Here is a 56,136-nt window from a genome sequence, read left to right on the forward strand (position 1 = left end):
GTTCGGGCCGCGCATTCCCGCTTTGGCTTCGTCAACGATCATCAACAGTTTGCGCGACATTCGACCGTTGAACTTCCCGTCTAGAACAACGTCCAAAATCGCGTTGTTCAGCACGTAACCACGCACCACTCGCGAGAGAACCCCGCCAAGCCAGTTGCGACCGATGCCGGTCATATTGGCGACGAAGCACCACGCGGTTTCGACTTTCTCGCCGGGGTGCTGCAAAATGTGCGCTAGCCAACGCTCAAACAGATCGCGTTCGGTGTCGATCGGCACAAGATAGGCGAGGTGTTCGCGCCATCTAGTCAGCCATCGTTCGCGCAGTTGATTATCGTTGATGAAATGATCGTGCCACGTCGGTTTGATCAGTCCGCGCCACGTGTTGAAACCGCTTAAGCGAACCTTTTCTGGAACGTCGCAGATCGAGCCGCCTTCGGGTTTCCACGTAACACTATCAACGCGTTTGCGCTTTTCGTGCGGCAACCAATGCTCAAGCGCGGGAACGAATTTCGTCTTTGTTTCGCCTGTTCGCTTATCGGTGTATTCAACCGCGTGCTTTGATGGTGCGTATTCGTTGCGCGCAACCGCAACAGATAGAACATTCAACGTCTTCGCGTTCGCTACACCACCCGACGCGCCGACGCCGCTGACGAAATAGAAATCGTTGATCATTTCATCCAACGTTATCAGCTTTGTCGTGATATCGAATTCAAGCTGTTCGCCGATGCGCTCGTTCTCTTTGCGCTGTTTGTCGCGTCGCTCTTGATTGGTGCCGCGATATACGTCGCGACATGCCACATTGCTGCTGCTAGCTGTTCTGTTGCGATAGTATGCCCGATTGCGCCACTTATCGCGCTTGCCCAATGCCGACATGCTGAAAAGCCGGGTCATTCGCACATGATCTTTGCCGGTCCAGAACGCCAACTTGTTCATCAGCGCTAAATCGGCTGCGCTGTGGTCGAATTGCTGTCCTGTCGATGACGGGTAGAGATGACCTAGCACTGTGGCATCAGCATTCCATAGTGCGGCGAACGGAACGCGCTTGCTCAATTTGTCGAATTCGACTTTCGCGACAAAGTTGCCCGGATCACGCATAATCGTGTCGTTTAACTCGGCAATTCGCTCCGATGAAATCTTGTCATCAGATGCGAGCATGCGGGTGAATAGTTCCTGATCATCCTCCGGCCCCGACCATCGGGGATCGCGCATGGTCTCGATTTCTTGATTGTCGCGATCATGTTCGCGAACTTGCAGGAATGTTTGCAGCGATCCGGTCTGCTCTAGGTCGGCGTTACCAATCCATTGGTTGCCAGCAATCGCAATGAAGCGGTTGTTTTGATAAAACTCAAATCGGCCGCCCCATTTGTTGCGACGATTGCCGAATTGGGTTTTGTCGCCTCTCATGATCAGGTGCAAGCCGGTTCCCGATTGGCTAACCTCCGCTGCTGCGCCCGGAAACAGGCGTGTGCAAATGTGCGTCGCTTCATCGTTGTATTCGCCGGTGTCCGGATCGCGGCATCCATCTAGGTCAACGAAGATATAGGGATCGTTCAGGGTGAAGACGAAGCCGATGCGGAATTCCGGATTGATCGTTGCGATCATCGTCGCGGTTTCGAAACTCGCCCATGTGGTCGGATTGGTTGTGTCGGCGCGTTGAAGTGTCTTCGGATCGTAAGGAACTTTGCGCGGTTTCGGTTCGCCGTCGTATTGCTCAAGTCGCCACAGCACCCATTGCGGAAGGGTTTTCAGTCCCGCGAGAGGATCGGCGAGGTTTGCAGGCGGCTTTGCGCTATCGAATGCGCGCAGGGTTAGAGGCGCGCAGTTGAGATGCGCGGCGCGATCGTGTATAGTCATGATGCTTTCCTAAATGACGGTTATTAGAGGCCCTGCCGGGTTCCGACTGGCGGGGCCTTTCCTTTGGTGCTAAGCGGCGCTGGCTTGCTCGCGCACGGCGATGAAAGTCACGATGTCTGACTTGCGCCAGTAGCGCCGACCTCTGATCATGATGGGGGCAGGGAAGCCCGCGCGCGGCTGAACGATTTTGTCCCGGCAGTGCTCGTGTAGACCGTGCTGCCATCGGTGCAACGTGACGTGCGAAATGCCGAAAATTTCGCGGACGGTCTTTGCGTTGTAGAGGATGTCACTGGGCGCGAGCACGCGCGTATTCGCAGGTGTCATGGCGATGATCCGATGATCCGATGATGTTGAGGGGGTTCACCGGCATCCGCCGATCTCGCGCCACGTCTTCACCGTGACCTGGGATCATCCAATCCCTCGCGCCGCGACGCATCACGTCACAACTAGTTGCAGGGTGATTCAATCGATTACGTTCGTCAAGCGCCCCGGGGCCATAATCAACAGCGCACAGCAGGTGAAATTACCCCATGCCTTCCCCGGCAATTCGCCGCCGCGCCGAACGGCAACGATTTCAACGTGATGATTCCGCGCGCCGCCAAATTCTATAACCGATGCTCAAATATCCGTGGATTAGTCGGGTGAGGGCGCTTGCGCTCGCACCGTATGGGCGGCGTCGGTGCGCACGTTCGTGTTATCCTCTGAGAGCGCTTCGCCGCACCGCGCGAGAGGAATTTGCACCATGGACTTGGCTCAAATCGGCTTCGGTGTTGATACGTCCGATCTCGCTGCGGCGACTACGGAACTACAAAAGCTTGTCCCGGCTTCCAAGGCTGCCGAAAGCGCCGCTGAAAACGTTTCGGCCGCGCTCAACAAGGTCAACAAGGCCGCAACCGGCGCGACAACGGCAACCGGTGGAACGACCAAGGTAATGCAGGCCGCAGCCGGTGCGACGACCGCAACGACCAACGCGACGAAATCGGCAGCAGCCGCCAACGACAACCTTTCGAAAAGCCATGCTGGACTATCTACGCAAGCAATGGCGGCACAACACTCTATCCGATCTATGGTTGAACAGCTCGCAATGGGCGTACCTCCGTCGCAGGTTTTGACCACGCAACTGAACCATCTTGCGTTTGCCGCAACCGGCCCCGGTGGTCTCAAACAGGCGTTCTCCGAGGCATTCGCGTCACTGACCAAGCTTTTCAGCGGTGTCGCGTTGTTCGCTGCTGGTGGCGTTGCGATCGTCGCATCATTAGGAGCGATTGCCGCAGCAGCAATCAAATCCGCGCTAGCATTGGACGATGTTCGGACCGCGACCGATCTAACGCTAAAGCAGGCGTCCGGATTGCAATCTATGGCCGCAATCAAAGGCATCGGTAAGGAAGAATTCGCGGCCGGAATTCAGGCATTTGCCAAATTCGCTGACGAAGCACAGCACAACATGGGTTCGCTGAATGGTCTGATGATCGCCAGTGGCAAGAGCGCGAAAGACATGGTTGGCTATTACGCGAACGTTGCGGATATCGTTTCACAAACGAATAGCAACGTTCAAAAGCGCAACATCCTTGAAGCCGCTGGATTGCCGACGACCGCCCAATGGTTGAAATTGATGAACCAAGGCGGCGATGCGATCCGTAATGCCGCACAAGGAACCGACAATTTCAACGAACAGGCCAACGAAAAGCTGATCGCGAACGCGCGCAAGTTCGATGAAATGTGGAACAGCGCGATCACCAATTTTAAGAATAACTTTATCAACGCGACCGTTGGAATGACAGGAGCCATGGAAACCTTCTATGACAAGGTTGCGAAGAAAGCCGCAAGCTTTGGTAGTTCCAGCTTCTGGAAAAGATTCCTGCCGTCCAATCATGCTGAGATCGCCAAGGCGATGGGCATTGAGCAGATTAGCGACAGCTTCAAGGAGCGGTTCGGTTCCTTCCAGCAACCGGCGAACGCTGCGCAACTCGCTACCGGTCTGCAAAAGCGAAGCGGTGCAGCAAATGGTGATCAGCAGACGCAGGCGCAATTGCTCGCTGCCAATCAGTTATCGCAGCAGCGTATTTCGATCCTCGGCGACATGGCGACGGTTGAACAGCAAGCGAAGCAGAAGCAACTTGAATTGACCGCAGCGGGCTTGCAAGGCGTCGGTGTTAGCAGAGACATGGCCGCCGCGATCCTGAACAACACGCGCGCTATGGCCGAAATGAGCCGCGTACAGCAACAGGCAACCGCTGGCGTCTATGACGCGAACGCCGCGCGCAAAGCCGCTGCGGACACGTTGCAATCGTGGATCGACAAAGGGCTGATCGATAAGAACAACGTTGAGCAGATGGCAGCCGGTCAACAGGCGCTTGCGAACCAGTTAAGACAAACGTCCGACGCTGCGGCAATCGCGGGCGCTAAATTCCAATCGTTGAAACAGATCGAATTGGACGGCAGCAATTTCGCGAAGCTACTCGACACGTCAGTCAGTGGCGCATTGAACAGCCTTGTATCTCCAATTCAAGATGTCATGAACGGAGTAACGTCGCTTTCGGCAGGCTTCAAAAATGCCGGTGTGGTGATCCTCAAAGCCATTCAAGAGATGATCATCAAAATGCTTGTGCTCGCTCCGATCGCGAAGGGCTTGCAAAGTATATTCGGCGGCTTTGGTGGCATCGGAAGCTTGTTCGGACTGCCATCGGTCACAAAGAACGCGGCAGGCGGCGTCTATAACTCGCCTAGCCTAAGCGCCTATTCCGGCCAAATCATATCGCAACCGACGATGTTTAGGTTTGCGACGGGTGCAGGACTGATGGGTGAAGCCGGACCGGAAGGCATCTTGCCGTTGAAGCGCGGACCATCGGGCGCTCTTGGCGTCCAGATGTTCGGCCAACAGGCGAGCAACGACAACCGTAGCAGCGGAGATCAATACACGTTCGCACCGGTTTATCAGGTGAACGAAGGCGTGACGAAAGGTGATCTTGCGAAGGTTCAAAAGCGGGTGGACGAAGATCAGCGCAATTTCACTAGCCGCGTTGCGCAGGCGAACAGGCAGTTAAACAAGCGGAATTATCGCTGATGCGCCAATCGAGACGAGGGACTGGCTTAAAAAGTTTGCGATTATTCCCCGTAACGTTACCCATGGGTTCGGCGCGACAACCACCACATTGAAATCATTGCAGTTTGGCGCGGGGCTCCTCTAATCCTTCAACCGCTGCTCAAAGCGAGCCATCCAGCGGAGGGGGACCGTCAAGTTCCCTCGTCAGGGCTGCGATGAGCTAATAAATCAGCTTCTGGGTTTTGGGATTGAGCGCCTCGACGACCTCGCGGACGCTTGGGTTTGGCTAATTCTTGATGTTGCTCAGGAAGGTGTTGAGCAGCAGCGTGTTGTCTATGTCTAGCGCTCGTCTCGGCCGGCGTGCGCTGCGGGAACAGATTTCTCGCAATGATGTACAAAAGCCCAATGAACTGGATCGGGGTTTCGACGATGAGAGCGGTAATCGCGATGTCGCTTATGCCCCAGTGGTAGACGGCATTCAGGATGATAACTGCGTAAGACGCCGCCGTAAATACAACGGTGGCGACGAAGAAAGACACGCCGAACTGCTTCTTGAGTGTTCGGTCAAGCTCACTGGAGAGCATGAGATCAAACAGCGACGGATCGATTTTCGCCTCTGTAAGATCTTGCAGCAGCTTCAGCTGCTCGGCCCGGACATCGATCTTCTTTTCACGAAACAGGAGATCGCCGATATACGAGCCATGGACCATCTTAAGGCTCAGCTCGGCGATTGCTTTTATCAGCTCAATTTGAGCACTCATTGCTCCCTCCTAATATCCCCACCGCTCTAGGCCGGTCATCGAGACGCGACAAGCTTTGGACGTGGCCGATCTTTCACGATTTCTTCCAAGCGGTCCGCCCACAGTTTGAGCGCTTCGCGCTTTTCGTCGGCGTATTCATAGCGATTGTAGATCGCTGCTACGCCGCTGACTTTGCCTGACTTGTGGTTCAGAATTGCTTCGGTGACTTCCTGTGTCACGCGCAATTTCGCGAGTTCGGTTGAAACAGTCCGACGCAAGTCGTGCAAATGCCAATCTGGCAAACCCGGACAATGCCTTTCAAGGGCGATCTTTCCGTTTGAAAAGCCGCTGAAAGGTGTGGTGCCAATTGTCGTGAATACGTAGTCGGACATCTTGTCCAATGAGATTGCCACTCGCGGTAGCGTCTTGATAATCGCGGTTGCCAGTTGCGGAAGCGGCACAATATGGGCGCGACCGTTCTTAGTGCGCGATCCTTCAAACGTGATCGTATCGAAGGTTTCAGACAGTTCGGACCATTTCAGGTTCGCGATTTCGTCGCGTCGCTGACCGGTCAGCAAGAGCAGTTTGACCAATGCTCCGAATGGATAATCACAGGCTGTTGCGGCGTTCCACACAGCTTTGATTTCATCGTGCGAAAGTACACGGTCGCGGCTTTGCGGTTTAGGAGGCGAGTGTGCAAGTTCGATCACGTTGCGACCGATGATGCGAATGACGGCTTTCCAACGGAAGAATGTAGACAAGAGCGCAAACGCGTTCCGTCGCGCACCGGGATCAAGTTTGTTGATCAGCTTTTCAACGTCGCGATAGTCAAGTGCTCGGATGTCCGTGACGTGCTTCCAGTGCGGTTTGATGTCCGTCTTGATGATGCGGTCATATTCGTCGGCTGTGGATGCTTTGACAGGACGACCTTTGAACCCGGTTAAGCGGGCGGCTTTGGTGAATTCATCAAGCCAGTATTCGAGGCTGAAGCGTTCCATTTTGGATTGGCGTGGATCATGTCCGCGCTTGGCATCGGCTTTCACGCGTTCAGCCAACGCCCGCGCCTCGGTGATGTTTAGAACTTGCTTGCTGGACGGCCGGTCGATCCGCTCTAGGCCGGAACCTTCCTCGTCATAGCGCCCTAGGGTGACCTTTGCGGCCTTGCCGTCCAGCTTCGTCCGGACGGCCCAGGACAACGCGCCAGAGGGCTGCACAATGAGATAGAGGCCGCTCACAGCGTCGTCAGGGACTTCCTGCCGGGCATCGGTAGCCTTCAAATTCTTGATGAATGCGGCGGCGCGTTTGTGCTGTGCGGGGAGCATCGGTTTGTCCGGGGTAAGCGGCGGGGTAACCATCGCTGCGTAATCGAGCGCAATCGAGAGTTACACAAACCGATGCTCAATGGAACGATAAATAGCTGAATCAACGGCAATTTCATCCCTATTATCACCCGCTACAGAGCCGGGGTAATCGACTGAAATAGGGCTGATTTTGATTACAAAACCGCTGCTCTACCGCTGAGCTAAGCCGGCGACGCCTGGAGAAGCGCAGGGGCCGGCGTACGCCGGGGCCCTCCGCCCGTGCGCGCCGCAATACCAGACTTGACTGGAAAGTGCCAGAACCCGCGATCCCCGATGCAGACATGAATCAGGCGGCCCCGAGGGCCGCCTGATCTGTCGCGTTCGGTTCAAACCGCTTTACTGGCAGATGTGGCGGTTGCCGTCTTGGCCCTTGAACCAGGTGCCGGGCGTGCAGACGAAGCCGTTGCGCTGGGCGTAGGTGCGGGTGTCCCAACCGCGATTGTCCCAGCCGCGGTTATCCCAACTGTTGTCGTAGGCGAAGGCATCGTTCGTGGCACGGAACGGGGCAGTTGCAATCGCGCCCGCAGTCCCGATGGCTGCGCCGGCCACGCCAGCGGCTGTTCCGACCGCGCCGGCGGCGACGTCGGTCGGCCAGAAGCCGGTGCGGCTCCTGTTCCAGTCGTTATTCCAGTCGCCGTTGGTGGTCTGGCGATAGGACACGCGACGATGCCGATAGCCGCTGTCGGTGTACAGATTTCCCGGTCCGACGTTCTGGCAGTTGGCGTTGGGGAATTGCGCCGCGCAACGGCCGGGATTGGTGATCACGGCCTGCGCCATGGCAGAGCCTGCCACCAGGGTCGCCGCAATCGCCGTGGCTCCGAGAAGTTTGACGTTCATGATTGTTTGGCTCCCGTTTTGTTGACGGGGGCTAAACGCCGAAGACGCCGGACGTTCCGCTGAAGCCGCGGATTTTCGTCGGCGACAGTCAAACGGAAGTGAGCACGGTCCATGGTTCCGGACTGCAGGGTCCGGCGGCGTTAATGCTTCGCTAGTTCGCTTTGGCGCATTTGAGCGGCGCGGAATCCTTACACATTAGGCTTACCGGCAATTGGTGAGAGGGCCTTAACCCTCTCTGCGCCGCCATCGGGTAGGTTGTCGCCGAATAAATGGGGTCCTCTCATGCGCGCTGTGGCGCTCGCGGCCTTTCTGATCGGACTGCCCGCGACGGCGTTTGCCGGCGGCGGCTTCGATATCGTCGTTCCCGGTCGCCCCGGCGTGCCCATCATCATCAACAACATCGACGCGTCCTATGCCGTGATCGAGGGGACCTGGGGCCTGGGGAAGAACGTCCAGGTGCAGCCCACGATTTATGGCGGCCGCTATGTCGCCGAGCGCCAGCCCACCGACGTCGGCCATTACTATCCGACGCTGGGCCTGCGGCCCGGCTATGGCCGGCTCGAGGTCGAACCGCCCGCGACCCGCAAATTGCCCAAGCCGCCCGATAGCTATCACCAGAGCTGGGGCGCCCAATCGGCGCCGCTGCCGCCGCAGATGGACGTGCCCGTCAATCCGCCGCCGGTGATTCTCGCGCCCGAGATCAACGACCAGCCGCGGCGTCCTCGGCCGCGGCCGCGTGCAGAGATGCCCGGCAAGCCGCCGGGTTAAGAAACGACAAAATCCAAAAAACGGAAATCAACAGGAGAGAGTAATGCGTCAGATGATTTCGGGACTGGTCGCGGCGGCTGCCGTGATGTTCGCCGCCACCGCGCCCGCTGCGGCCTGCGGCTTCGATCCGTGCCAGCCGGTCGCGCCGGTCTATTCCGGCTGTAACACCGGCTGCGGCGGTTATGGGGCCGGCTACAGCTACGGCTATGGCGCCTATGAGCGTCTCGCCGAGCCCACCACGCAATATTATCACGTCAACCAGGGCCCGACCTACACCGGCCCGGGCGCCTTCGCGCCGTATCCGACCTACCGTGAGGACGCGGTGGTTGCGCCCGCCAATTACGGCTACGGCCGTGGCTACGGCTATGGGCACGGCTATGGCTATCGCGCTGCCGCGGTCGAAGCGCCGGCCGCCTATCCCTACCGCCGCCCGTATTACCGTCCGTATCGCTACGGCTACGGCCCGCGCGCCGGCTATCTGCCGCGCACGCATTACGGCTACGGTCCGCGCTACGGCTACGCCCCGCGCCATGCGCCGTACTATGGCGGCCACCGCGTGCTGCGCCGCTATTACTGATCGCTTGATCGGTTGAGCCGACGAGACGCCCGTCCGCGACGCGGACGGGCGTTTTGTTTTGTTACCGCTTCATCAGCCCGAGCCGGCTCGCGCCGACATAGAGCGAGAGCACGGCGGCATTCGAGACGTTGAGACTCTTGATCTCTCCCGGCATGTCGAGCCGCGCCACGACGCTGCAGGTCTCGCGTGTCAACTGCCGCAGGCCCTTGCCTTCCGCGCCCAGAACCAGCGCGAGCGGCTCGCGCAGGGTGAGCTCGGAGAGATCCGCGCTGCCTTCACTGTCCAGCCCGACAGTCTGGAAGCCGAGCTCGTTCATCGTGGTCAGTGCGCGGGCGAGGTTTTGCACCGTCACCATCGGGACCAGCTCCAGCGCGCCGGAGGCGGCCTTGGCCAGCACGCCGGTCGCTTCCGGACTGTGACGCGCGGTGGTGACGATCGCCTTCACCGCAAAGGCGGCCGCCGAGCGCAGGATGGCGCCGACATTGTGCGGATCGGTGATCTGGTCGAGCACCAGCACCATGCCGTCCTGCTCCAAATCCTCGATGTCGGGCGAGGGCAGGGGATCGGCCTCGGCGAGCAGGCCCTGGTGCACGGCGTCGGGCGACAGCAGCCGGTCGATCTCCTGGGGCCGGACGATCTCGGGCGCGACCGGGATCGCGATGTTCTCGTCCGCCAGACGCCTTGCGGCGTTCTCGGTCAGCGTCAGCTTGCGGATCTGCCGCTGGGGGTTGGCGAGCGCCATGGAGACGGTGTGCCAGCCATAGAGGATGACAGGCCCGTCGGTGTCCGAATCGCGATCGCGACGGGCCGGACGACCGGCCGATTTTCCGGGCCTGTTGAAGGGCTTAGACCCGCCGCGGGGGCCCCTCGGGTTGAATTTTCGATCCTTCATGGGCTCGCTTGTGTCACGGGTCCCGGAATATGGCAATTTGGGTGGTGTCGGGGGCGATTTTAGCTGTTCGCCTCGGTTGACTTTACCCCACCGCTTCGCCGATAACCGCGCCCGGTCGCGCCCCCATCCGGGCTGTCGCGGCCTTCACGTTCCATGGCCGTCTTCGGTCGCCGGCAAGGTCCGGCCCGATTGTGCTGCCGTCGAGCGGGGGAGTGTCCCGAGTGGCAAAGGGAGCTGACTGTAAATCAGCCGCCTTATGGCTTCGCAGGTTCGAGTCCTGCCTCCCCCACCATCCTGCTTCGCGCTGACGCGCTTCGCAGGATTTGCAGCCTTTTACTGCGCGAAGCAGGATGCCCTCCGAAGCCTAGGCGAAGGGGGGCGGCGTCATGCACTATGTCTATCTTCTGGAGAGCGAACTTTTCGTGGGCCAACGCTATATTGGGCTGACGAAGGATCTCAAGCAGCGGCTAGCCGATCACAACGGGGGTAAATCGCCGCACACGTCTAAGTACGGTCCGTGGCGACTGGTGACCTATGTGGCCTTTTCCGACATCGAGAAGGCTAGAGCCTTCGAGCGCTATTTGAAATCCGGTTCGGGCCACGCCTTCGCGAAGAAGAGACTCTGGTGAGCGAAGGCGAAGACGCACTGAAGCGGATCCGATCGCCTCACCCCACCATCTCCCGCACCATCGGCACCACCTTCCGCCCGTAGAGCTCGATGCTCTTCATCAGCTTGCCATGCGGCAGCGGGCCCGCCGAATACTTCAGCTGAAACCGCGAAATGCCGAGCGCCTTTGCCGTCTTGGCGATCTTGCGCGCGACCGTCTCCGGCGAGCCGACATAGAGCGAGCCGTGCTCGGCCTCGTTCACGAACTCGTCGCGGCCCATCGGTGGCCAGCCGCGTTCCTTGCCGATGCGGTCGCGCATCGCCTTGTAGTCGGGCCACAGCTCCTCGCGCGCCTGTTCGTCGGTCTCGGCGACATAGCCTGGCGAGTGCACGCCGATCGGCTGTGCCGGGCGGCCGAACTCCCTGAACGCGCGATGATAGAGCTCGACGAAGGGCGCGAAGCGCGCGGGATCGCCGCCGATGATCGCGAGCATCAAGGGCAAGTCGTAATGCGCCGCGCGCACCACCGATTGCGGACTGCCGCCGACGCCGATCCAGGTCTTGAGCGTGCCGTTCTCGACCGGGGGATAGACCAGCTGCCCGTTCAGCGGCGGACGCAGCTTACCTTCCCAGGTCACCGGCTTCTGCGACAGCAGTGCCGCGAACAGATCGAGCTTCTCCTCGAACAGCGCCTCGTAAGCCCGCAGGTCGAAACCGAACAGTGGAAAGGACTCGGTGAACGAGCCGCGGCCGAGGATCACCTCCGCACGTCCGTTCGAGAGCGCGTCCAGCGTGGCAAAGCGCTGGAAGACGCGGATTGGATCGTCCGAGCTCAGCACCGTCACGGCCGAGCCGAGATGGATCCGCCTGGTCCGCGACGTGATGGCGGCCAGCACGGTCTCAGGGGAGGAGATCGCGAAGTCGGCGCGGTGATGCTCGCCGAGGCCGATGAAGTCGAGGCCGAGCTCGTCGGCGAGCACCGCCTCGTCGACGACGTTGCGGATCACCTGTGCGTGCGGAAGCATCGCGCCGGAGGCGTCCCTGGTGACGTCGCCAAAAGTGTCCAGTCCGAATTCGAGCGGTGCGGTCATTGATGAGGTCTCTGCGGGCGCGGCTTGCGCGCCTGTCACTGGGGGAGGGGATTGCTTTGGTTGGAGCTAAGCAGCAGGGACTGGCGCGCAATGCTGCTTCGAGAAACCCATTGTTTCCCTTTTTCGTGGTGTCGGGGCGCCCGCCGCCCGCGCCTCAGTCCGACCTGGCGAACATCTCGACCAGCGTGTCGCGCAGCCAGCGCTGCGCCGGTACGGTGTCGTTGCGCTGGTGCCAGAACAGCCTGACGATGCGCGGCGGCGCCTTGAGCGGAAGCGGCATGGCGTGCAGGAACGGCGCGTGCCGGGATTGCGAGCGCAGATCGCTCGGCAGCACGGCGATCAGGTCGGACTGGCGCACGATTTCGTAGGCGGCGCTATAGTGATTGACGGTCGCGACCACGTTGCGCGACAGCCCGCGCGAGGCGAGGAAGAGGTCGTAGGACGGCAAGGTCTTGCCGGCGAGGCTCACATCGACATGCCCCGCGTTGAGGAAGCTGCGCGTGCTCAGCCGCTTCATCGCGGCGAGCGGATGGCTGCGCCGCATGAAGCAGGCGTAGTCGACGGTCCACAGCGAGCGCGAGCGGATGGCGGCCGGCTGCTGCGCCTCGTTGACATAGACGCTGAGGACGCAATCAACGCGATTGTCCTCGAGCTGGTCGGCGATCTCCAAAATGGTGTTGGGAACGGTGTGGATTCGCGCCTTGGGCGCGACCTTGCCGAAATGGTTCAGCAGGTTTGGCATCACCAGCGAGGCGACGTAATCCGACATCGACAGGCTGAACTCGGTCTGAGCACGGTGCGGATCGAACACCTGCTCGTCGAGCGCGCCGCGGACGGTTTCGAGCGCTTCGCCGATCGGCTCCCACAGCACCACGGCGCGCTGGGTCGGACGGATGCCGGTGCCGGACCTGACGAACAGGGCATCGCCGAGCGCGTCCCGCAGGCGTGCGAGCGCGTTGCTGACGGCCGGTTGCGTCATTAGAAGCGCGTTGGCGGCGCGCGTGACGCTGCCCTCGGTCATCAGGGCCTCGAACACTTTCAGCAGGTTGAGGTCGAGCGAGCGAAACGACAGAACATTCACCCCAGTGATGTACTAGATCATGATTATAAATTATGACGATAATATCTCCTTGTCTATGGTTCCCCCCGGGAATGAGCGGAGTGCCGGGCCGCCAGACAGAGGGGGACTTTCATGTCGATGATCTCGGCGCGGATCGAGCGCCTTCCATTCGCACGCTTCCACAAGCATCTGCTGCTGATGGGCGGGCTCGGCTACATGTTCGACGCGATGGACGCAGCCGTGCTGGCGTTCATCCTGCCGGTGCTGCGCACGACCTGGAATCTGTCGAGCGTCCAGATCGGCGTGCTCGGCAGCAGCACCTATATCGGCTTCCTGTTCGGCGCGCTGCTGGCGGGCACGCTGGGTGACCTGATCGGCCGTCGCGCGGTGATGATGTCGGCGCTGGCACTCTATTGCGTCGCATCCATCGTCAGCGCTGCGGTGAACGACTGGTCGTCCTTCTTCGCCGCGCGCGTCGTCGCGGGCATGGGCACCGGCGCGGAGAGCGCGATCATTGCGCCCTATCTGGCGGAATTCGTCGCACGGCGTTACCGCGGCAGCTTTACCGGCGCGCTGGCCGGATTCTTCTCCATCGGTTTCGTCGCGGCGGCCTTGCTCGGCTATTTCATCGTGCCCGCCTCTGAGAACGGCTGGCGCATCGTTCTGGTGATCACCGCGGTGCCGGTCGTCATGCTGCTGTGGTGGCGCAGGGCGCTGCCGGAATCGCCGCGCTGGCTGGAAAGCCGGGGCCGGGAGAAGGAAGCCGCAGCCGTGCTGGACAGGATCGAGGCCGGATTTGCGAGCCAAGGCCATGTCCTGCCGCAACCGGTCGTCGAAATCACGGCGCCTGCCGTGACTGGTGGGACGCTGCTTGCCAATTTCGCCGCGCTCCTCGCCGGCCGCCAGGCGCGCATCACCATCATGACCTGGATCATGTGGCTTACGATCACGTTCAGCTACTATTCCTTCTTCGTCTGGATCCCCGGCCTTCTGGTCCAGAACGGCATGAGCATCACCAAGAGCTTCGCCTATTCGATCGCGATCTATTGCGCGCAAATTCCCGGCTATTTCAGCGCTGCGTACTTCAACGAGCGCATCGGCCGGCAGGCGACGATTGCCTCCTACATGGTGCTCGGCGGCGCCAGCGCGCTTGGACTTGCATTCGCGCAGAGCGATCAGCACATCATGGTCGCCGGAATCTTGCTGTCCTTCTTCATGAACGGCACCTATGCGGGGGTCTATGCCTATACCGCCGAGGTATTTCCGACGGCCGTCAGAACCACCGGCGCCGGGCTCGCCTCCGCGATCGGCCGCATCGGTGCGATCGTTTCGCCGATCCTGGTCGGCTATCTCTATCCCAATTTCGGCTTCGCCGGCGTGTTCGGCCTCACCACGAGCGTGCTGCTGTTAGGCGCGCTCACCGTGGTGCTGATGGGCGTGCCGACACGCGGCCGTTCGCTGGAAGAGATCGCGGCAGGCGAAGTCGCATGAGGGAGACGAAACACCGATCCGATCCGCTGCTCTGCGCGGTGGCGGCCGCGCAGGGCAGGGCGGATCAGCCGGATGCCCTGTACTCGGCGCTGGACGGCGCCCTGAAGTCGGCGATCGGGCACAAGCTGTTCACGATCCTGACCTATGACGACGACACGAGGGAAGCCGCGCGGGTGTATTCCAATCTGCCCGGACCTTACCCCGCGGGCGGCCGCAAGCACCTGGCGCCGGGGCCGTGGACCGAGGCCGTGCTCGACCGCGGCGAGGCCTATATCGGCCGCACCCGGGACGATCTGCGCGAGGTGTTTTCCGATCACGAGCTGATCGCTTCGCTCGGCTGCGAGAGCGTGCTCAACATGCCCGTGCGCTGGCGCGGGCGCACGCTCGGCTCGCTCAATCTGCTCCATGAGGCAGGCTGGTACGGCGAGGACGATGTCGCTGCGTGTCTCCCATTCGCCCAGCTCGCCTTGCCCGCGCTGCTCATCCAGTCCTGATAAGACAGGAAGTCGTCATGTCCCGTGTGCTCTTCAAGAACGCCGCTCTGCTCGATCCGCTTCAGCCGGACCTCCTGGAGGGACATCACATACTGGTCGAGGACGGTCTGATCAAGGAGGTCTCCGATCGGCCGCTCCAGGTGGAAACCGACCGCACCGTCGATCTGAAGGGCAAGACGCTGATGCCCGGCCTGATCGACCTGCATGTGCATGCGATCGCCGTCGAGCTCAATCTGGCGCAGCAGGTGCACATGCCGAACGTGCTGGTGACGCTGCGCTCGACGCTGCTGCTGCGCGGCATGCTGCGGCGGGGCTTCACCACCGTGCGCGACGCCGGCGGCGCCGGCCATGCGCTGAAGCAGGCGATCGAGACCGGTCTCACCGACGGTCCGCGGCTGTTCGTCTCGGGTCGTGCGCTCAGCCAGACCGGCGGGCACGGCGACATGCGGGCCCGCTCGGATTACCTCGCCAGCGACGCACCGTGCCCCTGCTGCGTGCGTGTCGGCGCGCTGGCGCGCGTTGCCGATGGTGTCGACGGCGTGCGCAAGGCCGCGCGCGAGGAGCTCCAGATGGGCGCCGACCAGATCAAGATCATGGCTTCCGGCGGCGTCGCTTCACCGACCGATCCGGTTGGCGCCTTCGGCTACTCCGAGGACGAGATCCGCGCCATCGTCGAGGAGGCGCGCGGGCGTCAGACCTATGTGCTCGCCCACGCTTACACCGCTGCCGCGATCGAACGCGCGGTGCGCTGCGGGGTGCGCACCATCGAGCACGGCAATTTGGTCGATGCTCCGACCGCGCAGCTGATGGCCGAGAAGGGCGCCTATGTGGTGCCGACGCTCGCCACCTACGAGGCGCTGGCTAACGAGGGTGCCCAATATGGCCTGCCGCCCGAAAGCGTTGCCAAGATCGCCGATGTCCGCGACGCGGGCCTGCGTTCGCTCACGATCTACCGCGACGCCGGCGTAAAGATGGGGTTCGGCAGCGACCTGCTCGGACCGTCGCAGCGTCTGCAGAGCGACGAATTCCGCATCCGCGCCGAGATTCTCGGTCCGCGCGCCGTCATCGCCAGCGCGACATTGGTCGGCGCCGAGGTCCTCGGCATGGAGGGCAAGCTCGGCCGCATCATGCCCGAAGCCATTGCGGACCTGCTGGTGGTCGATGGCAATCCGCTCCGCGACGTGGCCTGCCTGCTCGGCCAGGGCGAGCACATCCCGATGGTGATGAAGGCAGGCAAGGTCCAGTTCGACCGGCTGGGGGCGCGTAGCTAATCCTATTTCGAGATGCGCACGACCATCTTGCCAAGCGCCCCGCGCGTCTGCATCGTCCTGAACGCTTCCCGGAAGTCATCCAGCGCGAAGATGCGACCGACCACAGGCTTCAGCTGGCCCTCGACCAACCAGGCCGTCAGCTCCGACATCAGGCGCTTCTGCACCTCGGGCTCGCGGATTGGAAGCTGCGCGAGGTCGACGCCGAGCAGGGCGCCGCCCTTCAGCAGTGGCAGGTTGAATGGCAATGCCGGGATCGCGCCGGCGGCAAAACCGACCACGAGATGACGGCCGCGCCAGGCGATGGAGCGAAAGGCCTGTACCGAGATGTCGCCGCCGACGGGGTCGAAGATCACGTCTGCGCCGCGTCCTGAGGTCAATTCCTTCAGCGTGTCGCGCCAGTTGGTCTGCGTGTAGTCCACCACAGCGTCGGCGCCGTGCTGTCGCGCGAACGCGCGCTTGTCTGGTGTCGATGCCGCTGCGATCACACGGGCGCCGAGCAGCCTGCCAATCTGGACGGCCGCGATTCCCGTGCCGCCCGCTGCGCCCAGCACCAGAAGCTGTTCGCCTGCGCCGAGCGACGCGCGCGCACTCAGCGCATAGAGGGCGGTCAGGTAATTGGCACGAAACGAAGCGGCGACCTCCGCCGCGACGCTGTCCGGCAGGGGATAGAGCGCTTCGGGGGGGACGACGATCTCTTCGGCAAGCGCGCCCGAGCGCGTCATCCCCATTACGCGCATCCCGGGTTGATAGCCGCCCGGTGCGCCGGGGGCTTCGTCCACGATGCCTGCGAATTCGGTTCCGGGAATGAAGGGCAGGGGATCCTTGGTCTGATAGCGCCCCTCCATCTTCAAACCGTCAACAAATCCGATTCCTGCAGCCTCTACCCGGACACGCAGCTGTCCGGGCCCGATGCGTGGAGACGGAACGTCCTTCAGGGCGATTTGATCGATCGGCGCGTATTGCTCGACGACGACGGCTTTCATGTCGGACCTCTGTTGTCCAGTTATGCTGACAGGTCTCGACACCAGCCTCTTGTGTCTTACCGCCACATTCCGCGCATCCGCGCCCTGATGTCGACCTTCGGCCCTTGCGCCGCCGTGCGGGCCGCGCTTGCCCCAGCCTTCGGCCAGGCGGTGCGCTCGAACAGATAGACCAGCGGCTCCGGGATGAAGCGGGTGCGCGAGGCGTAGACGTGGCGGTCGCCCTTGGCTTGCTGGCCGTGGGTGAAGAAGCGCTGCGGCACCACGAGGTGCAGGTCGTCCTTGGCGCGCGTCATCGCGACATAGAGCAGGCGGCGTTCCTCCTCGAGCTCGGCGCTGGTGCCGGCGCCGAGATCCGACGGCATGCAGCCGTCGACGACATTGAGCACGAATACCGATTTCCACTCCTGGCCCTTGGCGGAGTGGATGGTGGAGAGGATCAGATAGTCCTCGTCGCGCAAGGGCGGCCCGGATTTGTCGCTGGCAGCATCCGGCGGGTCGAGCGTGAGCTCGGTCAGGAATTTCTCGCGCGAGGCATAGCCACTCGCGATCTGCTCGAGCTGCATCAGGTCGGCGCGGCGCGTCTCCGAATCCTCGTGGAGGCGATCGAGATGCGGTTCGTACCAGAGCCGCACGCGTTCGAGATCGGCCGGCCATTCCGAATAGCGCAGATTTTCGATGGTGCGGACGAAGTCGGTCCAGTCCGCGCCGGTGCGCGGCGGCACCGGGAGCTGGCCGAGCGCGGCGAGCGGATCGGAGCTCTCCGCCATTTGATCGAGCACGCGCTGCGCCGTCGCGGGTCCGATGCCCGGCAACAGATGCAGGATGCGAAAGCCGGCGACGCGGTCGCGCGGATTTTCGGTGAAGCGCAGCAGCGCCAGCACGTCCTTGACATGCGCGGCATCGAGAAATTTCAGCCCGCCGAACTTGACGAACGGGATGTTGCGGCGGGTCAGCTCGATCTCCAGCGGGCCCGAATGCGAGGAGGTCCGGAACAGCACTGCCTGGTGCTTCAGGAGCGCGCCTTGCTCGCGGTTGGCCAGCACTTCCTCGACGATGTAACGGGCCTGGTCGGTCTCATCGTGCACGGTGACGAGCTGCGGCTTTTGCGCGGAGCTGCGGTCGGTCCAGAGGTTTTTTGTGAAGCGCTCGCGCGCCAGACCGATGACGCCGTTCGCCGCCGCCAGCACGGGTTGCGTCGAGCGGTAATTGCGGTCGAGCGTGATCATCTCGGCGCGGGGCGAGAAGCTCTGCGGAAAATCCAGAATGTTGCGGACCGTGGCGGCGCGGAACGAATAGATCGACTGCGCGTCGTCACCGACGACGGTGAGGCCGCGTCCGTCCGGCTTCAGCGCCAGCAGGACCGAGGATTGCAGGCGGTTGGTGTCCTGATATTCGTCGACCAAGACGTGATCGAAGCGGCCGCCGATTTCTTCCGCGATCAGCGCATCGCTCATCATCTGCGACCAGTAGAGCAGCAGGTCGTCGTAATCCAGCACGTGCTGGGCCTGCTTGGCCTCGACATAGGCCGCGAACAGGCCCTTCAGCTCGGCCGCCCAGCCTGCGCACCAGGGATAGTGCGCCCCCAACACCTTCTCAATCTCCATCTCGGCATTGACGCAGCGCGAGTAGATCGACAGGCAGGTGCCTTTGGCGGGAAAGCGGCTCTCCGTCTTCGACAATCCGCGCTCGTGCCGGACCAGATTCATCAGGTCGGCGGAATCCTCGCGGTCGTGGATGGTGAAGGCAGGATCGACGCCGATCCGCTCGGCATATTCGCGCAGCAACCGTGCGCCAATGCCGTGGAACGTGCCGGCCCAGCTGAGCGCGTCGCGCATGATCGCGGCATTGTTCTCGCCGAGCACTTTTCGGGCGATGCGCTCGACCCGGCCGGCCATCTCGGCCGCGGCGCGGCGGGAAAACGTCATGAGGAGGATGCGGCGCGGATCGCTGCCCGCGACGATCAGATGCGCCACGCGGTGGGCCAGCGTGTTGGTCTTGCCGGAGCCCGCACCGGCGATGACGAGCAGCGGCGCGCCCACGGTCGCACCATCGGCCACGCCATGCTCCACGGCGCGGCGTTGCTCCGCATTGAGCGTGTCCAGATATGTCGCCACGAATCGCCCCGGTGAAACAGCCAGAGTCGGCGATCCCGCTGCGAATCGCAATGCGTCTGGACGGGACCGATGTTAAGACCTAGGGACAAGACGGCCCAAGGTTCCATTCCGAAAAGCGCCACCCGGCATGACCGAGCTCAAATCCGACCAGTTCGAGATGCGACGGCTGGAATCGCTCAGCAACACCATCTTTGGCGTCGCCATGACGCTGCTCGCCTACGATCTGCCTAGGGCCGCGGTCTTCACCAGCGCGCCGGACTGGAACGATCTCGCCCGGGTCTATTCCGGCAAGCTCGCGGGTCTTGCGCTCAGCTTCATCATCGCCGGCGTGTTCTGGATCAGCCATCACCGGCGGCTGGCGCGCCAGCCCGTCGGCAGCCGCGGCGCGGTGATCCTCAATTTGTTCTTCCTGCTGTCGATCGTGCTGCTGCCGGTGACCAACGGCCTCTACACCAACTACGCCACGAGCAGTGCGGTCGCCGTGCTCTACGGCCTGCACCTGACTGCAATCGCCGGCCTCAATGCCTGGCTGTGGTGGAGGATCTTGGGCGGCTGGCGCCAGGAGATCATGGCCTCGTTGTTTCCGCTGCTGGTGTTCATCCCGGGCACGGTCGTTGCGGCGTTCGCGCCGCAAGTCGCGCCGTTCGTGTGGTTCATCGCCTTCGGCGGGCTGCTGATCCAGCGCTTCTATGTCGGGCCCACCGGGACGGACAATTAGGCCTGCCGTTCATTCGCCGGAGGGCGTCGCGCCGAACCCGTCGGCCGGCACGTAAAGCTTGACCGGGCGGATTTCGTAGACCGCTGAGGGATTGACCTGGCGCAGCGTTCGCGCCGCCGCGATCGCCGCCTCTTCCGTGTCGTACTCGGCGAGGTGGAAGCCCAGAAGCTGCTCCTTGGTCTCGGCAAATGGGCCGTCCAGCACGACCCCCGCGCCGGGGCCGCGCAAGGTGCGGGCCTTTCGGGTCTCATCCAGGCGGGCGGCCGGGCCAAAATGCCCGCTTGCCCGGAGGGGAGCCTGAACCTCGATGACCTTTGCCACGACCGCGGCGTCCTTCTCGGGCGTCCAGGACAAGATCTCGTCTTCCACATGATAGGCCAGGATGGCGTAAAGCATCGTCACCTCGTTGATTTTCGCTGCGCGCGTCCAAAGGACGTAGCACCACCGTCGCAGCCGACAATGGGGCTGCGGAAAATATTGCGTCGCGGGTGCGGCGACGAAACCTTCCCGAAACCCGATTGCGGCCGAAAGGTGTGAACGCCGCGCGAAATCGGCGCGACTGATTGCCACCAAGAGCACTTCGGAGGCGGCCATGTCGACCATCAAGATCATCTGCGACGCGCGTCGGACGGGAAAGTCGGAGCTTGCGGATCTGCACGACCAGAGCGGCCACCATCGCTATTACGACAGCTCGGCCGAGAGCGGCGGCGAGCGCATCGTTGAAAGCCGGCGCGGCAAGCGCCCGCGCGCAATGAACGTTTGCGGCTTCTAAGCCCAATGCTTGCGAAACAGCCTGCGACCATGAACGTCGTGCAGATATCGATCGCCGCGATGCCGTTCCTGCTCTCGCTCGCGAGCAGGTCCGGCAAGGCGATGGCGCCAAGCCTGCTGGCGGGCATCTTCACCGTGCTTCTCGGCAGCGAGCCGCCGCGGGCGGCCATGGCCTGGTGCGTCGGGCTGTTGATCGCGGCGGTTGCGGTGCGGCAGCGGACTCGCACGACCTGACCGCGTGTCACATCCCGCTCAGCACCTGCTTGATCAGGGTTTCCCGCAACCGGGCGATTTCGCCGCTCGCCTCCATCTGCTCGATCATCCTTCCGACCTTCGGCACGAGATCGCGATGCCGTTCATGCAGATGGTGGTAGATGCTGATGCGCTCGAGGGGTGGTGAGAGCGGATGGATCCTGGCCTGGAGATTGAGCTTCCTCACCGCAGCCAACCCGCTGAAGAGGTCGGTGACCATCACGTCGATGCGGTCGGCGTCGAGCATCTTGACCATGTTGTCGAGGCTTGTCGTCGCCGTGACCCGGGTCATGCCGCGCGTACCGGCTTCCGACGAGCCGACGCCGCGTACGATGCCGATGCTGTAGTCCCTAATTGAATTCCAGCCGGCGACGTCGAACTGCAGTTTCGTGGTGAAGACAGTAGGCTCGATGTAATTGATCGCAGGTGTCACCTGGATCAGCGTCGGATAGTCGCGAGAGAGCGTTCCGATCCGCTGGACCTCGCCGTCGACCTCGCCGGTGCTCGACAGCGCGAGCGCGCGCTTGCCGGGCACATCCTCGAATTCGAGCTTGATGTTCAGCCGGGCATAGACCGCGCGGAGCATCTCGCCGCCGACATATTGATCGGGGATATCGGCGATGCGCGCCAGCCTGATGACCTCTTGCGCCTGCGACGGGCCTGCCGCGAGCAGCAACAGGCAGACCACGACTATCCGCCTCATGACGCATCTCCCTGGCCATGCCTCTTGGGCGTGCCCTGCTACCATCGGATTCCGGTGCCGCGATCTACCGGAGATGGCGGCTGCGCCGGTCCGCAACGTTGAGAGCGCGTTCCCGCTGTATGGCGGCTCCGGACTTTCACCGATGTCATTCTAGCACGCGAGGTGGTAGTTTGCCTGGGAAGCCTGCTGCTGGGCGCAAGATATGACCCCGTCGAGCTCAAGCCGCCCAAGGGCCAACAGGATCATCGGCCGACAAGATCGCCACGTGTATCGCGTGCTGAGGCAGCGCCTCAACCGTTCACCTGCTCGCGGCTGCGATCGGTAAGCTGAGCAGGTGCCGCCATTTTCGAGGACATGGTGCATGGGCGACGCAGGTGACGATGATATCAAGCGTGGCCGCGCCATTGCGCCGGCGGCTTCGAAGCAGGATTTGACCGGCATCGGCGCCCCGTTCGCGCCTCCGATGTTCGCGGCGCTCCTGTCGCGGATCTTCAACTGGTCGCGCAGCGGCGTCGGGCCTCGGCTGCTTGCCGCCGTGCTGCTGTTCTCATCGGTCGTGACGCTGACCCTGACCGCGCTCCAGCTCTATCTGGATTACAATCGTGAGGTCGGACTGATTGAGACGCGGCTCGACGAGATCGGCCGCAGCACTACGGGCAGCCTCGGAGAGAGCCTGTGGAATCTCGACCAGAACCAGCTCAAGCTCCAGCTCGATGGCATTCTGCGGCTGCCCGACATCCGTGCGGCGGAGGTCCGCGAGATCGCCGATCGGCCCAATCCGATCCGCGTGGAAGTCGGCGAGCGAAACACTCGTTCGATCATGACCCGGGAGTTTCCGCTGAGCACGATGGTGCAGGGGACCTCGCGTGCCATCGGCACGCTCCGGGTCGAGGCGACGCTGACCGACGTCTATCAGCAATTGTTGAACAGGGCCCTCGTCATTCTGGCAAGCCAGGCGGCAAAGACGTTCCTCGTCTCGTTGTTCATCATCTACATGTTTCATCTGCTGGTGACCCGGCATCTCGTCGCGATCGCCGAGTACGTCGGCAAGTACAGCCTCGGCCGGCCGCCGCCGCCGCTGCGCCTGGAGCGCCGGCCGCCTGACGAGGCCGACGAGCTGGACAAGGTGGTCGTTGCTTTCAACGCCATGTGCGCCAACCTCGAACATGCCTATGGCGAGCTGCGCGCGGCCAATGGGAATCTCGAGCGCGACCTGAAGATCCGGCGGCATGCCGAGGAGAACGCCCGCGCGAGCGAACAGCGCTTCCGTGACTATGCCGAGACCGCATCCGACTGGTTCTGGGAGACCGGTCCGGATCACGTGTTCACCTATATTTCAGATCGGGCCGGTGCTTTCGGCATGGACCCCAAGGCGCTGATCGGCAGGCGCCGTTCAGACGCCGCCTTCGACCACGATGCCGAGCCGCAGAAATGGCGCAGTCACTGGGCCACGCTGGATCGCCACGAGCCGTTCCGGAAGTTCGAGTATCGCGGCCGCGATGCGGCTGGCCGCGCGCACCATTTCAGCGTTAACGGCCAGCCGGTGTTCAGCGCCGATGGACGCTTCATGGGGTATCGCGGTTCGGCTACTGATCTGACCGAGCAGCACGAGACGGAGGAGCGGCTTCGCCAGTCGCAGAAGATGGATGCGATCGGTCAGCTCACCGGTGGCGTCGCGCATGACTTCAACAACGTGCTCACTGTCATCACCGGCACCATCGAGATCATCCGGGAGGGGCTGGCGGACAAGCCCGACCTCGCCGCGATCGCCCAGCTCATTGACGATGCGGCGGCGCGAGGCGCGGAGATCACCTCGCAGCTCTTGACCTTTGCGCGTAGGCAGCCGCTGGAGCCGCGCGAGATCGACGTCAACGGCCTCGTGCTCGAGACGGCGAAGCTGTTGAAGCCGATCCTGGGCGGAAACATCGAGATCGTGACCCGCCTCGCGGACGACGCCTGGCCGGCGATGGCCGATCCGTCGCAGCTGTCGTCGGCGATCATCAATCTCGCCGTCAATGCGCGGGATGCGATGCCTGGCGGCGGCACGCTGACGCTCGAGACCGCGAACCGCGAATTCGATGGCGCGGATGGTGCTGGTGACGGCGATGCCACGCGCGGCGCCTTCATCATGGTTGCGGTGGCCGACACGGGCCATGGCATCCCCGCCGACATCCGCGACCGCGTGTTCGAGCCGTTCTTTACCACCAAAGGGGTCGGTCGCGGCACCGGGCTCGGCCTCAGCATGGTCTACGGCTTCGCCAAGCAGAGCGGCGGCAGCGTTGCGATCGAGAGTGAGGAAGGCCGCGGCACCGTGATTCGGCTGTTTCTGCCGCGATCTGCGGGCGGAGCGCAGGCCAGGACCGGCTCGCTCCAGGCGCCCGCGGCGGCACGCGGGCACGAGGCGATTCTCGTCGTCGAGGACGATCCGCTGGTGCAGGGCTATGTCATCGCCCAGCTCGGCAGCCTCGGCTATCGCATCCTCGCAGCCGGCGACGGCGCAACCGCGCTTGCGCTGGTGCAGCAGGGCGCCCAATTCGATCTGCTGTTCACCGACATCATCATGCCCGGCGGCATGAACGGGCAGGAATTGGCCGAGGCCGTGTGGCGCCTCCGCCCGGGGATGAGGGTGCTCTATACGTCCGGCTATACCGACAACGCCCTCGACCACGAGGGTCAGCTCGGTCCCGGCGTTGCGCTGCTGAGGAAGCCGTACCGGAAGGCGGACCTGTCGTTGAGGATCCGCGAGGTCCTCGCCGGCGAGCCGCCCGCCTGAGCAGCCGGCGCGCGATGCCAACGAAAAAGGCGCGGCGGGGAAGGCCCCCGTCGCGCCCGATTTCTTGCTCGCTGGTCCAGGGCTGAGAGCGCCCCGATGCCAAGCCTCTATTAAAGGCTTAGCGGGCGATCCCAGCGAGGTGACAGCGCTTGGTAAAAGACACTGGATCACCTCCTTTCGTTGGTTGCGGAAGATTTCAATATAGGCGGCAATTCCGGCGTTGTTAAGGGGAGGCGGGTCGGGAGGAACCAGCGGCTGTTCGTAGGGCCGGGCAGACGCTGGAAGCCGTCTCTTAGGCAGTTGATCTTGGGCAGTTGAGACCGCCGCCCGGCCGTGTTAGGGAGCCCCTGTCGCGGGTGTAGCTCAATGGTAGAGCAGCAGCCTTCCAAGCTGAATACGAGGGTTCGATTCCCTTCACCCGCTCCAATTATTTCAATAACTTAGCGCGTTAAGGCCTTTCCATTCTGACAAGCCGCGCATTCTCATTCTGACAAACGTTCCTTTCGCTTGTTTTGCACGGCGCTTGATGCGTTTCATTTGCGCATCTTGCTTTGCCTGATCGTCGTCGTGCAGATAGTGCGCCATAGCTGCCGTCGACGACCACTGACCCTTCTTCATTAGCTGCGTTTCCGTTAGCCCGGATGTGCTTGCTTCGGTCGTGCCGCCGTGGCGGCCGAAAGAGGTAAAAGTTAGCTCGGGCCGTAAACCTGCAGCCAAGATAATTTTCTTCGTGATGCGTTGGACTTGAGTCAGCGTCTCGCCCTTGCCAAACCAGGGTAGACTGCTCCCATCACGTCGCAACATCAGACCTCCTGTCGGACGCAGCTCCTTGATCGCACCGAGCTCTGCCATTAGCAGCGGGTAACATGCCTTCCCCTTGGCTTCTTTGAAGAGCTTTCGAAGAGCTGATCGACGAAAGCGGTGTCAATACTTGCGACCCGGCGCGTCCCCAGTCGTCGGCCATCTTGCAAGATGTACTCACCGATCATTTTGATGCCAGTCTCATGAACCCGGCACTGACCGGGGCTCAAAGGCTGAAGTCGCTTAGCTGTCTTCTGGGGACCACGTTTGACGGTAGAGATGAAACATCCAATCTACCGTGCCGATGACCACGCCAATGCCAATCGCATTTTGCGTCCTCGCCGCCCATGCGCCAGCTATCTGAAGCTCGACCTGAACAGCACATCCTGCAAGAACTCATCCTGCAGGATGCGGTGTACATACTGCCAGCAAGAGATGTTAGCGGCAGACGTAGCTGCCGTTAACCAGAACGCGGACACACGCGGTGCCCACCGTAGGTCATGGTATCCTCCCCCTAGGCGTCGATCTCCTGAGCGCAGATTGGCGCGAGAGGCGGCGGCTCAATGAGCGCCGCCCATCGCGCCATCATCAAGCTCTATTGGCACACATACATGATGCCATCACCGCCCTTCACCAACGAGCCTGGGACGCATCCGGTGCCGTTGCGCGCCGCATAGTCGGCCAGCCGCTATAGCCGTAGCTCCACGGCCCGCCGAAGTAATAAGCTCGTACCGCGTACCAGGGCAAACCGTCATTCGTGTAGTAGTGACCGCGATAATAAGGAGTGACGTACAATCGGGCGGCCGCTTGGGCGTTGTCGAGTCGCAGCGAGATCCCGCTTCGGTCGGTCAAGCCAATGAACAGCGTCGTGCCGCATACGAGCGCGGCGACGGCAATCTTCCTTGCGCTTATCTTCATGGACGTTCTCAAAAAATGAACTTCAACGCCACAACACCAACGCCACAACAGGGCGGCGATTTGCGTTAGATCAAGGGAATCAAACAAATCGAATCTGCTTCTCCTTCGAATTCGCAGGATCAGTTCGGATCAAATAATGCGAATCTGGAGGATAGCACTCCAGCCCGACAAGTGCGGCCCACCATCGGAAAGCTCGCTGTCACGGTGGCAGCGCCGGCTCTCTCTGCACTGGAGCCAAGTATGCAATTGTGCGAGTGCTTTTCGCCAGAATGCTTCAGGCAGTCGGGGACGAGCTCGGAGACGGCATCGCGGTTCGGGATCTGCTCTTCATCAGCTCTGCCGATCGGTTCGTAGGATCCTGTTGCGCAGCGACCAATTTGCTGAACGCAAAGAAGAATCTGGCGACGACACCCTCGTCCGATCCGCGCTCATCACGAAGCGCCTCTGCCGCCATAAGCGACCAGCTTCTTGCCTCAGCCATCCAGACGGTGCGGTTTGCCGCATCCTCGCTTGCGAGCTGCCGACAAAGTGCTGCGCGCGAACTCAGCTCGAATTGACTCATCATCGTCCCTCCCTGCCAGAAGCTCGATGTACGCGGTGAGAACTCTGCGTTGCGTGCCACGTCTCTGCAATTGACCTTCCGGTCATTGTACCAAGGGGCATGTCACAGCCACTGACCAAGCCGCGCGATACTACGCGAGGCGGTGTTGCGAAAATTCAGTTTGTTGATCTGGCTCAAGCGACGCCGCATTCGAACGCGGTGAACATTAGCCTGCTGCAGCGTGCGTGCGCTTACCAGTGAAGCGCCACCGATGCATCAGCAAGTGCTTCACCAGGGGCGCGCCGCGGCGGAAGCAACGGCGGCTCGATTTAGGCAGCCATGCCCATGCAGGTCGCATTTCTTCGCCAATCCTGCCGCCGTGGCCCGTTGCTTGCCAGACGAAGGTCTGCGGCGGCAATGGCGCCGACAATGCCCATCTCGCGATATCTGGTCTATGTCGGCGGTGCGTTGCTCGCGATGCTCTTCGTTGTGGACGCCCTGGTGCAGGATCGGCCTGCCATCCACGGTGGAGCTGCGCGCTCCGCGACCATCCGCATCCATTCCGATTGGAAATTGCCCGAGCGGGTCGTTCTCGACACTAGCCTGCCGACGATCGTCGCAACCGACATCGCCAAGGTCGAGCCTGGTGCCCTGCCGGGCGCCGACCTCTCACAGAGGCGCGCTCGCGAGGCCTTCGCTCAGCTAGGAGCAGCCGATGCCGAACGACCGCCGGCGCGTCCGTCGACAAAAGCTGATGTGAAGCCGCAGCGTCAAAACAAAAGTGCGCGGAGGCACATCGAAAAAAATATCCGCCTCGTCGCGCGGCCGCCGCAGTACGGCTGGTTTGGCAACCAGGTTTGGTGAGCGTCTCCGATCGTCGCATCTTCGGCGTGGGGCGCCTGCCATCGATACTATCAACGAGTGCACGTCGAGGGATTGCCCAATCAAATGTCCTTCAAGATCGGGAGTAACTGACATGAGTGAAACGTCAAGGTTTGAACGGTTAGATCGTCGCGGGGCTCTTTCATTGCCCGGATGGGCCGCTGTACTCGGATTGGCGGCACCCGGCACGGTGCTGTTAGGAACAGAAGCGCCGGCGCAGACGATCGGCATGGAGCGACGCCAGGAGAGGCGGGGAGCCCGCCACGAGCGACGTCAGGAACGGCGCACGGGCCGGACTGAACGCCGCCAGGAAAGGCGTTCAGGGGGCACGGAGCGCCGTGAAGAGCGGCGCAACTAGGACGTCAACATGCTCTCACCGATCATCGCTCGCCGGCAGAAGTCTGCTTGATCGCGATCCGGAAGCTGGCGGATGCCGCAGACCTGCTACGTCACATTCGAGGTGCACAAGCGTGGGACCTTGCCGAAGCGGCGAAGTCCACGGGAGACACGCACATTCGAGAGCGAAGCCGAGGCGCGGGCTTTCGCGCGAGAGAAATTCAATGAGGGATTGATCGTGTTTGCAGGCACGCTCAATCCCTTTTTGCCACGACGGCTGATTCCCTCGAGCGACATTCCGTCCTGGATAGAGCAAGACCGAGGCGGCGAGGTTGGCGGCCACGATGACAAGCGCGAACCGGAGAAATAGGCAGCATGTCTTGGTGCTTCATGCCGATGTCACGTTCGAAATGTCTTGAGTGTTGCCATTATGGCACGTGGAGTTTGTGCCCTCGCCCGTAGAGTTTCAGCTGGAAGTTGGGGGATGATCGCAGGGCAACAAGCCACCGTTCGAGCAATCAAAAAGCGGCCGGCAAGGAGAGCATGATGAAAAGACTTCTGCTGACAACCATTGGCGTGGTGACGCTGGCCATGGGACCCGCCATGGCTGCCGATATGGCCGTGAAGGCGCCGCCCCCGGCACCGATCATTCCGATCTACAATTGGACGGGGCTCTACATCGGCGGCAATGGTGGCTGGGCGCAGAACCACAGCTGCGTCGATTTCCTTGACGCGGCCGGCGTCGCCGTCGCTTCCGGCTGCCGCGATCGTTCCGGTGGTGTTATCGGTGGCCAGCTTGGTTATCGCTGGCAGGCCAGCCAGTGGGTGTTTGGTCTGGAAGCTCAGGGCGATTGGGCGGATCTCAGCAATCAGCGCGTCAGCCTGTTCGATCCAACGCTCTCCACGCGCGCCAAAACCAGCGCTATCGGCCTCTTCACCGGCCAGATCGGCTACGCCTGGAATGCGTCACTGCTCTACGTGAAAGGCGGCGCTGCGGTGACAGACAATCGCCTCAGCGTACTTGATACTGCGACCGGCGCCGAGCTCGCGGCGCAAAGCGCAACCCGCTGGGGTGGTGTCATCGGTGTCGGATTCGAGTATGGCTTCACGCCGAACTGGTCGGTGGGTCTCGAATACGACCATCTGTTCATGGGGCACCGGAATAATTCGTTTACGGTCGCTGATCCGCGACTTGCTGCTTTCGTGAACGATCGGATCACCCAGGACGTGGATATGCTCACCGTGCGCTTCAACTACCGGTTTGGCTGGGGCAGCAATCCGGTCGTCGCGAGGTACTGAACTTTCCTGGTCTGATGTCTTCAGGAGGCCGGCAGCGACGCCGGCCCTCATTTTTGCGCTTTGGCGCGTCCTATCCTCGGCGCCTGCCAACGCGATCGACCGGACCGCCGCGATTGGTCGGTGTGCCGGGCCGCACTGCTTCTCGTGCGCCAGCGCGCGCGACAGGACGCACCCCCAGGACGACGCCCGGTCTTGCAACGCAATGCGCGGGATAGTCCACGTATTGGCAGTATGCGACGGCGTTGGCGCTCCCAGAACTCGTGAAGACGAACCCGACCGTCATCAATGCAACTGCTAATGCGATGGATGGCTTCATTTTTGGCCTCCTGTTTTTGGAGCCGTAGTGGAAGCCTGCGCGTTGCGGACGTTACCGGCAAAACGGTTCGTCTGCCGCGAGAATCGTCCGATGCGGCTCTCGCGCCATAGAATGTCGATCGCTCAAAACTGTTCGTGCTGGAGCGGTTGGATTCCGTCGAGCGGCCGGGTTGCTCGGGCGATCGAATACACTCGGTTTCCTTACACGATGTCTTCCAATGATAGCCTGATCGAGGAGGAAGGATTGCTGTTGCGGGCCGCCGATCTCATCGGTCAGCTCGGCGATCCCAACTACCTGAAGAAGTCCAACGCGCTGTTCTACGAATTCGAGGAGATCGGCCTCAACAGGACCTTGGGCTACGCGACGCCAGCGGACATCGTTTACAAATATCCGCCATTCTATTGGAGTAACGTAGCTCCCCAGATCCAGCCGGCGATACGTCATCTCAACGTGACGTCCCGAGGCCGGCAATGGATAGCGAGTCTCTACGGCAACATATTTCGGGCCGAGCGCGAGCTGACTCTGTCTGGACCTCAGCCCTAGAAGAGGCTCGACGCTTGATCTGGATCAAGCGTGCGGCGTGAGAGCAGGGGCTAGTTCGCCTCAGCATGCGCGGCATGGCTGAAGGCGCGTCCGTGAAAACACTCCGTCAGATATTCTCCGGAGACGAGATCATCCAGCTTCTGATCCGACTCGGATTGCTGGGGCTGCTGCTCGTCTGGGCGCTCCTCCTGGTCCGTCCATTCATCCCCATTTTGGCCTGGAGTGTCGTGCTTGCTGCTGCGCTGAACCCGGCGTTTCGGCGCCTCAGCGACATTCTCGGCGGACGGCCGAAGCTTGCGGCGACGATCCTCACGCTCGTAAACCTGGCTGTGGTGATCGGACCGGCGACCTGGCTGGGCATGGGCGCGGTCGACGGGATCACCGATCTTGCCGCCCAGGTGACGGCCGGTGAATTGCATGTGCCTTCGCCGCCGCAGTCGCTCAAAGAGTGGCCAGTCATCGGGCCTCAGCTCTTCGATCTCTGGGATCAGGCGACGACCAACCTCCGGTCGCTCTTGCGCGCGGTCGTGCCCTATTTGAAGCCATTCGCGTCCACCTTGCTTGGGTTTGCCGGCAATGCTGGTGTGGGAACGGTCAAGTTTCTGCTGTCGGTGGCGGTGGCCGGCGTGCTGTTTCCGTATGGACCTCAGCTCGTGGCCGCAGGGCGTGGCTTTCTGTCCCGCATCGTGCCGGACCAAAGCGAGCATTTTCTGGACCTGGCAGGAGCCACGATCCGTGCGGTGGCTCAAGGCGTGATCGGCGTTGCCATCATCCAAGCCTTGCTGGCGGGAATAGGTTTCAAGCTCGCCGGCATCGCCAGCGCGGGCCTTCTTGCTTTCGTGGTGCTGTTGCTGTCGATCGTGCAGATCGGCGGGACCATCGTCATCCTGCCGGTCATCATCTGGATATGGACCGACAAGGAATTCCCGATCGCGCTCCTACTGACGGTGTTTCTCGTGATCGTGTCGGTGCTCGACAATATCCTGAAGCCGCTCGTCATGGGGCGCGGCCTGACCACGCCAGCGCTGGTCATCCTGATCGGGGTGATCGGCGGAACTCTCTTCCACGGAATCATCGGCCTCTTCATCGGACCGATCATTCTGTCTGTCGTCTGGGAGTTGACAGTCGCCTGGATCCGCGCTGAACGGGCTGCGCCCGCACAGCTGGCAATCGAGCGTTGACCTCGATGAGCTCGATGGAAGCTCTCGGGTGAAGATACGACGACCGGTCGGAGATGGTGGTGGATATGCCTGGCTCGCCCGCTGACGTTGCTCGGACCATCAGAGTCGATGCGGGGCGTCGGCATGCTGCAAAATTTGCGGTGTGAGTGCCATGGACACCATCCTTGTCATCAATGCCGGCTCCTCTGATCTCCGATTCCAGATCTACTCTGTCGAAGGAGAAGGCAGGCTACGGCAACGGCTCAAGGGGCAGATGGACGGCATCGGGCGCTGTCCGCGCTTGCGGGCGAGCAAGGCTGGCGGTGGTCCGCTCGCCAATCGCGCTTATCCAGTCGAAACAGTGCCGGATGTTGCGGCTGCGATGGACATCACCAGCACCTGGTTGCGGGACGAGCTTCATATAAATCCGATTGCAGTCGGGCACCGCGTCCTTCACGGCGGTCCAGAGCATGACCGCCCCGTCTTAATCGATCATGAAGTCATGGCCCGCCTGGAGCGGTTGACCAGGTCCGCACTTTTTGATCTGCCGCACAACTTGGCGCCAATCCGTTCCATTCTGGCGAATTTCCCGGCAATCCCGCAGGTCGCCTGCTTTGATGCCGCATTTCCCCGAACGCATGCCGCAGTCGCCGACCATTCTGCGGTTTCTCCGGCGAGCCGCATTCCGGTCCATGTCATCCCCTCCGACGAGGATCTTATGATCGCCAGGCACACGCTGGCACTGCTGATGAAGGGTAGCCCGAGAGCGCCAAGCTGAGCGTCATGACCGGGCTCCTTGGTGGCCGGGGTGCGGGCAATGAGCGTACACGCCCGCGCCACGTTGATCTGCATCAAACGCCCGCATCATACCGCGGGCCGGATGGCAGCGCTGACCAACCAAACCCCGGCAGCGTCGGAGGGAGCTCGCGATGGCTGTCCAATTTCTGCTCGGCACTTTCATTAGCGTGATCAACATCATGATTCACGCGCTGGTGACCGTTGCAGCGATCGACATCGCCCGCAGCGCGGGATTGAAGCATACAATGCGGCCCCGATCTCACATGATGGCGGTGATGGTCACGATAGCTGTCATTTTGATGGTTGCACACACGGTCGAGGTTCTTGTCTGGGCGCTGGCTTACGCTCTGGTTGGTGCCGCGCCCGAGGGGAGCGAGTTGCTGTATTTCACCTTCGTGAACTACACCACGCTGGGCTACGGCGATGTCACGCCAGTGCAGGGATGGCGGCTGACGGGGCCGATGACTGCCATGAACGGCATTCTGATGTTCGGCTGGTCGACCGCAGTCCTGTTCGAGGTGTTACGCAAGACCCTTGAACATCTCTCGGCAATCGCGGCGCCCGGCTTCAATTCTGGAGATCATCAAGAGCTGCGAGCTGATGCCGGTCCAGGAGCATGATCTGCCGCTGGGTGTTGCCGATGAAGCCGAGGATGCCGAGGTCGTGAAGGCGGGACAGGGCGCGGGACACGGTCTCCAGGGTCAATCCGAGGTAGTCCGCGATGTCGCGCCGGGACATTGGCAGGGCCAGAATTCCTGCGGCCGTTAGCCGCGTATCCATCTCGAGCAGGAAGGCCGCCACCCGCTCCAGCGAGGTCTTGCGGCCGAGCAGCAGCATGTGATCTTCCGCATGCTGAAGGTTGTTGGTGGTCATGCTGAGCAGGTTTCGGGCAACCATGGCATCGCCTTCTGCGACGAGTTCGAGGCTCTGCCGTTTAACCAGGCGTACGGTCGTGTCGACGATCGCTTCCGTTGTGAATCTATGCTCGCTGCCGTTTTCGAGCCCGAAGATGTCGCCAACCAGGTGGAAGGCGCCGATCTGGCGACGCCCGTCTGACAGGAGCTTGTAGCTTCGCACGGCGCCTGATTTGACCTGATAGACGTATTCGGCCGGCTCTTTCTCGCCGTAGATTTCGGTGCCCTTTTTATAGGTAAATTCGTTTAAACTGATGATCGGATTTGAACTGGTATTCAGGCCAAGCTCGCGGAGTGAATGATGCCGCGAGGAAGCGTCGGCAGCGTTGCGAACCAGCATGGTCAACTCCCGAACTGGTGCTGACGCGATAATCGCGAGCAGCTTATTTCCGTCACCGGGAATACGGAGCCGCCGATAAATCACCCTTCCCGCAAAGGTTGTTTAAGCCAAAAGCAGGCTTTGCAGCCATTGTCTGTAGGTGCATTGTACCAAAGTACAGGGACGGCGATGGTGCGCTGGATGAGAAACCTGTCAGAACATCTGTCGGATTGCGCGGCGTAGGCTTACGTCGCGCATTCCGCCCGAAGTCGTGCCACTGCGGGCGGGCTGCTTTCATTGATGTTGACCGCGGGCTGCGAGGCGTCTTGAATTGCTTCTAAGGCTTGCGCGAGCGGTGGTGTTCTGCTTGCAAGAACAGGTCGGGAGGAAAACATTGCCTGGCTTCGTCTATGTGGTCGACGACGACCCATCGTTTCGCACCGCCATCCAGCGTCGGCTCAAGCTTGCCGGCTATGAGGTTGTGACCTACGCGTCGGCGCAACAATTGCTCGAGGATCCCCCGGGCTCCGAACATCCGGGCTGCATCCTGCTCGACGTGCAGATTCCGGGCCTGAGCGGCCCTGAGTTGCAAGCGTGCCTCGCCCAACGACCTTCGCCGTTGCCGATCGTGTTCCTGACAGGGCATGCTGATACCGCAACGACTGTTCGCGCGATCAAGGCCGGCGCGGAAGACTTTCTGACCAAACCAGTATCTTCGGAACAGTTGATCGACGCGATCGAGCGCGCACTGGTTCGACAAGAGGTGGTGCGCGGCCAACAGGGCAAGCTGGATTCGTTTCGTGCTCGTTTGACGTCTCTGACGCGACGCGAGCGACAGGTCTTCGACCTCATCGTGCGCGGGAAGATCAATAAGCAAATCGCTTACGAGCTTGGAACCACCGAGCGCACCGTAAAGGCGCATCGGCACCAGGTGATGACAAAGATGCAGGTGCCGTCCTTGGCCGAGCTGGTCTCCGTCGCCGAGCGGCTCGGACTTCTGAGCTCGCAGCCGGCGTGAACCGTCGGACTGTTTGCGGTAGGTGACGTCAATCTCGCGATCAGACCTGTACGATAGGACAATACGAAATATTGTTGACAGATTCTGGCAACGACTGCCTAGTTGGCCGTTGGATTTGCGCAGGAACATTTGCGGCGCCTCGTCGTTGTGAGGCGGGTGCAGAGTGTTCGATGAGAAAGCTCACCCATTGTTTGCACGCAGGTCAATATACGTTGTGGATGACGATTCATCGATGCGGCGAAGCATGGAGCGGTTGCTGCGGAACCACGGCTTTACCGCGGTTGTTTTCGAGTCCGCCGGTGCATTGCTTAGTCATGGCCACCTCGAAGACGCGTGCTGCCTCGTGCTGGACGTCAATCTGAACGGCGAGTCGGGTATCGCCCTGCGGCGCAAGCTGGCAAGTGACGGCGCTAAGGTGCCTGTCGTCTACATCACGGGCAACGACAGCCAGGCAAATCAGGCGGCCGCGATCGATTCCGGCTGTGCGGCCTATTTGAGCAAGCCCTTCGCGGCCAGCGAGCTGATCGCAACGGTTGAACGCGCCTGCGCCAAGAGCGCTTGAGTTGTTCTCACCTGCTCACTCCTCGATGTCCTGCTCCAGGATCTGTGCAGGCGCGCCTTTGTGAGCCGGGCCGAACTGTGCCAGCGGCAATGACGTCGTCAGAGACAGAAGGTTGGAGTCGGTGACCTCAAGGACGAGAGCCGTGCCGGCATCCATGTCGTTGATGAACTTGGGATCGGCTGCGTCGGCGGCAATGCAGGTATTGCTCAGGCACCAGGTGTAAGGCAATGACTGGACGTTGGCCCCGTCGATCGTCAGCTTGACCGGCTTCTGCAGATACATGCCGACGGGAACAAACACTTGTAGGCGCGCAATGGGGTCGCCGTCACGCTCGATGAGGTCCACGCGGATTGCCATCTGACCCGTAGCAAACCGCCCCGTGATCGAGGTTCGGCACAGCATCGGCGTTCCTGCAGGCCGTACGCAAAGCTTTGTCCAGCCGCCATAGGTGATGTCCTTGGCTTCGCGCTGCCCGCGAGGTGCGATTTCGGCGGACTTTACCTCTGGGGTCGGCTTTGGCGCGGCTATATTCTGCGCTGAAGCTGGTCGGGCAACAGCCGCCGCGAACAATATCGACACGCAGACGAGCGCACGCCCGGACAAAAGCACTGAAGTTGCGTCGATCATGTTCTGCCTCCAGGCGCCAGCTCTGCGGCTATTTCTGCGCGTCAAGGAATCGTTCGACGAGCGGTGCCCACATCGGAATCGTGTAGGGCAAGCCGATGAGGAAATGTCCGTCGCTGACGGGCCGAACCACATAGGCGAACATAGGTAGCGGCAGTGGCAAGGCCCAGACCTCTTCCTGGATACGAACATTGTGGTCGGCGCCTCCCGGGGCTAGAAAGCAGGCCAGGATGCTCAATGCCGCGGCGAAGTAGGTCACTGTCGAAGCATGCCGCAGGTTCACGCGCGCCTCCTTCAGCCGGCGAAAGTGCTGGCCACGATGATCGGTCCAAGCACGGTGAGCACAACGTTGCCGACAGCGTAAGGCACGGCGACTCCGAGGACGGGGGTTTGGCTTTCTGCAACTTCGCAGGCGCCGGTCACGGCGGCGTCGACCGTCATGGCGCCGGCCAGCGCTCCGCAAATGATGACCGGGTTCATGCGGAGCACGCGATGGGCAAACAGGGTGGTCACGATCAGCGGCACCAGCGTGACGACCAGGCCCATGCCGACCAGTAACAAGCCGTGCGACTGGATCGCGACCCAGGCCGCGTGGCCGTTGCCGAGCCCGATCGCGGCGATGAAGCCGCCGAGCCCGAGGTCGCTCAGCGTCTGCTGCGCTGCGGGAGGCATTGCACCCATCGTCGGCCGCCGAGAGCGCAGCCAGCCGCAGAAAAGCCCTGCAATCAGGGCGCCGCCGCCACCTCCCAACGTCAGGGGCACAGACCCGATCTTGACGCTCACGAGACCGGCAAGCAGACCTATGGCAATGCCTGCGGCAAGGAATGCGATGTCGGTACGGTCTTCGGAGCTCAGGATCTGTCCAACCTGCGAGGCGGCGCGCTCGATGTTGCGGGTGCTGCCGACCAGCGTCATGACATCACCGACATAGACGCGGGTCTCCGCGCTCAAGGGGACCTCGCGTCCCATCCGCGTCAAGGTGCGCAGGAACACGCCGCGCGCGGCGTCGCCGACGCGGTCGGCCACGTCCTTGACGGAGCGGCCGTGGAGCTTGCGATTGTCGACGAGGACGTCGACCACATTGCCTGGAAGAGCCTTCAGGATCTCGTCGGCGTCGATTTCGGTGCCAACAATCGGCTTTGCGGCGACAATGGCCGCCGTGCGACCCGCGATGACGATGTCGTCGGCCGCTTCAAGAACCGTGTCACGATGCGGCTCGACGTCAGCTCCCCCGCGCACGATCCGCTCGATTACACTGCGGCTGCCGATCTCGTCTTCGACGGCGCCGACCGTGCGTCCCGCCGCTGCCGACACCCGGTACGCGCGCGCCTGGAACTTTCGATAATGCAGATTTTCGGTCTGCGGCGGGTTTCCTCCTGACAGCTCCGCTTCCAGCTTCGCAGCCTCCGCCTTCAAATCGATCCGCATCAATTTCGGCGCGACAAAGGGTACGAACAGAAGCGTGAGGATGTAACCAAGGACGTACGTCACCGCGTATCCGGCGGCGATATTCGCCTCCTGCTGCTCCAGCACGTCCTTGGCGAGCCCGAGTTGGGCCAGCGCGCCGGACGCGGTGCCGATCACCGAAGATTGCGTCAGGGCTCCCGCAGCGAGCCCCGAAGCGGTGCCGGGACCGAGTGCGAATGCCTTGGCAAATATGAGAACGATGACAAGCCCGGTGCCGCCAAGCACGAGCGCGAGGGCGACCTGCGCCAAGGTCCGGATGCTCAGAGAAGCAAAGAACTCTGGCCCCGACCGGTACCCGATCGTGAATACGAACAGGCTGAAGAGGATGACTCTCAGTAGCGCTGGAAATGTGAAGGTGCCGAGCTGCCCGATCAGGACCGCCACGATGAGCGTGCATGCGGTGGTGCCGATCGAAAATCCAAAAATACGGACGCGGCCAAGGATGGTGCCGAGCGCGACCGACAGCAGCAGGAAGATTTCCGGCGCGGCAGAGATGATCCACCTGACGGTAATCATGGCGCATTGCCTCCAGTAGTTAGGGGCCAATCTCGTTGCCGAAAGCTGGCGACAGTTGATCCAGATCAATCCTGGTCGGCGGCAAGCTCGCTTCTTGTGGAGCCTCAAGAGTCAAAGCCGACCTTCGGACATGAGCACGATGGATACTGCCGCTGCTTCGTCGATACGCCGCGACGAAACGGTGCCGATTGCGCTGCTGCTTGCCTTCGCCGGGGGCTATATCGACGCCTTTACGTGGATCATCCACGGCGTGATGGCCAATGCCCAGACCGCAAACCTTGTGCTGTTGTGGGTTTATGGCTCGATCGGAAATTGGACGAAGGCGCTGCACTTCGTTCCGCCGATCCTTGCATTCGCCGCCGGTATCCTGGTCGCTGCATGGCTGCGACGGGCAACCGGAGCGCGCGCCAGCGCGATCGGTACGCTGATCGAAATCCTGCTGCTGGTTACTATCGCCATCCTGCACAATCGCCTGCCGGATCTTGCGGGAACGCTTGGCATTTCCTTCGTCGCCGCCGTACAGAGCGCCGTCTTCACGAGGGTCGAAGGCGTGCTCTACAGCTCCGTCATGATCACGGGCAACATGCGGCAGGCGATTGAAGGTGTGTTTGCTGTAGCGTCTGGCGAGGGGGCGCTACGGCTCCCCGGCATTTTCGTTGTCTTGTGTATCACGTTCGGCCTCGGCGCGGCTCTTGGCGCCTTCGCGACCAAGCAGATCCCGAATTTGGCGCTCGGTGTCCCCGTGATCGCGCTGCTGGTTGTGCTGTTGCGTTGCGAAAGTCCAGGCGAGGAGGCCAGCTCATGACCTCATCCAACCGCAGATCGCGCTGGACTTTCCTGTTTCCGCCGGCGACATGGTTGGCGCAGTACCGTAGCGCTTGGCTGCGTTCGGACGCCATCGCCGGCATTACGCTTGCGGCGTACGCCCTCCCTGTGTCACTTGCCTATGCGACGCTGGCGGGCCTGCCGCCTCAGATCGGCATCTACGGCTACATGCTCGGCGGCATCGGCTATGCGCTGCTGGGGTCGTCGCGCCAGCTTGCAATAGGTCCAACCTCGGCGATCTCGCTGATGATTGCGGCGACCGTCGGGACGCTGGCCGGCGGAGACGCGGCGAAATATGCCGAGATCGCGAGCCTGGCCGCCTGCGCGGTGGCGCTGCTGTGCCTGATCGCCTGGTTGTTCAAGCTCAGCGTTCTCGTCCGCTTGGTGAGCGACAGTATCCTGGTCGGTTTCAAGGCCGGCGCGGGACTTACCATCATGATGAGCCAGTTGCCGAGCCTGTTCGGCGTTGCCGGAGGCGGTCACAATTTTTTCGATCGCGCCATCAAGCTCGCGGGTCAGCTCGGCGGCATCAATTGGCTGGTTCTGGCGATCGGAGCCCTCGCTCTCTTGTCCCTGCTTGTGGGAGAGCGGTGGCTGCGGGGAAAGCCGGTCGGGCTCACGATCATGGCGCTATCGATCATGCTGGCGACACTGCTTGGCCTTCCATCGCTTGGCGTGCCGGTGACCGGCAAAATTCCGGAGGGATTGCCGGCGTTTGGACTACCCAGCTTTGGTCTGTTGGAGCCGGACGAACTGTTCCCGCTGGCTGCGGGATGCGTGCTGCTGGCCTATATCGAAGGTGTCTCCGCCGCGCGCAGCTTTGCTGCCAAGCATGGCTATGCCCTTGATGTCCGTCAGGAGTTTTTGGGGCTTGGCGCGGCCAACCTCGTCGCCGCATTCGGCCACGGCTACCCCGTGGCGGGCGGATTGTCGCAATCTGCCGTCAATGACAATGCGGGGGCGCGCACGCCCCTGGCTCTGGTGATCTGTTCGACGACGCTGGCACTGTGCCTGCTGTTCTTCACGGGAGCCCTGACGAATCTGCCCAAGGCGGTGCTGGCGGCGATCGTCTTTGCTGCCGTTTACAGGCTGGTGGACATCCGCGCGCTGTTGCGGATGTGGCAGGTCAGCCGCATCGACTTTAACGCTGCGGCAATTGCGCTGGTATCCGTGCTGCTCCTGGGGATATTGCAAGGCGTTCTGCTGGCGGCGATTGCCTCGATTGTCCTGCTCCTGGCGCGAGCCTCACGTCCGAATGTCGCCTTCCTCGGCCGGCTCCCGGGCACCGGCCGCTACTCCGATGATGCGAGGCACGAAGGCGTCGAGCCATTGGTCGGTATCATCGCCTTTCGACCGGAAGCCTCGCTGCTTTACATCAATGCCGAAACAATCCTGGAAACAGTGTCGGATGCCTTGCTGAAGTCGTCCGATATCAGGCTGGTTGTCTGCGATCTCTCCGCTTCGCCCTACATTGATTTGGCTGGGGCGCGCATGTTGCACGACCTTCACGACAAGCTCGCCTCGGTCCATATCGCCTTCTGCATCGTCGGTGCACATGCACAATTGCGCGATCTGCTGCGGGCCGAGGGATTGGCGGAAAAGACCGACAGTGCGATTTGGCTTCGCTCGGTCGACAGCGTGCTCGGTGAAAGCAAGCAATCGTCTGATCCCATATCGGAGGATCCGGCCGGCGTGTTGGCCACCCGGCTCTGATCCGATCTCTCTCGCCTGCAATCGGAATCGGGCAACCACCTCGGACGATATTGCATCGCGAGGTGCTTCGGGTCTCTTCAAGATGCGCGTCCGTTGACTTGGATCAATAAACCGAGGTGAGCGGGCATCACGATCCGGCTGCGACCTCGCAAAGATCCGGAGAGAGACATGTCCAAGGACGCCAAGCCTGCAGAGAAGCGCATCGATCAGTTCATTTCCGGGCCCGGCGGACGGGCAGACAACTGGCGCGATCTGGTCGAAGCAGCCAAAGCATGGGCGCGCGGCGGCGACCGTGCGATGTTTGACGCGGCCCTGGCCGATCTCTCCGTGATAGAGGAGTTTCACGGCTATCCGGGGCTGCAGTTGATGGCGGCTTTGCGGGAAGCCGCCTCGGCCGGGGATGCGGCGGGTTCACTTGCTCTCGCGACGCGCATTACGCAGGCGTTGATGACGAGATCCTTCCGCCAGCTTGCCGGCGACTGGGATGCCAAGGACGACGGCGACGGTGATGCGCCCGAGCTTGTGCCGTCAACTTTCGGATCGCATGCAGCTCGGCGACCCTATTTCGAAACGCTGGTCGTCACCGGCGTCTCCTCCGAGAAGTGGCCAGCTCTCGCTGCCGAATGGCGCAAGTTGCGGCGTCCGGTCGATTCGTTCGTCTATGAGCCGGTGATCGTCGGAAGTCTGGAAGACGCCTTCTGCGCGACGATGCTCAACCCCAATATCGCCGCCGTCGTCATCAACGAGGGGTTCGCTCTGCGCTCGCGTCACGACGCGCCGGTATTGCGCACCATGACCGCCGCCGCGGGGATCAATGACGAGTCGGACGCGTCCGCGCTCCGGCTAGCCCACGTCATCAAGCGGGTACGTCCCGAGCTCGACATCTATCTGATGTCGAATCGCGACGTCGAGGAAATGGCGGGGAACCCCGAGGCCAATGTGGCTCGGCGGATATTCTACTCCATCGAGGAGCTCCTCGAGCTCCATCTCTCCATCCTCGAAGGGATCCAGGATCGATTCGATACGCCATTCTTCGACAACCTGAAGAAATACGCGCAACGCCCGATCGGCACGTTCCATGCGCTGCCGATCGCTCGCGGCAAATCTGTCTTCAGGTCGGACTGGATCCGCGACATGGGCGAGTTCTATGGCTTGAATCTGTTCCTGGCCGAAAGCAGCGCCACCACCGGCGGCCTCGACAGCCTGCTGGAGCCGACCGGCACCATCAAGAAAGCGCAGGACAAGGCGGCACGCGCGCTCGGCGCGGATCGCGTGTTCTTCGTGACCAACGGCACCTCGACCTCCAACAAGATGGCGGTGCAGGCGCTGCTCGGGCCAGGCGATATCGCGATCGTGGATCGCAACTGCCACAAGTCGCACCACTACGGCATGGTTCTGGCCGGCGCCCAGCCGATCTATGTCGAAGCGTTCCCGATGACCGAGTATTCGATGTACGGCGCGGTGCCGCTGCAGACCATCAAGCAGGCGCTGCTGAATGCGCGGGCAGATGGCCGGCTGGACCGCGTCAAGATGCTCGACCTGACCAACTGCACCTTCGACGGCCACATCTATAACACCCGCCGGGTGATGGAGGAATGCCTCGCGATCAAGCCCGATCTGATCTTCCTGTGGGATGAAGCCTGGTTCGGCTTTGCACGCTTCTCGCCGTTCCTGCGGCGGCGGACCGCGATGGGCGCCGCGAACGAGATCGAGGCCTGGATGCACGACCCGAAATCGGTTGCGGCTTACGAGAAGCAGCAGGCCGAGCTCGACAAGAATCCATCGGACGAGGTGCTGCTCAAGACCCGACTGATTCCCGATCCGCGTCAGATCCGCTTGCGCGTCTACCAGACCAACTCGACCCACAAGTCGATGTCGGCAATCCGGCAGGGCTCGATGCTGTCGGTCAAGGACGTCGAATTCCATACCGTCGAGCAACAGTTCAAGGAGGCGGTGTTCACGCACGCGTCGACCAGCCCGAACCAGCAGCTCATCGCGAGCCTCGACGTCTCGCGGCGTCAGATGGAGCTCGAGGGCTATGGTCTGGTAGCGAACGCGATCGAAATCGCGTTCGCGATCCGCAAAGCGGTCAACAACAATCCACTGATCTCGAAATACTTCCGGATTCTCGGTGCGGACGCGATGGTGCCGGCGCAATACCGCCAGAGCGGCTTCACCGACTATCTGGCCACCGGCACAAACTGGGCGAGTGTCCTGAAGAGCCTTGACGACGACGAGTTCTGCCTCGATCCGACCCGCATGACGTTGGTGTGCGGCACCGCCGGATACGACGGTACGCAGTTCAAGGGAATCCTGGCAAACGAGTACAACATCCAGATCAACAAGACCTCGCGCAATTCGGTGCTGTTCCAGTCCAACATCAACAATACCCGCAGCGATGTTGCGCATCTGGTGAGGGTGCTGGCCGAGATTGCGGGCGAGGTCGATCGTGGACTGGTTCAGGGTGGCGCCAATGCGAAGAAGACCTTCGAGGCGCGGGTCAAGAGCCTGATGACCGATGTGCCCGACCTGCCGAACTTCTCGCAGTTCCACGACAGTTTCCGTGGCGATGCCGGCACCAGGACCAATGAGGGCGATATCCGCAGCGGCTTCTACTCGGCCTACGACGCGGCGGGATGCGAATATATCCGGCTCGGCGATCCCGAGATCGACCGTCGCCTCAAGGCCGGTCCCGACCTCGTCTCTGCCAGTTTCGTGATCCCGTATCCGCCGGGCTTCCCGATCATGGTGCCGGGGCAGGTTATCACCCAGGAAACCATCGACTTCATGCGCAAGCTCGATGTGAAGGAAATCCACGGCTACGACGCCAAGGAGGGGCTGAAGCTCGTACGTGCCGAAGCCCTGGCGAAGATTGGCCGGCCCAAGCCCGGCGCCGCGCCGAAGCTGAAGGCGGCATCGTAATAAAGGGGACGGACATGCAGAGCTTTTTCACGTTCTTGCAGCAGAACCCGTTTCTGTTGCTGTTCTTCGTCGTTGGCCTCGCCGTCTGGATCGGCCGTGCGAGCATCAAGGGTTACGGCCTCGGCATGGTCGCCGGCGCCATCGTGGTGGGCGCAGCCCTTTCGGTTTGGGCGTCGGTCTACGGCGTGAAGCTTGAGCTGAACACGTTCGCCAAGAGTCTGTTCTACTATTTGTTCATGTATGGCGTCGGCTTACGTGTGGGACCGTCCTTCATCAACAGCCTGAAGGGCGACGGTCTCAAGTTCTGCATCCTGGCGCTGGTGTCGAGCGTTCTCGGTCTGGCGCTTGTCGTTATGCTTTCAAAGCTCTTTGCGCTGCCGATCGGCGCTGCCGGCGGCATGCTGGCGGGGTCGCAGACGATGTCCGCCGCGATCGGCTCAGCCGAGCAGGCCATCACCTCAGGTGTCGTCAAGCTTCCTGACGGCATGAAGCCCGAGGACGCGTCGGGCATGATCGCGCTGTCCTACGGCATTACCTATATCTGGGGCACAGTCGGCATCATCTTGATCTGCAAATACCTGCCGCGCTGGTGGGGCGTCGATGCCAAGGCGGCTGCCAGGCAATACGAGAAGGAATTTGGCGTCAAGGATCTCGAGGGTGGCGGCCTGACCGGCTATCGGCAGTTCGGCCTGCGCGCCTACCGGCTCGAAAATCCGGCCCAGGTCGGCATGAGCATCGCCAAATTCCGCACGATCAACCCGGAATACCGCATCGTCAACGTGGTGCGAGGCGGTCAGCCGTTGGGAGCCGATCCCGACGTCGTGCTGCAAAAGGGAGACCTCGTCGCGCTCGGTGGCGCGACCGAGCATCTGACCGACAAGATGGGACTGATTGGCCCTGAGGTTGCCGACGCCAAGGCGCTCGGCATTCCCATGGATCAGGCGGACATCCTGGTCACCAACAAGGAGATGGTCGGACGCACCTTCGAGTCCTTCCGTGAGACCGCGATTGCCGGCCAGCTGCAGGTCACCAAGGTCGAACGTGGCGGCGTGCAGATTCCGGCCGGTCTCAAGACGGAGTTGCAGCGGATGGACATCGTCTCGGTGGTCGGTATCAAGTCGGCCGTCAACGAGCTCGGCGAGATGTGGGGACGCATTGCGCGGACCAACACTTCGACCGATCTGCTGACGCTCGCCGCCGGCATGATCATCGGCTTCCTGATCGGGATGATCGAATTTCCAGCCTTCGGCGCCAAGATCGGCCTCGGCAATGCCGGCGGACTGCTGCTGTCCGGCGTGATCGTCTCGTCGCTGGTCTCCCGACTGCGCTTCTTCGGCAACACACCGAACGCGGCGCGCAATGTGCTGGAGGATCTCGGCCTCGTGGTCTTCGTCGCCATCGTCGGCATCAATGCCGGCGCCGGGTTGTTGGCGCAGCTCACGGGTGCGGTCGCGTTGAAGATCTTCGTCGCTGGCTTCATCGCCTGCACGATCCCGCCGTTCGTCGTCTGGGCGATCGGCTTCCACCTCTTCAAGATCAATCCGGCCGTGCTGATGGGCGGCGTTGCCGGTGCGCGGTCGCACTCCGGTCCGTGCCGCGAAGCCGCGGTGGAAATCCAGAGCTCCGTGCCCTGGATCGGGTTCCCAGTCGGCTACGCCGTATCGGGCATTCTGCTCACCGTGTTTGGCTACTTCGCGATGATACTGGCTCAATAGATCGGCATAACAACCAGAGGAAACGAATCTCATGAGAAAAGTCGCCATCCGTGTCGCCTTGACTGCTCTGCTGATAAGTGCCGGCTTCAGCACGCCGTCGCAGGCAGAGACCGGCCAGGTCGCCGTGGTCTTCACCAAAGGCGGATTCATCGTCGGCGTCGGTGGCGGCGAGGGCGTTCTGCTGCTGCGGGGCCACAAATATCCCTTCACCGTCTCGGGCATGAGCGTCGGCTTCACAATCGGCGCCTCGACCACCAAGCTGGTCGGCCGCGCTCTTAACCTGAGGGGGCCGGAGTCGATCGAAGGCTCTTATGCTGTGGGCGGTGCGGGCGGTGCCGTCGCCGCCGGCGCAGGTGCCGTTCAGCTGCAAAACGGCAACGGCGTGATTCTGCAGCTTAGCGGGCCGAAGGTCGGTGCGGAGCTGTCAGCCGCTGTGGGGGGCGTGACGATAGCTTTGAAGCGGTAGAGCGGCAGTCGCGCCGCTTCGGCGGTCGCGGCGCTCTAGCTTGAATGGCGGCTGCTTCTCTCATGCACATAGGTCAGGGAAGCGGCCGCAACTCAGTGCCACGTTCGGGTGCCAACCGCGTTCCGCGAGGCATCGTCGAAAGCGGATCACGGCACCCATATCGAGGGAGGACATGCCATGCTTCGTTATCTTCTGGCTCTTGTTGCGGCCGTCGTTCTTCTCACGGCCACGCTCATTCCCGATGATGCCTATGCCCGCCGCGGAGGTGGCGGTGGTGGCTATCGTGGAGGTGGAGGGGGCATGCGCGCCGGAGGTTTTCATGGCGGCGCCGTTCACGCCGGACGGATCCATGGCGGAGGCGGGCGCCACTATGCAGGAGGTCCGCGGCCAAGCCATCCGATCGCCGGTCGTCCTGGCCGTCCAGGTTACCCCGTTGCGGGCCGTCCCGGTCGTCCGGTCGCCGGTTATCCCGGAGGCTATCCGCGATATGGCTATCGAGGCGCGGCTTACGGTGCCGCCGCCGTCGGTGCGGCCGCCGCGGGCGCCTACGGATACTACAACAACAACTACAATAACGGTTGTTATCAGGACACGTACGGCAATTGGGTCTGCCCCAACCAGTATCCGTATTGAAAGAATGCGCTGCTGACGGACCCAGCGAAGTCCGTCGGCAGCATCGATCTGACCGTCAACGATCGGACCGCGCCCGCCGTGCGGCCCGCGATCACTTCGTCAATATCGTTCCGCGACGAAGTTCATCCCGCGCAAGGGGGCCTGGTCATTGTAACGTCCCTTGTCGGAGCGCTTCGGCAGCTTCACCTTGTCCTTCTTGATCCGCTTGTGCGGGATAGCCTCCAGGATGTGCGCGATACAGTTCAGCCGCGCCCGCCGCTTGTCGTCGGACCGAATGATGTACCAAGGCGCGTCCTTCGTGCTCGTCTTCTTGAGCATCAGGTCGCGCGCGCGCGAATAATCATACCAGCGCTTGAAGGATTCGATGTCCATTGGGCTGAGCTTCCATTGCCGCACCGGATCGTCGATGCGGGCGTTGAAGCGGCGCTCCTGCTCGTCCAACCCGACCTCGAGCCAGATCTTGATCAGGATGATGCCGCCGTCGATGGCGTACTTTTCCATTTGCGGGCAGAGCGCGAGGAAACGATCGTGCTCGGCGGGCGAGCAGAATCCCATGACATACTCGACGCCGGCCCGATTGTACCAGCTCCGGTCGAAGATCACGATCTCGCCCCCGGCCGGAAACTGCTTCATGTAGCGCTGGAAGAAAAGCTGCGTCTTTTCGCGATCCGATGGCGCCGGCAGTGCCACCACCCGGAACACGCGCGGGCTGACCTTTTCCGTGATCGCCTTGATCGTGCCGCCCTTGCCGGCCGCGTCGCGGCCTTCGAACAGGACGATGACCCGAAGTCTATTTTCCTTCACATAATCCTGAAGATGGCAAAGCTCGATCTGGAGCTTTTCGAGCTCCTTCTCGTAGTCCTTGCGCTTCATCCGCTCTGTGGCTCGATCCTTCGCCATGCTGCTCCGCCTTCCGTCAATCCGGCCGAAACGTGATCAGTCGCCCCACGAAATGATGACGCCGATATCCCCGGGCACGCCGCCAGGAAAGTCGATGACCTGATAGCCGATCCGGTAGCCGCGCGGCTTGAGGTATTCGGTCCAGAGCTCGAATATCTCTTTTGGAATTCCCGTCAGCGTTTTCTCCCATCCTCCCTCCATCTGGTTGATGGCGCGGCCCTTGTCGGTGCACAGGGTGTTCGGGAAGCGGTAGACCTGCACCTCGGTCAGACCGTTGCGAACCGCGCGCTGGATGATGGTCGAGGCGAGCTTGATCTTCTCCTCCTCGGTCTTGCCGGACGGCTTGCTCAGCCGCTCGATCAGGGCGCGCTTCTCGGCTTCGGCGGCGGCGGCGAGGCGCACATATTCTTCGGCCTTTTTAGTGTCTTCGAGCGCCGCTTCCTTGCGGATTTGCGCGGCGTGGGGGATGAGATCATCGATGCCGGGCATGACTGACGAGCTCCTGGCTTGCTGTGGGGTAGAGTCAGGGCTAGGCTAGGTTCCGCGCCGTTCGGACCTTTGATTCATATCAATCAATTTCTCGCCTGCGTTGCCACGGTCGTTGTCTAGAGCGCGTACTGCCCTCATTCCTTTTGGTGGAGAGCTACCGTTGACCGAGCAAATTCACCCGTTGGCCCCGCATCATCTGCCGTTCTATCTCGCGCCGGGAAGCGGCACGGACGTGCTGATGGTGGTGATGGGGATCTTCCTGATCGGCAGCGTGCTCTGGGTCGGTACGCTCTATTGGAAGCTGCACAGCCTCCCCGAACGAATGGCGCACAAGTCGCAGAAGCTGCAGTTCGAGATCGTGGCCGTGCTGGGCATCATCTCGCTCTTTACGCACATGCACATTTTCTGGGTGGCCGGTCTTCTGCTCGCGATGATCGACCTACCGGATTTCGGCACGCCGCTGCGGAGCATCGCAGGCTCGGTCGAGAGAATCGCTGACGCGGCGCCCGGTGAGGGCCGCGAGCCCGAACTGCCAATCCTGCCGCCGGTCGAGAAGCCGATCGTCAAGGGGAAGGAACACAGCCATGTTTGAGCTCATGTTCTGCTCTCTTCTGACCATCCTGCCGGACTACCTCTACCGCCGCTATGCCCAAGGCAAACGTTTCGGCAAAGAGATCACGTTCTTTTCCATTTGGTACGAATTGCGATGGGGCATCACCGGCTGCCTGATGCTCACGATTTCTCTGATCACGATGATCTTCTACTTTCATCCGTCGACGACCTCGGCCACGCTCTATTTCCGCACGGTGCCGATCCTGCCCGAGGGTTCGGGCCGCGTCGCGGAAGTCAATGTCGGCTACAGCGAGGCAGTGAAGAAAGGCGACGTACTTTTCAGGCTGGACAGTTCGAAGCAAAAGGCGGCTTTGGAGACGGCCACTCGCAAGATCGCTGAGGTCGATGCCGCGATGACAAGCGCGGAAAACGACGTGGTCAAGGCCGAAGCGCAGATCCAGGAAGCCAAGGCCAGCCTTCAGCAGGCCAAGGACGAGTTGGACGTGAAGACGGAATTGCAGCGCCGCAACCCCGGCATCGTCCCGCAACGCGATATCGAGAAATTACAGGTCGTGGTCAACCAGCGGCAGGCTGGTGTGGACTCGGCCACTGCGTCCAAGACGTCGGCGACGTTGCGGCTTTCAACCCTGTTGCCGGCTGAAAAAGCGAGCGCCCAGGCGGCGTTGGCCGAAGCGCAGGTCGATCTGGACAAGACCTTCGTTCGCGCCGGCGTCGATGGCCGCGTGGAGCAATTCCTGGTCCGCACCGGTGATGTCGTCAATCAGCTGATGCGGCCGGCCGGCGTGCTGGTTCCGGACGGCGCCGGCCGGCGCGCCTTGCAGGCCGGCTTTGGTCAGATCGAGGCACAGGTGATGAAGGTCGGCATGGTGGCGGAAGCAACCTGCATCTCGAAGCCGTGGGTGATCATTCCCATGGTCGTCACCAGTGTTCAGGATTACATCGCAGCCGGCCAGTTCCGAAGCGGTGAGCAGCTGATCGAGGCGCAGAACGTCGGGCGGCCCGGCACGATCCTGGCCTTCCTTGAGCCCCTCTACAAGGGCGGCCTCGAAGGCGTGACGCCGGGTAGCAGCTGCATCGTCAATGCCTATACCAGCAATCACGAGGAGATATCCGCGAAGGAGACGGGCACGGGTCGGGCCGTCGCTCTGCATGTTGTCGACGGTGTCGGCCTCGTGCACGCCATGCTCTTGCGGATTCAGGCGCTGCTGCTGCCGATCAAGACGCTGGTGCTGAGCGGGCACTGACCGGCTTCGCTTTGGTTTGAATCGCACTTCGGTTCGGCGATGCGCCTCAGTTGAGCCGGTCTGGCATCATGAGCCAGTCCGACCACCCAGCGCATATTCACTATGAGGGCCACATGGTCCCTGCAAAAATGCCGATCTGGCTTCGTTCCTTCATTGTCGCCAGCGCTGTTGTGCTCGTGCTTGGAGCGGGCCTGTTCGGCTACCGCTGGTACTCTCACCCGACGACGCTGACCATCGCGGTCGGGTCGCTGGATGGCGAAGCCACGCGTCTGGTATCGGCGTTGGCGAGCCGGCTTGCCGTGGTGAACGCCCCGGTCCGGCTCAGACTGGTGGAAACGACCAACGCGGTTGATGCTGCCGAGCAGTTTGCGGCGGAAAAGGTCGAGCTTGCTGTCGTCCGCGGCGACGTCGGCGACCTATCGCAGGCGCAGGCTATCGTGGTTCTCGCCCACGCCGTTGTCCTGCTGGTTGCGCCGCCGGGCTCCTCCATTACCGAAATCGCTGGTCTGAAGCGCACCAGCGTCGGCGTGATCGGCGGCGAGATAAATCGCAAGGTCGTCGACGTCCTCAGCGACGAATACGGCCTCGGACGCGCCAACGTGTCATTCCGCAATCTCCAACCGGCAGACGCGCGGCGGGCACTCGATGCCAAGGAGGTACGGGCGATTCTGATCGTCGTTCCTCTTGCCGAAAAGTATCTGGCCCTCTTGCGCGGTCTCTTTCTGCAGACGCCGAAGACCGCGCCGGTCCTCCTTCCCGTCGAGGCGGCTGGTGCCATCGCGGAAAAGCAGCGCGCCTATGAAAGCTTCGATGTCCCGAAGGGCACGTTGCGCGGTTCGCCGCCTGTCCCGAGCGAGGATCTTACCACGCTGCGGGTTTCGTTCTATGTGGTCGCGCAAAAGCAGCTCAGCGCAGAGGTGGCGGGCAGCCTGGCCGACGCGCTGATGAAGGCGCGCAGGGACCTGCTCGGCGAATTGCCGATACTCTCTCAAATGACCGCGCCGAGCACGGATTCGGACGCCTTTCTCCCGGTTCATCCCGGCGCCGCGGCATTCTACAACGGAACGCAGCAGAGCTTTCTGGACGAATGGGGAAACATCATCTTTCTCGCGCCCATGATTTTCGGCGGCCTCATCTCGGTACTGGCGGCTGCCTGGAAATTCCTTCGGGTAGGCGATCCATCGAAGGCCGAACGGGGGCTGGACTTGCTGTATGCGTTGGGTGTGCGGATACGCAGGGCGGAGGCAGTAGCCGAACTGTCCGATATCGAGGCCGAAATCGACCGGGTTCTCCAGGCTCAGCAGGCCAAAGCCGCGGCAGGAGACGAAAATGCGCTCGATGTCACGACCTTGAATGTCGCGGCGCATCGCCTTCAGAGCCTGATTCATGATCGCCGGGTTTTGCTGTCCGCGCTCCCGGGCTCCAGCGCCTGAGCGGCGCGGCCGGATCTCGACCGGATCAAACGTCGGGCCGCCGTGGAATGTATAGCGCGGACTTCGAGAGAGCTCCTTGTTCCTTGATCTTGATCAATAAAGGTCACTGATCGTCCAAGATGCTTGGCCCAATGAGGGTTCAAGGGAGGACGCGATGCTTCGTTGCGGTAGAACTCTGATCGCGATGGTCCTGCTCTTGGCGCCCGTGCCCGCGGCAGCCCAAACTGCGGACACTTCGGCCGCCTCAGGTGCCCAAGCCCAAACGCCGGGTCAGCCGCGGGCGGCTGCCGAAATGCTCAAGCCCGAGCAGCTCGAAGCTCTGGTCGCACCGATCGCGCTCTATCCCGACGAGTTGCTTGCCAACGTGCTGGCGGCATCCACCTATCCTCTGGAAGTCGTTCAGGCCGATCGCTGGCTGAAAGAGCACAAGACTCTGAGGGGTGATGCCCTAAAGACTGAAGTCGAGAAGCAGCCGTGGGATGACAGCATCAAGGCGCTGGCCTCGACTGCTGAGGTCCTTTCCATGATGAGCGACAAGCTCGACTGGACCAAGGTGCTGGGCGACGCGGTGCTCGCGCAGCAATCGGATGTGATGGATGCGGTCCAGCGGCTGCGGACCAAGGCTTATGACAACAAGAAGCTGCTGACCACCACGCAGCAGAAGGTGAGCGTCAAGACCGAGGAAAGCAGGCAGGTGGTCGTGATCGAGCCGGCGGTTCCCGATACGATGTACGTGCCGTACTACGAGCCTGCGACGGTCTACGGCGCGTGGCCCTACACCGAGTATCCACCATATTACTTCGGCTACCCGTCCTACATCGGCGCAGGCGTCGTCGCGGCGGGTCTCGCGTTCGGCACAGCCTGGGCTATCGGTCGCTGGGGCAATTATTGGGGCGGCGGCTGCAACTGGGGTAACCGCAACGTCTATATCAATCACCGCACCACCAACATCGGAACTGGCTGGCAGCACAATCCGTCGCATCGCCAAGGGGTACGCTACAACAACGCCAACGTTCAGCAGCGCTTCGGCAATAGCAATCTGAAGGCCGGCGCCGCCGACCGCATGGATTTCCGCGGCCGCGACGGACAGCAAGTCTTGAAGCCGGGACAGGATCGGCCTGGTGGCGCAGATCGCGCTGGGGATCGTGCGGCAGATCGCGCTGGCGACCGAGGTGGCGACCGTCAAGGCGCCGGGGATCGCGCCAAGGCGGGAGGCGATCGCGCCAAAGGCGGTGGCGATCGCGCGGCCAAGGGCGGTGGTGCCAAGAATGCCGGCGCAAAGAGTGCTGGCCCTAAAGCCGGCGGCGCCAAGGGCGGGGGCGCCAAAGCCGCGAACCGCGGTGGTAGCGGAAGCGTGCTGAACGTGTCGTCGGGCCGCTCGGCGGCCGCAGCATCGGCGCGTGGTCATGCGAGCATGGCGAGCATGGGACCGCGCGGTGGCGGTGGCGGAGGTGCGAGCTTCGCCGGCCGAGGCGGCGGCGGAGGCTTCCAGGGTGGCGGAGGCCGTGGTGGTGGTGGTGGCGGCGGACGGCGTTCCGATATCGCGCTGAAGCATGACGTCGTTCTGCTCGGCCATCTCGCAAGCGGTCTTGGTTATTACCGCTTCAGCTATATCGGCAGCGACAAGGCCTATGTCGGCGTCATTGCGCAAGAAGTCGAGGACGTGAAGCCGGTAGCCGTCACCCGCGGAGCCGACGGCTATCTCCGGGTCTATTACGAAAAGCTCGGTCTGAAATTCCGTACCTATCGCGACTGGCTCGAGAGCGGCGCGCGGATTCCTGGCGAGGTGACGCCATGATGGGTTTGAAGTCGCTTCGTCTCGCCATCTTGCCGGCCATTATTGCGCTTGGGCTCCTGAGCTCGCCATCCCTTGCGCAGCAGTCCTATCCGACACCGGAGGATGCGGCAGGGGCGCTCGCTGCCGCCGTGAAAAGCGGGCCGGACCGGGCCATCCTGAAAGTCCTCGGCAGCGCTGCCGAGGACATCGTTTCCTCCGGCGACGAGGTCGCCGACGTCGACATCCGGAAACGCTTCACCTCGATGTATGATGCGAAGCATGCGATCAAGGCGGAAGGTAACAGGAAGGCAGTGCTGATGTTGGGTCCGGACGACTTTCCGTTCCCGATTCCGCTCGTCAACACCAGGACCGGCTGGGAATTCGATACCGCCGAAGGCCGCATTGAGGTCCTGTATCGCCGCATCGGCCGCAATGAACTCGACGCGATCCAGACCAGTCTCGCCTTTGTCGATGCCGAGAACGAATACGCCGACAAGGATCGCGGTGAGGGTACTGGCGTGTACGCGCAGCGCATCGTCAGCAGCGCAGGCAAGAAGGACGGGTTGTTCTGGCGCGACGACAGCGACCCGAGCCCGCTCGGTGCATTGGCGGCGCAGGCTTCGGCCGAAGGCTACAAGGCCGAGGAGGGGCCGGCGCCCTATCATGGCTACTATTTCCGCATCCTGAAGGGGCAGGGATCGAACACGCCAGGCGGCGCGCTGAACTATATCGTCAACGGCAAGATGATCGGAGGTTTCGCACTGGTCGCCTGGCCGGCCGAGTACGGCAATTCCGGCGTCATGACCTTCCTGGTCAACCATGCGGGCGTTGTCTACCAGAAGGATCTCGGGCCTCGGACCAAGGTCCTCGTTTCCCGCATCAGCGCGTTCGATCCGGACCAGACCTGGAAGAAGCTGGATGGTGTAAAACCCTGAGCGACGCACGCAGATCTTGCGTGGGCTTCTTTGGCGTTTGGCACGCCTCGTGCTGCTCGCACTCCTTATCCCGACGACCCCGTCGTTTGCACAGGCATCCGCGCAGGTCCGGATCAAGATCGTAAAGGCGGGGCTGCTCGTGGGCGGTGGCGCTGGGAGCGGCGTGCTGACCTATCGCGGCCGCCATCATCCGTTCCGCATCAGCGGGGTAAGCTTGGGTTTTACCGTCGGCGCTACCGTTGGGTGGCTCGAGGGCTGGGCTTCAGGCATTCGAGAGGTCAGCGATTTTGCCGGCGCATACAGCTCGGTCGGTGGCGAAGCTGCCCTGATCGGCGGCATCAATGGCGCTCAGCTGCGCAACGACAAAGGGGTCACGATGGTGCTGCAGGGACCAAAAGCCGGGGTGGAATTCGCCGCTAATCTCAGCACAATCATGATCTCTCTGAAGTGAGCGCGCGAAAGGCGGAATGGTCGTGACGGTCCCGTACCGTCATTGCACCGAAGCGGGGGCGGAGACGGGCATTTCCAGCTCGAAAACGGAGCCCCTGACGTCCGATTTGACCAGCCTCAGCTTTCCACCGCACCTTCCGACCAGGTTGGAGGAGATGGCCAGCCCCAACCCCATACCGCCTTGTTTCGTCGTGAAGAACGGATCGAAGATGCGCTCTTGGTGACGGGGTGTGATGCCGGTGCCGGAGTCTTCTACGGACAAATGGACCGTTGCGCCACCATCAAGGCTGGTTTTCATACGGAGCTGTCGTTGATCGGCGGGGACAGAACTCATTGCGTCAAGCGCGTTTTTGCAGAGGTTCAGGACAATCTGCTGAAGCTCAGTGCCGCCCAGAGCGACTGGGGGAATGTTGCCCTGAAACTCCGTAATTACTGATACGCCATTGGCAAGGAGATCGTGCCTCAACAGTCGCAGCGCAAGCTCGGCGACATCCTCGACGTTTGCTGAAGCGCCGCCCTGCGCCGTTTTGATTGTCATCTCGCGAATGTTCGATATGATGTCAGCGGCGCGGCTGCTGTCCGCTTCGATGTCAGACAGGATGTTTTCGAGGTCCTCCAATTCAAGGGGGGCAGCTCGCAGGTGACTGAGGCCTGTCGCAGCATTGAGCGAGATGGCCCCCAATGGCGATCTTAGCTCGTGGGCGATCGCGCCAGTGACCGCGTCGATGCTGAGAAGCCGGTTCGCTCGTTCGCGTCGTTGCAGGGCAATGACGCTGGCAAGGCGCGAATAGATAAACATCGTTTCGATGAGCAATACGGTCAGCAACATGCAACTGCCGACGAGAACGAAACCGCGTGCTGCGTACCAACCGATGGTGAACCGAACCGAGCTGCCGATGATTGCTACCAGAAAGTTCGGCAAGTAGGCGAGCAAAGTCACCATCAGCCAAAGGTCAAGAATGGTGCGCATGCGTGCAAACAAAACGGTGAGAGCAGTCAGATTCCATAGCAAAAGTATCAGGTTGACCTGATTGCCGAGAGGGGTCTGGTGCCTGACGTCGTTCACGTAGAAATTAGGAAGCCATTCGGCTTTCGCGTTCACGATCCACGCCAGTCCTGCCACGGCGGCGCCGATGCACCCGACAACTATTATGATCGCGGCTGTTGCAGGTTTGCCTGGTTTGCCGCCGGCGGTATGATCCTTCGTGAACCCGTAGCCGAAAATCGCCGCGGGGAACGTTGCGTGCCATAGCACGTAAAGCCAAGCGGGGCTGTTCAGTCCATCCCCAATGACACCCGCGGAAGCGTATCCGTTCGGAAAGGCGAGCGTTTGCAAGAATGCGAATGATCCGCTGAAAACGTATCCGCTTGCCAGTGCGAGAAGTGCCCGTTGAGGCTGGATCGAAAATTGAGCAAATAGCAGGGCTGCCGTGATGAACTCGGCCAAGGCCAACGCGGTCTGCAACACTGGAACGAAACCATTAATCTGGCCCAATTGGATCCGGGCGAACGGCGCGATGACCGCTGCAAGGACGATGAGCAAGACGGCGACACCCACCGCCCAGGCCTTTTGACGAGGGGTTGCGGGGATGTTCGCGATGATCAGTGGGAATTCTTGCTCATCATCGTAAGCGGGCTCGGCGGCTGCGTTGGCTGATCGCTGGCTCGCTGGCGCAATGCCCGGCCCTGATGCTGTCGCACCGCCGACAAGTCCCATGAACTTGCGCTGGCTCATGCCGCCTCCGGGCCACGAGACAGCATCTTACTCGTCCCCACGCCCGTTGAAAGCCCGTGAGGGCAGACCAGGTTGAAGCCTCTCCGAGGAACGATCATGAAGCTTTGCGCCGCGTATACACCGGAATCCTGCAAGGACTGTGCGAAGCTTGCTATAGCTTTCCCCAACCTTAATCCACAATAGTGTCGCGCCGGTTCACCGCGCCGGGGATAATCATCCGGATCGTTGCTCGCCGGTTGAGCCGGTAACATACCGGAAATTCGTCATGCGGGGCAATGTGCTGGTGTCGAGTTTGGTTGGTGTAGATTTGAACCTCGATCGATGATTTTGCGGTCTGGATTTCGTCGGCGGCTGCGAGGGCGAGCAAATTGTACGTCGAGCCGAGGCTATTCTGACCGCGGATGTCCCGAGCTATGCGCCGCGCGCTAGCGACGCAGAAAACAATCTGCCAGGACGTCGATTGCCTGTCGCATGGCGGCCGCGCAATTCTTCTCCGTGTGCTTGCGCTATGAAGCTGACCAGCACGCTGGACAAGTCGTAAAACTACTCTCGGAGAGAGGAAGAATGCGCTACCGCACCGCGGCGAATTATCGGCGTGTTGGTGCATCACTTGAGTAAGCTCCCGACCACTCCCTTGCGACGGACCTACTCCAGGTGCCTTGCGCGCAGATCTTGAAGGTCCTTTTTCAATGCCGCCAGATCCAGCCCGCGAGGAAAAGTGAGGCGTCCAGATCGGATCACGAGCCGGACGTACGGATAGCGTTCCTCGGCAAGCATCGGCAAACTGATTTTGTATTTGTGCCAATCTTCAACGATGTGTGCCTGTTGCTCGACGTTGTATGAGTCCCAGGAGTCGCCGGGCGTGTAATCGTAGCCGGCACCGATTGTCTGCGCCCAGAAAGAGCGCGCCAT

Annotated in this window: 54 protein-coding genes, 2 tRNA genes and 2 pseudogenes (1 of these 58 only partly in view); 34 read left to right on the forward strand and 24 right to left on the reverse strand. The window is 61.8% G+C overall.

Annotated elements, in window-relative coordinates; all coding sequences use genetic code 11:
* Both IVB42_RS05110 and IVB42_RS05115 read right to left on the reverse strand, forming a co-directional pair.
* Positions 1–1,854, reverse strand: a 1,854-nt coding sequence (locus tag IVB42_RS05110) for a hypothetical protein (RefSeq protein ID WP_247469806.1), incomplete at its 3' end; no start/stop codon positions are given.
* Between the two features lie 69 nt (positions 1,855–1,923).
* Entirely contained in the window at positions 1,924–2,178 is a 255-nt protein-coding gene (locus IVB42_RS05115) for a hypothetical protein (RefSeq protein ID WP_247469807.1), read from the reverse strand.
* 418 nt (positions 2,179–2,596) lie between these two features.
* Between IVB42_RS05115 and IVB42_RS05120 the strand changes: the two genes are divergently transcribed.
* A complete protein-coding gene (locus IVB42_RS05120) occupies positions 2,597–4,918 on the forward strand; it encodes a hypothetical protein (protein ID WP_247469808.1) in 2,322 nt (773 codons plus the stop codon).
* A gap of 170 nt (positions 4,919–5,088) precedes the next feature.
* Here the strand turns inward: IVB42_RS05120 and IVB42_RS05125 are convergent, their stop codons facing one another.
* From IVB42_RS05125 to IVB42_RS05135, 3 genes are all read right to left on the reverse strand, one after another.
* Positions 5,089–5,658: a hypothetical protein gene (locus IVB42_RS05125; protein WP_247469809.1), complete on the reverse strand. Its 570-nt coding sequence runs from the start codon at positions 5,656–5,658 to the stop codon at positions 5,089–5,091.
* A gap of 35 nt (positions 5,659–5,693) precedes the next feature.
* The gene (locus IVB42_RS05130) at positions 5,694–6,959 is read right to left on the reverse strand and encodes a site-specific integrase (protein ID WP_247469810.1); all 1,266 of its coding nucleotides are present in this window, start codon (positions 6,957–6,959) and stop codon (positions 5,694–5,696) included.
* A gap of 375 nt (positions 6,960–7,334) precedes the next feature.
* Positions 7,335–7,835 carry a hypothetical protein gene (locus IVB42_RS05135; RefSeq protein WP_247396138.1) on the reverse strand — a complete coding sequence of 167 codons (501 nt, stop codon included), beginning with the start codon at positions 7,833–7,835 and terminating at the stop codon, positions 7,335–7,337.
* Between the two features lie 282 nt (positions 7,836–8,117).
* On the opposite strand from IVB42_RS05135, the gene IVB42_RS05140 reads away from it, so the two are divergent.
* Together IVB42_RS05140 and IVB42_RS05145 are read left to right on the forward strand one after the other, a co-directional pair.
* Complete coding sequence (locus IVB42_RS05140; RefSeq protein ID WP_247469812.1) at positions 8,118–8,603, forward strand: hypothetical protein; 486 nt, start codon at positions 8,118–8,120, stop codon at positions 8,601–8,603.
* 43 nt (positions 8,604–8,646) lie between these two features.
* Positions 8,647–9,180: a hypothetical protein gene (locus IVB42_RS05145; RefSeq protein WP_247335727.1), complete on the forward strand. Its 534-nt coding sequence runs from the start codon at positions 8,647–8,649 to the stop codon at positions 9,178–9,180.
* A gap of 61 nt (positions 9,181–9,241) precedes the next feature.
* Here the strand turns inward: IVB42_RS05145 and rlmB are convergent, their stop codons facing one another.
* The gene (gene rlmB / locus IVB42_RS05150; RefSeq protein WP_247362010.1) at positions 9,242–10,072 is read right to left on the reverse strand and encodes a 23S rRNA (guanosine(2251)-2'-O)-methyltransferase RlmB; all 831 of its coding nucleotides are present in this window, start codon (positions 10,070–10,072) and stop codon (positions 9,242–9,244) included.
* Positions 10,073–10,278: 206 nt separating this feature from the next.
* Here rlmB and IVB42_RS05155 point away from each other — a divergent pair.
* A tRNA-Tyr gene (locus tag IVB42_RS05155) sits at positions 10,279–10,364 on the forward strand.
* A 94-nt stretch (positions 10,365–10,458) separates the two neighbouring features.
* Complete coding sequence (locus IVB42_RS05160; protein ID WP_247362223.1) at positions 10,459–10,701, forward strand: GIY-YIG nuclease family protein; 243 nt, start codon at positions 10,459–10,461, stop codon at positions 10,699–10,701.
* 37 nt (positions 10,702–10,738) lie between these two features.
* Here the strand turns inward: IVB42_RS05160 and IVB42_RS05165 are convergent, their stop codons facing one another.
* Together IVB42_RS05165 and IVB42_RS05170 are read right to left on the reverse strand one after the other, a co-directional pair.
* Positions 10,739–11,770 (reverse strand): LLM class flavin-dependent oxidoreductase, encoded by a 1,032-nt coding sequence (locus IVB42_RS05165; RefSeq protein ID WP_247362226.1) that lies wholly within the window; start codon positions 11,768–11,770, stop codon positions 10,739–10,741.
* Between the two features lie 154 nt (positions 11,771–11,924).
* Positions 11,925–12,851, reverse strand: coding sequence for a LysR family transcriptional regulator (locus IVB42_RS05170; protein ID WP_247362230.1), 927 nt, complete (start codon positions 12,849–12,851; stop codon positions 11,925–11,927).
* A 111-nt stretch (positions 12,852–12,962) separates the two neighbouring features.
* Between IVB42_RS05170 and IVB42_RS05175 the strand changes: the two genes are divergently transcribed.
* The 3 genes from IVB42_RS05175 to IVB42_RS05185 are packed head-to-tail and all read left to right on the forward strand — an operon-like array spanning position 12,963 to position 16,086.
* On the forward strand, positions 12,963–14,321 hold the full coding sequence (locus IVB42_RS05175) for an MFS transporter (RefSeq protein ID WP_247362234.1): 1,359 nt from the start codon (positions 12,963–12,965) through the stop codon (positions 14,319–14,321).
* Positions 14,318–14,815: a GAF domain-containing protein gene (locus IVB42_RS05180; RefSeq protein WP_247362237.1), complete on the forward strand. Its 498-nt coding sequence runs from the start codon at positions 14,318–14,320 to the stop codon at positions 14,813–14,815. Before IVB42_RS05175 ends, IVB42_RS05180 begins: the two co-directional genes overlap by 4 nt.
* 17 nt (positions 14,816–14,832) lie before the next feature.
* Entirely contained in the window at positions 14,833–16,086 is a 1,254-nt protein-coding gene (locus IVB42_RS05185; protein WP_247362239.1) for an amidohydrolase family protein, read from the forward strand.
* 2 nt (positions 16,087–16,088) lie between these two features.
* On the opposite strand, the gene IVB42_RS05190 is transcribed toward IVB42_RS05185, so the two are convergent.
* Positions 16,089–17,069, reverse strand: coding sequence for an NADPH:quinone oxidoreductase family protein (locus tag IVB42_RS05190; protein ID WP_247396140.1), 981 nt, complete (start codon positions 17,067–17,069; stop codon positions 16,089–16,091).
* Positions 17,070–17,125: 56 nt separating this feature from the next.
* Complete coding sequence (locus IVB42_RS05195; protein ID WP_247362244.1) at positions 17,126–19,183, reverse strand: ATP-dependent helicase; 2,058 nt, start codon at positions 19,181–19,183, stop codon at positions 17,126–17,128.
* A gap of 127 nt (positions 19,184–19,310) precedes the next feature.
* On the opposite strand from IVB42_RS05195, the gene IVB42_RS05200 reads away from it, so the two are divergent.
* Positions 19,311–19,901, forward strand: a complete 591-nt coding sequence (locus IVB42_RS05200; protein ID WP_247299708.1) for a TMEM175 family protein — start codon at positions 19,311–19,313, stop codon at positions 19,899–19,901.
* Between the two features lie 9 nt (positions 19,902–19,910).
* Here IVB42_RS05200 and IVB42_RS05205 read toward each other — a convergent pair whose 3' ends face one another.
* Positions 19,911–20,297 (reverse strand): YciI family protein, encoded by a 387-nt coding sequence (locus IVB42_RS05205; RefSeq protein ID WP_247396156.1) that lies wholly within the window; start codon positions 20,295–20,297, stop codon positions 19,911–19,913.
* A gap of 196 nt (positions 20,298–20,493) precedes the next feature.
* Between IVB42_RS05205 and IVB42_RS05210 the strand changes: the two genes are divergently transcribed.
* Entirely contained in the window at positions 20,494–20,673 is a 180-nt protein-coding gene (locus IVB42_RS05210) for a hypothetical protein (protein WP_247362250.1), read from the forward strand.
* Positions 20,674–20,702: 29 nt separating this feature from the next.
* On the forward strand, positions 20,703–20,906 hold the full coding sequence (locus IVB42_RS05215) for a hypothetical protein (protein ID WP_247396157.1): 204 nt from the start codon (positions 20,703–20,705) through the stop codon (positions 20,904–20,906).
* 7 nt (positions 20,907–20,913) lie between these two features.
* Here the strand turns inward: IVB42_RS05215 and IVB42_RS05220 are convergent, their stop codons facing one another.
* On the reverse strand, positions 20,914–21,627 hold the full coding sequence (locus IVB42_RS05220; protein WP_026233506.1) for a transporter substrate-binding domain-containing protein: 714 nt from the start codon (positions 21,625–21,627) through the stop codon (positions 20,914–20,916).
* Between the two features lie 361 nt (positions 21,628–21,988).
* Here IVB42_RS05220 and IVB42_RS05225 point away from each other — a divergent pair, with 361 nt between their 5' ends.
* Positions 21,989–24,400: an ATP-binding protein gene (locus IVB42_RS05225; RefSeq protein WP_247362252.1), complete on the forward strand. Its 2,412-nt coding sequence runs from the start codon at positions 21,989–21,991 to the stop codon at positions 24,398–24,400.
* A gap of 352 nt (positions 24,401–24,752) precedes the next feature.
* Positions 24,753–24,826, forward strand: a tRNA-Gly gene (locus IVB42_RS05230).
* A 6-nt stretch (positions 24,827–24,832) separates the two neighbouring features.
* Here IVB42_RS05230 and IVB42_RS05235 read toward each other — a convergent pair.
* Both IVB42_RS05235 and IVB42_RS05240 read right to left on the reverse strand, forming a co-directional pair.
* A complete protein-coding gene (locus IVB42_RS05235) occupies positions 24,833–25,204 on the reverse strand; it encodes a hypothetical protein (RefSeq protein ID WP_247362254.1) in 372 nt (123 codons plus the stop codon).
* A gap of 627 nt (positions 25,205–25,831) precedes the next feature.
* On the reverse strand, positions 25,832–26,119 hold the full coding sequence (locus tag IVB42_RS05240) for a hypothetical protein (protein WP_247469815.1): 288 nt from the start codon (positions 26,117–26,119) through the stop codon (positions 25,832–25,834).
* Positions 26,120–27,137: 1,018 nt separating this feature from the next.
* Here IVB42_RS05240 and IVB42_RS05245 point away from each other — a divergent pair.
* The 3 genes from IVB42_RS05245 (at position 27,138) to IVB42_RS05255 (ending at position 29,177) form a co-directional block, all read left to right on the forward strand.
* Positions 27,138–27,524, forward strand: coding sequence for a hypothetical protein (locus IVB42_RS05245; protein WP_247364649.1), 387 nt, complete (start codon positions 27,138–27,140; stop codon positions 27,522–27,524).
* Between the two features lie 448 nt (positions 27,525–27,972).
* Positions 27,973–28,248 (forward strand): hypothetical protein, encoded by a 276-nt coding sequence (locus IVB42_RS05250; RefSeq protein ID WP_247362258.1) that lies wholly within the window; start codon positions 27,973–27,975, stop codon positions 28,246–28,248.
* A gap of 173 nt (positions 28,249–28,421) precedes the next feature.
* The gene (locus IVB42_RS05255) at positions 28,422–29,177 is read left to right on the forward strand and encodes an outer membrane beta-barrel protein (RefSeq protein ID WP_247364656.1); all 756 of its coding nucleotides are present in this window, start codon (positions 28,422–28,424) and stop codon (positions 29,175–29,177) included.
* Positions 29,178–29,247: 70 nt separating this feature from the next.
* Here the strand turns inward: IVB42_RS05255 and IVB42_RS05260 are convergent, their stop codons facing one another.
* Positions 29,248–29,460 (reverse strand): hypothetical protein, encoded by a 213-nt coding sequence (locus tag IVB42_RS05260; RefSeq protein ID WP_247364660.1) that lies wholly within the window; start codon positions 29,458–29,460, stop codon positions 29,248–29,250.
* Between the two features lie 89 nt (positions 29,461–29,549).
* Between IVB42_RS05260 and IVB42_RS05265 the strand changes: the two are divergent.
* From IVB42_RS05265 to IVB42_RS05280, 4 genes and pseudogenes are all read left to right on the forward strand, one after another.
* Positions 29,550–30,036, forward strand: a pseudogene (locus tag IVB42_RS05265) (metal-dependent phosphohydrolase); the annotation flags it as partial.
* A gap of 65 nt (positions 30,037–30,101) precedes the next feature.
* A complete protein-coding gene (locus IVB42_RS05270; RefSeq protein ID WP_247396143.1) occupies positions 30,102–31,217 on the forward strand; it encodes an AI-2E family transporter in 1,116 nt (371 codons plus the stop codon).
* Positions 31,218–31,368: 151 nt separating this feature from the next.
* Positions 31,369–31,863, forward strand: a pseudogene (locus tag IVB42_RS05275) (acetate kinase); the annotation flags it as partial.
* A gap of 262 nt (positions 31,864–32,125) precedes the next feature.
* Positions 32,126–32,614, forward strand: coding sequence for a potassium channel family protein (locus IVB42_RS05280; RefSeq protein WP_247362262.1), 489 nt, complete (start codon positions 32,126–32,128; stop codon positions 32,612–32,614).
* On the opposite strand, the gene IVB42_RS05285 is transcribed toward IVB42_RS05280, so the two are convergent.
* Positions 32,562–33,248 (reverse strand): helix-turn-helix domain-containing protein, encoded by a 687-nt coding sequence (locus IVB42_RS05285; protein WP_247362263.1) that lies wholly within the window; start codon positions 33,246–33,248, stop codon positions 32,562–32,564. The two genes, IVB42_RS05280 and IVB42_RS05285, sit on opposite strands and share 53 nt — an antisense overlap.
* Before the next feature lie 373 nt (positions 33,249–33,621).
* On the opposite strand from IVB42_RS05285, the gene IVB42_RS05290 reads away from it, so the two are divergent.
* Both IVB42_RS05290 and IVB42_RS05295 read left to right on the forward strand, forming a co-directional pair.
* Complete coding sequence (locus IVB42_RS05290) at positions 33,622–34,245, forward strand: response regulator (RefSeq protein ID WP_247364663.1); 624 nt, start codon at positions 33,622–33,624, stop codon at positions 34,243–34,245.
* A gap of 214 nt (positions 34,246–34,459) precedes the next feature.
* The gene (locus IVB42_RS05295) at positions 34,460–34,807 is read left to right on the forward strand and encodes a response regulator (RefSeq protein ID WP_345956893.1); all 348 of its coding nucleotides are present in this window, start codon (positions 34,460–34,462) and stop codon (positions 34,805–34,807) included.
* Positions 34,808–34,822: 15 nt separating this feature from the next.
* On the opposite strand, the gene IVB42_RS05300 is transcribed toward IVB42_RS05295, so the two are convergent.
* Genes IVB42_RS05300 through IVB42_RS05310 form a run of 3 tightly spaced genes read right to left on the reverse strand, consistent with a single transcriptional unit; the run spans position 34,823 to position 37,414 of the window.
* A complete protein-coding gene (locus IVB42_RS05300; RefSeq protein ID WP_247362265.1) occupies positions 34,823–35,434 on the reverse strand; it encodes an invasion associated locus B family protein in 612 nt (203 codons plus the stop codon).
* Positions 35,435–35,462: 28 nt separating this feature from the next.
* Complete coding sequence (locus IVB42_RS05305) at positions 35,463–35,714, reverse strand: hypothetical protein (protein WP_247362267.1); 252 nt, start codon at positions 35,712–35,714, stop codon at positions 35,463–35,465.
* Positions 35,715–35,725: 11 nt separating this feature from the next.
* Positions 35,726–37,414 (reverse strand): transporter, encoded by a 1,689-nt coding sequence (locus tag IVB42_RS05310; protein ID WP_247362270.1) that lies wholly within the window; start codon positions 37,412–37,414, stop codon positions 35,726–35,728.
* 130 nt (positions 37,415–37,544) lie between these two features.
* On the opposite strand from IVB42_RS05310, the gene IVB42_RS05315 reads away from it, so the two are divergent.
* The 6 genes from IVB42_RS05315 (at position 37,545) to IVB42_RS05340 (ending at position 45,688) form a co-directional block, all read left to right on the forward strand.
* The gene (locus tag IVB42_RS05315; protein ID WP_247364666.1) at positions 37,545–38,219 is read left to right on the forward strand and encodes a YoaK family protein; all 675 of its coding nucleotides are present in this window, start codon (positions 37,545–37,547) and stop codon (positions 38,217–38,219) included.
* Positions 38,216–39,952, forward strand: coding sequence for a SulP family inorganic anion transporter (locus IVB42_RS05320; protein WP_247362271.1), 1,737 nt, complete (start codon positions 38,216–38,218; stop codon positions 39,950–39,952). The genes IVB42_RS05315 and IVB42_RS05320 overlap by 4 nt, the downstream gene beginning before the upstream one ends.
* 168 nt (positions 39,953–40,120) lie before the next feature.
* Positions 40,121–42,874, forward strand: a complete 2,754-nt coding sequence (locus IVB42_RS05325; protein WP_247362274.1) for a decarboxylase — start codon at positions 40,121–40,123, stop codon at positions 42,872–42,874.
* Positions 42,875–42,888: 14 nt separating this feature from the next.
* Entirely contained in the window at positions 42,889–44,589 is a 1,701-nt protein-coding gene (locus IVB42_RS05330; RefSeq protein ID WP_247396148.1) for a transporter, read from the forward strand.
* Positions 44,590–44,620: 31 nt separating this feature from the next.
* The gene (locus tag IVB42_RS05335) at positions 44,621–45,055 is read left to right on the forward strand and encodes a hypothetical protein (protein ID WP_247362280.1); all 435 of its coding nucleotides are present in this window, start codon (positions 44,621–44,623) and stop codon (positions 45,053–45,055) included.
* 177 nt (positions 45,056–45,232) lie between these two features.
* On the forward strand, positions 45,233–45,688 hold the full coding sequence (locus tag IVB42_RS05340; RefSeq protein ID WP_247362282.1) for a hypothetical protein: 456 nt from the start codon (positions 45,233–45,235) through the stop codon (positions 45,686–45,688).
* Positions 45,689–45,787: 99 nt separating this feature from the next.
* Here IVB42_RS05340 and ppk2 read toward each other — a convergent pair whose 3' ends face one another.
* Positions 45,788–46,588 (reverse strand): polyphosphate kinase 2, encoded by an 801-nt coding sequence (ppk2, locus tag IVB42_RS05345; protein ID WP_247362285.1) that lies wholly within the window; start codon positions 46,586–46,588, stop codon positions 45,788–45,790.
* 36 nt (positions 46,589–46,624) lie between these two features.
* Positions 46,625–47,077, reverse strand: a complete 453-nt coding sequence (locus IVB42_RS05350) for a hypothetical protein (protein ID WP_247362288.1) — start codon at positions 47,075–47,077, stop codon at positions 46,625–46,627.
* 160 nt (positions 47,078–47,237) lie between these two features.
* On the opposite strand from IVB42_RS05350, the gene IVB42_RS05355 reads away from it, so the two are divergent.
* From IVB42_RS05355 to IVB42_RS05380, 6 genes are all read left to right on the forward strand, one after another.
* Positions 47,238–47,669 carry a hypothetical protein gene (locus IVB42_RS05355; RefSeq protein WP_231190719.1) on the forward strand — a complete coding sequence of 144 codons (432 nt, stop codon included), beginning with the start codon at positions 47,238–47,240 and terminating at the stop codon, positions 47,667–47,669.
* Complete coding sequence (locus IVB42_RS05360) at positions 47,662–48,894, forward strand: biotin/lipoyl-binding protein (RefSeq protein WP_247362291.1); 1,233 nt, start codon at positions 47,662–47,664, stop codon at positions 48,892–48,894. The genes IVB42_RS05355 and IVB42_RS05360 overlap by 8 nt, the downstream gene beginning before the upstream one ends.
* Before the next feature lie 113 nt (positions 48,895–49,007).
* Positions 49,008–50,327 (forward strand): TAXI family TRAP transporter solute-binding subunit, encoded by a 1,320-nt coding sequence (locus IVB42_RS05365; RefSeq protein ID WP_247364671.1) that lies wholly within the window; start codon positions 49,008–49,010, stop codon positions 50,325–50,327.
* A gap of 154 nt (positions 50,328–50,481) precedes the next feature.
* Positions 50,482–52,125 carry a DUF3300 domain-containing protein gene (locus IVB42_RS05370; RefSeq protein WP_247368051.1) on the forward strand — a complete coding sequence of 548 codons (1,644 nt, stop codon included), beginning with the start codon at positions 50,482–50,484 and terminating at the stop codon, positions 52,123–52,125.
* Positions 52,122–53,039: a DUF2950 domain-containing protein gene (locus IVB42_RS05375; RefSeq protein WP_247362297.1), complete on the forward strand. Its 918-nt coding sequence runs from the start codon at positions 52,122–52,124 to the stop codon at positions 53,037–53,039. Before IVB42_RS05370 ends, IVB42_RS05375 begins: the two co-directional genes overlap by 4 nt.
* A 49-nt stretch (positions 53,040–53,088) precedes the next feature.
* A complete protein-coding gene (locus IVB42_RS05380) occupies positions 53,089–53,490 on the forward strand; it encodes a hypothetical protein (protein ID WP_247396150.1) in 402 nt (133 codons plus the stop codon).
* 39 nt (positions 53,491–53,529) lie between these two features.
* Here the strand turns inward: IVB42_RS05380 and IVB42_RS05385 are convergent, their stop codons facing one another.
* The 3 genes from IVB42_RS05385 to IVB42_RS05395 all read right to left on the reverse strand — a co-directional run.
* Positions 53,530–55,224, reverse strand: a complete 1,695-nt coding sequence (locus IVB42_RS05385) for an MASE4 domain-containing protein (RefSeq protein WP_247362303.1) — start codon at positions 55,222–55,224, stop codon at positions 53,530–53,532.
* A 169-nt stretch (positions 55,225–55,393) separates the two neighbouring features.
* On the reverse strand, positions 55,394–55,591 hold the full coding sequence (locus tag IVB42_RS05390; protein WP_247362306.1) for a hypothetical protein: 198 nt from the start codon (positions 55,589–55,591) through the stop codon (positions 55,394–55,396).
* 278 nt (positions 55,592–55,869) lie between these two features.
* A protein-coding gene (locus tag IVB42_RS05395) for a hypothetical protein (protein ID WP_247362309.1) crosses the window boundary here: on the reverse strand, positions 55,870–56,136 show its 3' portion. Its footprint extends 732 nt past the window's final position; only the last 267 of its 999 coding nucleotides appear in the window; its start codon lies beyond the right edge, outside the window — the gene reads right to left on this strand; its stop codon occupies positions 55,870–55,872.

The organism is Bradyrhizobium sp. 45 (genome assembly GCF_023073155.1).
GTDB lineage: Bacteria > Pseudomonadota > Alphaproteobacteria > Rhizobiales > Xanthobacteraceae > Bradyrhizobium > Bradyrhizobium canariense_D.

Coding starts and splice junctions, on each gene's coding strand:
- IVB42_RS05260 (WP_247364660.1), bottom strand. CDS start 29,460: ATGACGGTCGGGTTCGTCTTCACGAGTTCTGGGAGCGCCAACGCCGTC.
- IVB42_RS05215 (WP_247396157.1), top strand. CDS start 20,703: ATGAACGTCGTGCAGATATCGATCGCCGCGATGCCGTTCCTGCTCTCG.
- IVB42_RS05225 (WP_247362252.1), top strand. CDS start 21,989: ATGGGCGACGCAGGTGACGATGATATCAAGCGTGGCCGCGCCATTGCG.
- IVB42_RS05180 (WP_247362237.1), top strand. CDS start 14,318: ATGAGGGAGACGAAACACCGATCCGATCCGCTGCTCTGCGCGGTGGCG.
- IVB42_RS05200 (WP_247299708.1), top strand. CDS start 19,311: ATGACCGAGCTCAAATCCGACCAGTTCGAGATGCGACGGCTGGAATCG.
- IVB42_RS05270 (WP_247396143.1), top strand. CDS start 30,102: ATGCGCGGCATGGCTGAAGGCGCGTCCGTGAAAACACTCCGTCAGATA.
- IVB42_RS05210 (WP_247362250.1), top strand. CDS start 20,494: ATGTCGACCATCAAGATCATCTGCGACGCGCGTCGGACGGGAAAGTCG.
- IVB42_RS05165 (WP_247362226.1), bottom strand. CDS start 11,770: ATGACCGCACCGCTCGAATTCGGACTGGACACTTTTGGCGACGTCACC.
- IVB42_RS05120 (WP_247469808.1), top strand. CDS start 2,597: ATGGACTTGGCTCAAATCGGCTTCGGTGTTGATACGTCCGATCTCGCT.
- IVB42_RS05145 (WP_247335727.1), top strand. CDS start 8,647: ATGCGTCAGATGATTTCGGGACTGGTCGCGGCGGCTGCCGTGATGTTC.
- IVB42_RS05320 (WP_247362271.1), top strand. CDS start 38,216: ATGACCTCATCCAACCGCAGATCGCGCTGGACTTTCCTGTTTCCGCCG.
- IVB42_RS05135 (WP_247396138.1), bottom strand. CDS start 7,835: ATGAACGTCAAACTTCTCGGAGCCACGGCGATTGCGGCGACCCTGGTG.
- IVB42_RS05140 (WP_247469812.1), top strand. CDS start 8,118: ATGCGCGCTGTGGCGCTCGCGGCCTTTCTGATCGGACTGCCCGCGACG.
- IVB42_RS05250 (WP_247362258.1), top strand. CDS start 27,973: ATGCCGCAGACCTGCTACGTCACATTCGAGGTGCACAAGCGTGGGACC.
- IVB42_RS05325 (WP_247362274.1), top strand. CDS start 40,121: ATGTCCAAGGACGCCAAGCCTGCAGAGAAGCGCATCGATCAGTTCATT.
- IVB42_RS05330 (WP_247396148.1), top strand. CDS start 42,889: ATGCAGAGCTTTTTCACGTTCTTGCAGCAGAACCCGTTTCTGTTGCTG.
- IVB42_RS05115 (WP_247469807.1), bottom strand. CDS start 2,178: ATGACACCTGCGAATACGCGCGTGCTCGCGCCCAGTGACATCCTCTAC.
- IVB42_RS05280 (WP_247362262.1), top strand. CDS start 32,126: ATGGCTGTCCAATTTCTGCTCGGCACTTTCATTAGCGTGATCAACATC.
- IVB42_RS05370 (WP_247368051.1), top strand. CDS start 50,482: ATGCTTCGTTGCGGTAGAACTCTGATCGCGATGGTCCTGCTCTTGGCG.
- IVB42_RS05125 (WP_247469809.1), bottom strand. CDS start 5,658: ATGAGTGCTCAAATTGAGCTGATAAAAGCAATCGCCGAGCTGAGCCTT.
- IVB42_RS05335 (WP_247362280.1), top strand. CDS start 44,621: ATGAGAAAAGTCGCCATCCGTGTCGCCTTGACTGCTCTGCTGATAAGT.
- IVB42_RS05245 (WP_247364649.1), top strand. CDS start 27,138: ATGCTCTTCGTTGTGGACGCCCTGGTGCAGGATCGGCCTGCCATCCAC.
- IVB42_RS05205 (WP_247396156.1), bottom strand. CDS start 20,297: ATGCTTTACGCCATCCTGGCCTATCATGTGGAAGACGAGATCTTGTCC.
- IVB42_RS05175 (WP_247362234.1), top strand. CDS start 12,963: ATGTCGATGATCTCGGCGCGGATCGAGCGCCTTCCATTCGCACGCTTC.
- ppk2 (WP_247362285.1), bottom strand. CDS start 46,588: ATGGCGAAGGATCGAGCCACAGAGCGGATGAAGCGCAAGGACTACGAG.
- IVB42_RS05285 (WP_247362263.1), bottom strand. CDS start 33,248: ATGCTGGTTCGCAACGCTGCCGACGCTTCCTCGCGGCATCATTCACTC.
- IVB42_RS05130 (WP_247469810.1), bottom strand. CDS start 6,959: ATGCTCCCCGCACAGCACAAACGCGCCGCCGCATTCATCAAGAATTTG.
- IVB42_RS05185 (WP_247362239.1), top strand. CDS start 14,833: ATGTCCCGTGTGCTCTTCAAGAACGCCGCTCTGCTCGATCCGCTTCAG.
- IVB42_RS05360 (WP_247362291.1), top strand. CDS start 47,662: ATGTTTGAGCTCATGTTCTGCTCTCTTCTGACCATCCTGCCGGACTAC.
- IVB42_RS05240 (WP_247469815.1), bottom strand. CDS start 26,119: ATGAAGATAAGCGCAAGGAAGATTGCCGTCGCCGCGCTCGTATGCGGC.
- IVB42_RS05385 (WP_247362303.1), bottom strand. CDS start 55,224: ATGAGCCAGCGCAAGTTCATGGGACTTGTCGGCGGTGCGACAGCATCA.
- IVB42_RS05190 (WP_247396140.1), bottom strand. CDS start 17,069: ATGAAAGCCGTCGTCGTCGAGCAATACGCGCCGATCGATCAAATCGCC.
- IVB42_RS05365 (WP_247364671.1), top strand. CDS start 49,008: ATGGTCCCTGCAAAAATGCCGATCTGGCTTCGTTCCTTCATTGTCGCC.
- IVB42_RS05315 (WP_247364666.1), top strand. CDS start 37,545: ATGAGCACGATGGATACTGCCGCTGCTTCGTCGATACGCCGCGACGAA.
- IVB42_RS05350 (WP_247362288.1), bottom strand. CDS start 47,077: ATGCCCGGCATCGATGATCTCATCCCCCACGCCGCGCAAATCCGCAAG.
- IVB42_RS05375 (WP_247362297.1), top strand. CDS start 52,122: ATGATGGGTTTGAAGTCGCTTCGTCTCGCCATCTTGCCGGCCATTATT.
- IVB42_RS05220 (WP_026233506.1), bottom strand. CDS start 21,627: ATGAGGCGGATAGTCGTGGTCTGCCTGTTGCTGCTCGCGGCAGGCCCG.
- IVB42_RS05235 (WP_247362254.1), bottom strand. CDS start 25,204: ATGTTGCGACGTGATGGGAGCAGTCTACCCTGGTTTGGCAAGGGCGAG.
- IVB42_RS05310 (WP_247362270.1), bottom strand. CDS start 37,414: ATGATTACCGTCAGGTGGATCATCTCTGCCGCGCCGGAAATCTTCCTG.
- rlmB (WP_247362010.1), bottom strand. CDS start 10,072: ATGAAGGATCGAAAATTCAACCCGAGGGGCCCCCGCGGCGGGTCTAAG.
- IVB42_RS05300 (WP_247362265.1), bottom strand. CDS start 35,434: ATGATCGACGCAACTTCAGTGCTTTTGTCCGGGCGTGCGCTCGTCTGC.
- IVB42_RS05255 (WP_247364656.1), top strand. CDS start 28,422: ATGATGAAAAGACTTCTGCTGACAACCATTGGCGTGGTGACGCTGGCC.
- IVB42_RS05160 (WP_247362223.1), top strand. CDS start 10,459: ATGCACTATGTCTATCTTCTGGAGAGCGAACTTTTCGTGGGCCAACGC.
- IVB42_RS05340 (WP_247362282.1), top strand. CDS start 45,233: ATGCTTCGTTATCTTCTGGCTCTTGTTGCGGCCGTCGTTCTTCTCACG.